This is a genomic window from Streptomyces sp. NPDC058872, from assembly GCF_042743065.1.
Lineage (GTDB): Bacteria > Actinomycetota > Actinomycetes > Streptomycetales > Streptomycetaceae > Streptomyces.
The window spans coordinates 1-57,671 of the sequence record NZ_JBHYMK010000041.1 but is presented as its reverse complement, the minus strand read 5'-3'; the positions used below and the strand labels follow the sequence as shown (position 1 = coordinate 57,671).

The following is a 57,671-nucleotide window of genomic DNA, read 5'->3' as shown; positions in this document are numbered from 1 at the left end:
CGAGGAAGCCGGGAAATCCAGGAGCTCCTCGCCGAGGCCGAAGGCGTTCGCGTCGTCGGCAGGCGCCCGCGGGACCGCCGTGGCTACGTCACGCCCGTGGGGCTCAACCACCTGACGCTCGGCAGGGGCTTCACCGGCGCCGTCCACGTCACCGAGGTCGAGGTCGACACGCGGCTCGGCCGGACGCGCGTCACACGCGTCTGGGGCGGAATCGCCGTGGGCCGCATCCAGGCGCGCTCCCTCGCCGTCAGCCAGTGCCAGGGTGCCATCGTCCAGGGCATCGGCTACGCCCTGTACGAGGAACGCATCACCGATCCGTCGACGGGTGTCGTCCTGACGGACAACCTCGAGGACTACCGCATCCCCGGAATCGGCGACACCCCGGAGATCGAGATCCATTTCCACGAGGAGGGGTTCGATCACGTCATCGGTGGCGGGGTCGGCCTGGGAGAGGTCTCGACCCTGCCCGTCGCGGCGTCCATCGGCAACGCCGTTCACGCTGCCACCGGCTGGCGCCCCCCTCACCTGCCCATCCGCCCCGACCGCCTCCTGGAAGGGTTGCGCGCGTGAACCAGCCCCTCACCCTCAACGAGGCATCCGCCGCCGTCCTCGACGGCGGAGGAGAACTGCAGGCAGGCGGCACGGACACGACGGCCCGGCGGCACGCCGGAATCACCGCCCGCCCGACCGTGCAGATTCCGCTGCTGTCCGACCTCCACGGCATCACCCGCCGCGCCGACGGCACCACGCGGATCGGCGCGCTGACCACGGTCGCCGAGCTCAGCTCTCATCCCGAACTGATGGCGGACTACCCCGCGTTGCCCGAGACGGCAGGCGCCCTCGCCACGCCCCAGATCCGCAACGTCGGCACGCTCGGCGGCAACCTCCTTCAGCACAACCGCTGTTGGTACTACCGCAATCCCCACTTCCGTTGCCACCGCGACGGAGGGGACGCATGTCCTGCGCACGGCGGAGTGACCCTGCACGGCACCGTGGTTCCACAAGGGCCTTGCATCGCCCCCCACCCGTCGTCGATCGCCATCGCCCTGCTCGGCTACGACGCCGACGTCGAGGTCCATGAACTCGGGACCGTGGGCGTCGCCGATCTGTACGGCGACGGATCGGACCCCACCCGCGACCACCTGCTCGCACCGCACCAGATCCTCACGGCCGTCACCCTGCCGGCTCCGCTCGCCGGTGAGCATGCGGCCTACAACCGGGCCATCAGCCGCGCCAAGGCGGAATGGCCGCTCGTCGAAGCCGTGGCCCGCGCGGCGATGTCCGACGGCCTCGTGAGGGCGGTGGCGGTCGCGGCCGGCGGCATCGCCCACACCCCCCTGCGACTGCCGGAAGTCGAAGGGGTGCTGCTCGGACGAGAGCCCACGCCCGAGCTGCTGCTCGCCGCGGCGACCGCGGCCACCGAGCGCTGTGCACAGGGGGAAGGGACCCGATTCAAGGTGGACCTGCTCCGTGACATCGTTCTCGACGTGCTGGAGGGGACGATCCCGACCGAGGCCTGACACGGACGGCACGTTCGGGGCGTACGGGTCCGCCGGTCGGCGCACCGCTTGACACTGCACTTATCGTTTATCGATAATATCGATAAACGATAAGTGCAGTGAGCAGGGGGAATCATGGGCGCCAAGTTCCGGTGGAGCCAGACCGACGGTCGACTGCTGGAAGCGGGGCTGGGCCTGGCCCTCGCACTGGTCGGCATCTTCGGGATACTCCTCCCGGCCCTCGGGGTGGCCGGCCTCATGGATCCGGTGGACACCCGCGAGGTCGCATCCAAGACGGCGACCCAGGTGCCGGGAACAACGGTCGACGCGGCGACGGGCTCCGGCATGGCCCCCACCGGGACCCATCGGGTGGACCTCGCCTTCCTCTCCCCCGATCTGGGCCAGCGCCTGCTGCTCGCCCTGCCGGAGGTCATCGGCAGCCTGCTCCTGCTCCTCATCCTGACGCTCCTCTTCACGATGGCCCGGACCCTGCGCGACGGTGACGTCTTCGTGCCGGCGAACGCCCGGCGCCTGAGCATCATCGGGCTCACGGTGCTGGCGCAGTCCCTCCTCACTCCGATGCTTCCGGCGCTCACCACAGAACTGCTGGTGAGCGGTACCCCGATGGCCGAAGAGGTCCCGTTCTCCGCCACCTTCACCGGCGGGCACGTACTGTTGGCCCTCCTCGTCCTGGCCCTGGGAGAAGTCTTCCGTCGCGGCACGAAGCTGCGCGCCGACACCGAGGGGCTGGTCTGATGCCACCAGAAGAGGAACACCGGGTCCAGGTCCACCTCGACCGACTGCTGGCCGAGCGCGGCATGACCCTGTCCGAACTGGCCACCAGGGTCGGGGTGACGGTGGTGAACCTCTCCGTCCTCAAGAACGACCGCGCGAAGGCGATCCGCTTCTCCACGCTCACCGCGATCTGCCGCGAACTGAACTGCCAACCCGGCGAGCTGCTCAGCATCCGCGAAGACCGATGACGCCGCCCGCCCGGCCGGCCGGATCGTCGGGCCGGCGCCGTCGACCGTGCGTCAGGTGCCGGTGCCCTGCCGGGGAACGCCGTCGGGAGACGCGGTCGGCGCAAGGAGGCGCCGCCGGAAGAGGTCGAGGACCTCGTCGAGTGCCCGGCGGGTGGGTTGGCCGGGTTCGTCGATGAGGTGCTCGGTCAGGACGGAGTGGGGTGGCAGCAGACCGTCGGGGTTCGCCGCGCCGTCGTCGAGCTCCACCCCCACGAAGGCGTCGCCCAACTGCTCCCGCAGGTGGGCGAAGCGCGCTCCGGGAGCGAGACGGTCGCCGCGGAAGCGCAGACCGAGGACCGTCAGGCCCTCGGCACAACGCTTCCGGACGGTCCGCAGGTCCTCGGGCGACACGTCGATCGAGCGGCGGTTGCGGTCCGTCACGGCGAGCGGGAGGGACGGCTGGCAGAGCACGGGCGCGAGGAGCCGGTCGTCCGTCGCCATGGCCAGGGCGAAACCTCCGGTCAGACACATCCCCAGGGCGCCGACGCCCGGACCGCCGCACCGGGTGTGCTCATGGGCGGCCAGGGCGCGGAGCCAGTCCACGATCGGGGAGGTGCGGCCCACGGCCAGCAGGGTGAACTCCCTGCTGACACAGACCCGGACGGCGGCCCGCAGACCGGTGCCCGCGGCCCCCGTCCACCCGTGCGCCTTCGGATCGGGATCACGACCGGCGACGCCGAAGAGGTCGGGCAGGACGACGGAGCAGCCGATGTCACGGACCTGTCGCGCGAACCGGGCGACCTTCGGGGTGATGCCCGGAATCTCGGCCAAGATGATCACGGCCGGGCCGGTGCCGGAGCGCAACACCCGGTGAGTACGGCCGCCGTGCGCGAACCGTTCGCGGGTGAAGTCCGACAGGGGATCGTCGGGCACGTGTCCTCCAGTTCCCGGAAGGGGATCACCGCCCGTGCGGGCACGCCGGCACGCCACACGTTACCCGCGGGTAGCGTCTCTTGCACCCCCTTCGCGCGCCCCGGTTCATCCCACCGCCGCCGCCCGGCCCCCTCGCGCGGCGGCCGGGGCGCGGCGCGGTCACGGGCGCCGCGCGCCTCGGTCGGGCCGGCGCGGACTTCACACCGCCGGGAGGACGATCTCCCTCTTCAGGATCTTGCCGCTCGGTCCCAGCGGCAGCTCGTCCACGAGCAGCACGTGGCGCGGGTACTTGTAGGCCGCCACCCGCTCCTTGACGTACTCCCGCAGTTCGTCGCCCGAGGCCTGCGCGGCGGGGCGGAGCACGACCACGGCCGCGACCTGCTCGCCCAGTTCGGGGTGCGGGACGCCGACGACGGCGGCCAGGGCGACGGCCGGGTGCTCGTGCAGCACCTCCTCGATCTCGCGCGGGTAGACGTTGTAGCCGCCACGGATGATCATGTCCTTCTTGCGGTCGACGACGTACAGGTAGCCGTCCTCGTCGGCGCGGGCGAGGTCGCCGGTGCGGAGCCAGCCGTCGGGGATGGTGGCCGCCGTCTCCTCGGGGCGGTTCCAGTAGCCCTTCATCACGTTGGGTCCCCGGACGGCCAGCTCGCCGATCTCGCCGGGGGTCACGTCCCGGCCCTCCTCGTCCAGGAGGCGCACCGCCACGTCCCGGATGGGGGTGCCGATGGAGCCGGCCTTGCGCGGCTTGTCGGGGTGGTTGAAGGTGACCACCGGGCTGGTCTCGGACATGCCGAAGCCTTCCAGGACGGGGCAGCCGAAGCGCCGCTCGAAGCCGTGCAGGATCTCCACCGGCAGCGAGGCCCCGCCGGAGATGCACATCCGCAGCGTCGACAGGTCCGCGTCCGACGGGTGCTGGAGCAGCGCCGCGTACATCGTCGGCACGCCTTCGAAGACGGTCGCCCGCTCGCGGGCGATGGCGTCGAGGACGGCCCCCGGCTCGAACCGCGGGATCATCACGAGCGAGGCGCCGCTGCGGACGGCCGCGCTCATGGTGCAGATCTGTCCGAAGATGTGGAACAGCGGCAGACAGCCCACCACCACGTCGTCCGGCGTCATCCGCTGGATCTCGACGCTGTTGACCTCGGTGTTGTGCCGCAGGCCGGCGTGGGTGAGGACGGCGCCCTTGGGCCGGCCGGTGGTGCCGGAGGTGTACAGCAGGACGGCCGTGTCCTCGCCGCCCGTGTCGGCGACCCCGGGCAGCGGCTCGCACGCGGCCAACATCGCGGCGAACCCGGCGGGTTCGACGGTGGTGTGCGGCACTCCCGCGGCGGCGGCCCCCTGCGCGCCCTCCCCAGGCGCCTGGTGCCACTCGAAGAGCCGTGCCGCGCCGGAGTCGGCGAGGTGGTACTCGGTCTCCCGGGTCTTCAAGAGCGGGTTCATCGGAACCACGACCGCTCCGGCGCGCAGGATTCCGTAGTACAGGAAGACGAACTCGGGAACGTTCGGCAGCATCAGGGCCACCCGGTCACCCGGTCGCACGCCCTGGGACCGGAGCAGGGCTGCCGCTCGGGCGGAGCCTTCGTCCAGCTCCGCGTAGGTGATGACCCGCTCCCCCAGTCGCAGCGCGGGGCGCTCCGGCTGCCTCTGCGCCGTCTCCACGAGGAATCCCGCCAGATTGACCATGACCGCCTCCGCCACACGAAATCGCCGACTGTTTACACCGCCGACATCTTGCAGTCGTGCGGGGACCCGACCTATGGCCGAGAGGACAGCGTTCACACCCCCGTTTTGTTCCTGGTGACAAAACGGTCGGGATACGGTGCGGCCATGAGCATTTCGGGTGTGACAACGGCGCTCCGTGCAAGGCTTCCCGAGTTGGCCGAGAAAATGGCCTTGCGCATCCGCTCCGAGGTCGATGCGTACGAGGACGAGTCGCTCATCTCCCTGGACTCGCTGCGGCGCTCCTGCCTCGCCAACGCGGACCGCCTGCTGACGCACCTCCACGGCGAAGGCGCCCCGGAGGCGGAGGCGGCCCGGGAGACCGGGCGGGCCCGCGCGGAGCAGGGCGTCCCACTGGCGGACACGCTGCGCGCCTACCGCATCGGCTCGGAGCTGTTGTGGACGGAGATCCTCGCGGAGGCGCGTACGCACCCCGAAGTCTCGAACGACCTGCTGGTCTCGGAGTCCGCGAAGTTCTGGGCGCTGTTCGGCCTGTACGCCGAGGCGGTGGCAGTGGCCTACCGGGAGACGGCGGCCGAATTGACCTCGCAGGGACAGGCCAGGCGCTCGGCCTTGGTGGAGGCGTTGTTCACCGGCATCATCACCGACCGCACCATGTGGGAAGCCGCCCGTGAACTGGGGCTGCCCGAACACGGTCCGTACGCCGTTGCCGTCGCGGAGGCCGGCGCTCCGGGCGAGGAGCCGCTCGCGGGCGCGGAGGCGGCCTTGCGCCGGGCGGAGCTCCCTTCCGCTTGGAGACTGCTGCCCGACCAGCAGCTCGCCCTGATCGCACTGCCCCATGCGGCTGCGGAGAGCACGTGCTTGCGCATCCTGCGGCGCGGTCGCGCCCGGGTGGGATTCAGCCCGTGCTTCGGGTCGCTGCAGAACGCACCCCAGGCGCTGCGTTTTGCCCGTCTGGCCCTGGCCGGGCTGCCGGGTGCCGGGCCGGGGGTGGCGCGGTTCGACGACGACCCCTTGGCCATGGTCGTCGCCGCGGCGCCGGCCGAGGCCGCCCACTTGGTGGAGGTGACCCTCCAGCCGGTGCTTGACCTACCGGCTGCGGAACGGTCCCGGCTCCTGAGGACCTTGGAGCACTGGTTCGCTTCCGGAGGCTCGGCCGCAACCGCAGCCCAGGGCCTGTTCGTCCATCCCAACACCGTCCGCTATCGACTCCGGCGCATCGAGGAACTGACGGGCCGGTTCCTCTCCGATCCGCGGACGGCGGCGGACATCGGTGCGGCGCTCCTGGCGGTCCGCAGTCCCGGGAAGGGAACCGGCGGTCGGGCGGTGGGCGGAGCGGGCGACGGCCGCTGAGGCCGCACCCGAGCGCTTGCCCCACGGGCAGCCGCACGGTGTCGTCGTCCCCCACGGTCCGGACGGTCGGAGCAGAAGACGCCCGACCGGCGCCACGGGGCACCGGGGGCCTTGGCACGCGTGGCCGGGTTGCGGAGGACGGGCGGGACACAAACGATGACATCGGGCGTTGACGCCCGAGGCGGGGGCAGCCGTGGCCGTCGAGGCCACGGAACAGGACACTTGCGCGCTCCCGACACGGAGAGATACATGACCGAGCCCCCTTCCCCGATCACGCCTCGTCTCGAACCGGCCGCGCAGGAGCTGTGCGACGCGACCGACCCGCATCCCCGGATCTACGAGGTCCCGCCCGAGAAGGGACGCGAGATCCTCCTCGGCCTGCAGCTGGACCCGAGCGTGCCCAGGCCCGAGGTCGACGAGGAGTGGGTCGACGTCGACACCGGCGCGTGGGGCACCGTCCGCACCCGCATCATCCGCCCGAAGGGCGTCACCGGCCCCCTGCCCGTCGTCTTCTACATCCACGGCGCCGGCTGGGTCTTCGGCGACGACCGGACCCACGACCGGATCTTCCGCGAACTCACCGTCGGAGCGGGCGCCGCAGGCGTCTTCCCCGTCTACGACCGCGCACCCGAGGCGAAGTACCCCACCCAAGTGGAGCAGAACTACGCCGTCGGCCAATGGGTCATGAAGCACGGCGCCGAACACGGCCTCGACGCCTCCCGCGTCGCCGTCACCGGCGAATCCGTCGGCGGCTGCATGTCCACCGTCTTCGCCCTGATGAACAAGGAACGCGGCGGCATCGACCTCAAGGCACAGGTCCTGCTCTACCCGGTGACCGACGCCGACTTCGACACCCCCTCCTACCTCCAGTTCGCCGAGGGCTACTTCCTCACCCGCGACGGCATGAAGTGGTTCTGGGACGCCTACACCACCGACCCCGCCCAACGCGCCGAGCACCACGCCTCCCCGCTGCGGGCGAGCCTGGACCAACTCAAGGGACTCCCCACCACCCTCGTGATCACCGACGAGGCCGACGTCCTGCGCGACGAGGGCGAGCAGTACGCGAACAAGCTCCGCGAGGCCGGCGTGGACGTCACCTCCGTCCGCGTCCAGGGCATGGTGCACGACTTCCTCCTCCTCGACAGCCTCCGCGACACCCGCGCCGCCAACGTCGCACGCCACCTCGCCATCGAGGCCCTCAGGACCGCGCTCCACGACGACTGACACACCCGTCGCGCCCCGCTGCGCACGAATCCCACGGGTCCGGGCCCGCCGGCGCCACCACGGCGCGGGCGGGCCCGGCTCTTCTCCCGGTGGAACGGTCCGCAGGCGCACCCCTGCGGCGCCGTGCACGCCCCCCATGTTTACATCGCTTACTTCGATGTCCTAATGTGAGGACTGTACACATCGTGAGGACTCGAAGGAGAAGGGAAAACGGGATGACCAGCGAACTGTTCTCGCCCCTGCTGCTGCGCTCCGGGCAGGAACTGAAGAACCGGACCGCGAAGGCGGCGATGGAGGAGAACATGGCCGCCGACGGCCAACTCCCCGGCGAGCGGTTGATCGCCTTGTACCGGCACTGGGCCGCCGGCGGCACCGGCCTGCTGATCACCGGCAACGTGATGGTCCACGCCGAGGCCCTGACCGGACCCGCCGGCGTCGTGCTCGACGAGCACGCGCCCCTGGAGCCTTTCATCGAGTGGGCGGAGGCCGGCAAGTCAGGTGGCGGAGCGATCTGGATGCAGATCAACCACCCCGGACGCCAGGTGGCCTCCGACATGCCCGGTGTCGTGTGGGGCCCGACCGACATCGGTGTCAGCCTGGGCAAGCACAGCAGCCGCTTCGGCCGCCCCACCGCCATGACGCCGCAGCAGATTCACGAGACCGTGGAACGGTACGCGGTAACCGCCCGCCGTGCCGAGGAAGCCGGTTTCGACGGCGTCGAGATCCATGCCGCCCACGGCTACCTCCTGTCACAGTTCCTCTCCCCGCTGGTCAACAAGCGCACTGACGAGTGGGGCGGTTCGCTGGAAAACCGGGCCCGGATGCTACTGGACGTCGTCCGCGCCGTCCGCGCCGCCGTTTCCTCCTCCTTCGCGGTCGCCGTCAAGCTCAACTCCGCCGACTTCCAGCGCGGCGGCTTCGACGCCGACGACGCACGCCAGGTCATCGAGATGCTCGAACCCCTCGGCGTCGACCTGGTCGAACTCTCCGGCGGCAGCTACGAAAGCCCCGCCATGACCGGCCGCCCCGCCGACGACCGCACCCAAGCCCGCGAGGCCTACTTCCTCGACCTCGCCAAGGACCTCGTCAAGACCAGCCCGCTCCCCCTCATGCTCACCGGCGGCATCACCCGCCGCGCCACCGCGGAGAAGGTCCTCGACAGCGGCGTGGCGGTCCTCGGCATGGGCACCGCCCTCGCCGTCACCCCGGACCTGCCCGCACGCTGGCGCCGGGGCCGCGAGGCCGACGCCGTCATGCGGCCGGTGACCTGGTCCGACAAGGCCCTCGCCTCCGCCGCGAGCATGGCCCAGGTCCGCCACCAGATGCGGCGTCTCGCCCACGGGCGCACCCCCAGGCCCGGCACCCACCCGGCCCTCGCCCTGATCTCCGAGTACCGCAGGCAGCGCCGGGCCCTGCGCTCCTACCGCGCCTGGCTGACCACGACACGGGCCGCACGGGCCCGAGGGTGACGCCGACGGCGCCCCGATCGGCTTCCACGCCCCTTTGAGACGCCGCCTCGCCCCGGGCCCCACCGTCGACGGACCGGTCGACACCCGCACGGAACCGAGGGGGGCCTTCCCTCCGGGCGATCCGGTCACGGCCGCACGACCGGCCGTCCCGGCCCTCCTCCCGTCCCGATCGTTTAGGGTGTACGCGCCGTTCACATCGGAGTTGCGGTGTGCACATCGCACACACACGGAGAGCGAGCGTGAGCCATGCCACGGACCGGTGGGTACCACCACGGTGATCTGCGGGCCGCCTGCCTGCGGGCAGCGCGGGAGCTGCTGGAGGAGGACGGCAGCGCGGGCCTGTCGCTGCGCGCGGTCGCGCGCCGGGCCGGGGTGTCGGCGACCGCCCCCTACCGCCACTACGCGGACCGCGAAGCGCTCGTCTCCGCGGTCGCCGCCGAGGGCTACCGCGAGCTCGCCGCACACCTGACGGCAGCCCACCCCGCCCCGTCGGCCCCGGACGACCTGGCCGCCGTCGCCGTCGCCTACGTCAGGTTCGCCCTCGATCACCCCGCGCTGTTCCGCGCGATGTTCGCAGAGCCCTGCGACCCGACCAGCGAAGAACGCGTCGCCGCGACGGAAGCCATCTCCCAGTACGTCCAGGGCACCGTCCGTGACGCCTTCCCCGGCGTCGAAGACACCGGGGCGCTGTCGATCACCGTCTGGGCACTCGTCCACGGCCTGGCGTTCCTGCACCTCGACGGCAAGCTCGACGCCTCCACCCCCGAGGCCGTCGCCCAACAGGTCCGCGCCTCCGTGTTCGCCCTGTTCGCCGCCGCCCCCGCGCTCAAGGAGGCGATCACGGCGGACCGTACCGCGTAGCCCTGCGAACCGGCGGACGTCTTCCTTGCCTGTTCTGCCGCCCTCCCCATCACCCTGACGGCCACCGAGCGGCAACGGCTGAAGAAGGCGGCCCACGGCCACAGGACTCCGCATCAGGCCGGGGTCCGGTCACGGACCGTGCTCATGGCGAGCCGGGCAGCACCAGTCCTGGATCTTCATCCGGGACCCGTACTTCCGTGCCAAGGCCGAGCGCGCCCTCGACCCATGCGCCCGAACCTACGATCTGCTGGCCCGGCTCGACCGACACACAACCGCCGACCGGCGCCAAGAAACCCCCATCGCCCTGGCAGCCTGATCTACCCTCAAAGGACTTCCGAAAGCGATCGGTTAGTCAGCTGCGGCCTCGTCCGCGATGGGGAGCACGAGCACCGACGGCTGGTGGAGCGAGATCCGAACTGGTGTGAGGTGGTGAGCCGTTGCCGTGGGTTCGCCGGTTCCGGTGTTGCGGGCGAAGCGCGGGTGGGCTCCACGGGCCGCGGACGTCGACCGGCTCGGTGAGCGGCGGCGTGGTGAAGGTCAGCACGTCGTTCCGCGCCTCGACCGGATGTTTGTCCGCCTGTACGGGCTTCACTGGTCCCCACCCGGCTCAGCTGCGGAACGACACGAACCGGTCCGTCCCAAGGCCCCGAGAAGGAGCCCGGGGCCGGGGGCCGGGCCGGGGCTGCCACAGCATGGACCTGCATGCCCCTTCAGACACGTCCCCGTACGGCAGGACAGTGGCCTGACGGCGGGTGGACCGCGCGTTCCCGACGCAACCGGTCGTCCGTCAGACCTGGTCGACGAGGGTGTGGACCGCAGCAGTCGCCGTCCGCTCGACGAGCGCGATGCCCGCTTCCCGGGTGGGCTGACCGTCGGTGAGGACGACCACGAGCATGGAGCGTCCCGCGTATTCGACGATGCCGATGCTGTTCACGACCCACAGCCCCGTCGTCTCGCGAGGCAGCCAGCCGTTCTTGAGGACGGGTACGGAGGTGGGTGAACCCGCGGCGCCCACGCCCCAGTCCTGGCCGGCGGTGACGTCGCTCATGAGGGAGCGCAGGTACGCCCGGGAGGTGGTGGACAACGGCGAGTCATCCTCGAAGACGGCCTTCAGGAGGGCCAGCTGGTCATGAACCGTGGTTTGTGTGAGCCCCCACGGGCCGCGCTGTCCGGCATGGGCCGCAGTGAGTCCGAGTCGTGCGTTGGCCGCGTCCAGACCCTGGCGCCTTCCTATGCACACCCAGAGTTCCTGCGCCGCGTCGTTGTCGCTGAAGCGGATCATACGGGAGGCGAGTTGCTCCTGAGCCTCGGTGAGCGACGTTCCGCGATCCTGCTTCTGCAGCAACAACGCGGCCAGGATGTCGACTTTGATGATGCTGGCCGAGGCGAAGGCCTCCGTGGACGCGCCGTGTGTGAAGGTGCGCCCCGAACTCGGATCCACAACGGCGAGCGCGTACCGGCCTTCGAACGGCTTGAGCCCGTCGAGCGCTGCCCGCGCAGCATGCTCTGGGCCCTGCGCGTGTGCGGGGGGCGACCGGAGGGGCACCGTGGGAATGGCCTTCGACGGAGAAACGGATGGGGGCACATGGCGCGGCCGGGCGTGCGGAAACGCGTCATCGGCGATGCCCGGGGCGGGGAGGACGGTGTGGGCCATCACCGTGATGCCCAGGAGCAGGAGCAGGGTTAGGGACGTCTTCCTGTTCAACGGCGCACCTTTGTTCATGAGCATGCGGAAGGAAGCTCGGGACATGCGTGGAGGATTCGCCACCGGATGAACCGAGGGAAACGTGACGTGGTGCGCGGTGGTGCGCCGGAGCGCCCCGCTTGCCGGGCTATCCGCCGCAGGATTTGTCGATCTTCCCGTTCTCGTCGATCTCGACGGGAAAGGGGGATCCGTCACTGAGGGTGATGGTCCATCCGTGAGTGAGGGTTCCGGAGGCGGGGTTGGCAGCAACCCAGGAGGTGGGGGTGCGCGAGGAGCAGGTGCCGGCGGTCCCTTTCTGCCCGGCCCGCAGGCTCTGGCTCAAGAACCGTTCCGCGAGCCCGGCTCGTGCCGTGGAGTCGCCCGCCTTGGTGGCCGCCACCAATCCGCCGTAGAAGCCCGACACGGCGGGATCCGAACCCTTGCCCCCCGGCTGGGCAGCAGCGCAGGTCAGATCCGTCACCTTCCCCGAGGACGCGTCGAACTCCGGCATGGCAGTCCGCGTCACCTGCTCGGTCCCCCGGTACAGAAGGACCCTGCCCTGCACCAGAGCCCCGTCGACCTCGGCGCCGCACGTCACGCCACGGGAGTCGGTTCCCCAAATCCGCCGGTACGCCTTCTCGTCCGCGAACAGACCCGCCACCTCGGCGAGGTTCACCCCGTCGCGGGTCGCCGGGTCCTGATAGCGCACGGCGGCCAGGAACAGAGCGCCTGCCGTCTCCGCGGGGCCGGACGGCGGCTTGGAGGGCACCAGCTGGGGAGGGGCACTGGCGCTGGTCCCCGCGGTCGGCGAGGTCAGGGGCTGGACCGATGCCGCGCCGCGCTCGCGTCCCTCCTGTACGGCGAAGCCGGCGGCCAGGCCCATCGCCACCACCATCCCGGTCGCCGTCCCCGCCTGCAGGCGTCTGCGGCGGCGTCGCACCCTCCTCACGAGTTCCGCCGCGTCGTACGTACCGGGGCGATGCCGCACCGCGCGGTCGCGCATGGCCGTGGCCAGTTCTTCCTCAAGGTGGAATTCCTTCATGCCGCCCCTCCAGAGTGTGCGCCGAGCGTCTGCCGGCCGGCGGCCGAACGCAGCTTCGCCAGCCCTCTCGCCGCCTGCGACCTCACCGAGCTGGGTGAGATGTCCATCAGGGTGCCGATCTCCGCGTCGTCGAGATCCTCGAAGTAACGCAGGACCAGTACGGTCCGCATTTTGACCGGCAACGCATGCAGCGTCCGCATCAACTCGTCGCGGACATCGAGTTCCTTGTACGGGTCGGTGCTTCCGCCCCCGATGCCGTCGTCCAGGGGCACCTCCAGAGGTCCGCGCAGCTTTCGCCAGCGGTCATGGGCGAGGTTCACCAGGATCCGGCGCGCATACGCTTCCGGCGAATCGGCGGCCTGCACCCGGCGCCAGTGGCGGCACAGGCGTTCCAGCGTGGACTGCACCAGGTCGTCGGCCAGATGGCGCTCGCCGGTGAGCAGCAGTGCGGTCCGGAACAACATCGGCGAACGGGCCTCGACGAAAGCCGTGAAGGCGGGGACGTCAGCGTCTCGCATCAGCAGCCCCCACTCCATGTACGCCACACACCATTCCCGCCCCCCGTTTCGAAGCCCCGTGGCTTCCACATACGACCTGACGGGGGCGGTCCTCCCGTCGCTGCACGCGATCCGGAGCCGTGACCCAAACGTGATCTTGAAGGGGGTGCCCCGACTCTTCCACCGCCAGGATTCCGAGTGCCCGTTGATCAGGCCGGTGATCACCGCCCGGAGGAGAACCGGGCGACACCGGCGGTGCGCTTTGCCGCGCCGCCGACCGCCTGGCCGGCCGCCGACAGCTCGAACTGACCACACAGGGCCGGGTCACCGACCTCAGGGCAGAGAACTGGACGGAGCGGTACGCCTACGACGAGGCCGGCAACCAGACACACGCCTCCTGGCCCGGCGCAGGCGCGGCCGCAGGCGCCCGGGAGGACAAGCGGCACCCGCATCGTCAGCGCCGGTGCGATCCGCTACGAGCACGACGCGCAAGGCCGTGTGGTGCTGCGCCAGAAGCGCCGTCCCTCCCGCAAGCCGGAAACCTGGCGCTACGACCGGGACGCCGAGGACCGACTGATCGCCGTCACCACCCCGGACGGCACGTGCTGGCGACACCTGTGCGACGCGCTGAGCCGTCGCATCGCCGAGCGGCGCCTCACGGACAACGGGGTCGCGGTCGCCGAGGAGACGCTGTTCACCCGGGACGGCGACACCCTCTGCGAGCGGACGAGCCACGCAGCGGGCGCACAGGGCGCACCGGAGAGTGTCGCGCTCGCCTGGGACCACGCCGGCACCAAGCCGGTCACCCAGGTCGAGCGCCGGTTCCTGGACGACACGGAGGTCGATCGCTGCTTCTTCGCGATCGTCACCGACCTGGTCGGTACGCCCCGCGGACTCGTCGACGCGTCCGGCGACATCGCCTGGCACACCCGCGCCACCCTGTGGGGCACCACCGCCTGGAACCGCGACGCGACGGCGTACACCCCGCTGCGCTTCCCGGGCCAGTGCTTCGACCCCGAGTCCCAGCGACACTACAACCGCCACCGCCACTACGACCCCGCTTCGGGCCGCTACGTCTCCCCAGACCCCTTGGGTCTGGTGCCCGCGTCGAACTCGGTGTCCTACCTGGAGAATCCGATCAGGTGGATCGACCCGCTGGGGCTGGCGGGATGCCCGCACCGGGGCGCGGACAAGCCCCGACACAGCGTCGTCCTGGGGCCGAACCGGCCGCCCGATTCACCGACTCCCACCGGGCAGGCCGCGCACCTCGACTGAGTCAAGGTGCCCTCCAGACCGGTCAAGTGCGCTGGTCCCCCCATGGTCCCGGAAAACGAGTCAGGGGCCGTTTCAGATTGCTCTGAAACGGCCCCTGAACTGCGACTCTTTCGAGTCGGGACGACAGGATTTGAACCTGCGACCCCTTGACCCCCAGTCAAGTGCGCTACCAAGCTGCGCCACGTCCCGGTGCACGTCTTCGCGGTTTCGCTTCCGCGTCGCCGTGCAGGGAAAACATTACCTCACTCCGGAGGGTGGGTTGACGCACGGGCTGTCACCTCGTCGGGGGCGAGGGGTGCGGCCCCGCAGGTGGCGGCCAGGGCGGCGGCTTCCGCGAGCATCTCGGCGGAGCCGGTGGCGCGCGCCAGGTCGAGACGGGCGCGGGCCTCCTCGTAGCGGGACGGGGACGCGGCGAGGTGCTCGACGGCCCGGGTGAGCAGACGCCGGGACTCGGACGCGTCGGCGAAGCGGGCCAGACAGCGGAGGGCCTCTCCGAGGGCGGTGTGCGTGCCGAGGCGTTCCGCATGGGAGTACGCCTCCCCGGCGATCCGGGCCGCACGGTCCGGATCGCCGGGCGCGAGGGCACGGGCCAGGTCCAGCGGCCACGGGGCCCAGACGAGGTGGTGACGGCCACGGACCGTCAGGGCCTCGGCGGCGGCCTCCAAGGTGGACACGGCCTCCTCGGTGCGGCCTTCGGCGAGCAGCAGCCGGCCGAGGACGCTGGGGCCGTCGGGAAGGACGATGGCGCCCGGCCAGGGCGGACCGAAGGAGTACCGGTCGGCGACGTCGCGCGCCTCGGAGGTGCGGCCCCGGGCGACGAGGGTGTCGACGAGGAGGCAGGCGGTGTCCCAGTGGACCGGGAGGCCGTCGCCGACCCGGTCGGCGAGGCGGAGCCCCTCCTCCAGGTGGCGTTGGGCGCGGGGCAAGTTGCCCCGGCGGCGGTGGACCAGCCCCAGGAGGGTGTGGGCGAAGGCGAGGTGGGCCCCGCTCCAGGCGGAGATCTCGAAGGCGCGGACCGCTTCGGTGAAGAGGGCCTCGGCCCGGCCCGGACGGTCGGCGAAGGCGTACGCGATGCCGGTGAGGGCCGGGATCTCGAAGCCCCAGGTGGGGTCGGTCCAACTGAGGCCCCGGGCGGGCGCACCGTCGACGAGCGCGAGGTCGCAGAGCCGCACCACCTCGGCGGCGGGTTCTCCGCGGAGCATCGCGTCGAAGCCGCGGACGGTGATGAGGGCCCGCTCGGAGTTGTCGGCCCCGGTGAAGTCGGCGGTCAGCGCGGCGAGCCGGCGAGAGCGGTCGGGGCCGTCCACTTCGGCCGCCTGGAAGCCCTCGTACATGAAGTGCGCGGCCTGGAGCCTCCGTCGACCGGTGCCGGGCGGGGTCCGCCCGGCCTCGACGGCGACGGTGCGGGCGGCGTCCTGGAGTTGGTTGTTGTGGGCGAGGGCCTGGGCGAGGCGGTAAGTGGCGTCGATGCGGAGTTCGTCGTCGAGTCCGGGCAGGTCGAGCGCGGAACGGAGGTGACGGACGGTGGCGGCGGGCGCGGTGAGCAGGGAGGCGCAGCCGAGTTCGTACAGGACCCTGGCGTACGTGTCGGGGCCCGGCGGCTCCACGAGGGCCCGCTCCAGACAGCGTCGGGCCGCATCGGGGGCTCCGACGGCGAGGTGCTCCACGGCGGCGGCCCGCAGACGGCTGACGACGTCCTGGTCGTCGTCCGGGTGCACTTCGAGGAGGTGGCGGGAGACCGCGGCCGGTCCGTGGCCCGCCTGGGTGAGCGCCCAGGCCGCGCGACCGTGGAAGGCGGTGCGCACGCCCGGGGGCACCGAGCCGTACACCGCGGAGGCGATGAGCGGGTGGGCGAACTCCAGGGGCGGTACGGGAACCGGGGCGAGTCTGCCGCGGCCCGCGGTCGGGGCCTCCATGATGCGGGCGGCGCGGAGCCGTTCGGTGTGCTCGGCGACCTCCTGCGCGCCCATGCCGGTGAGGGTCGCCAGGAGGTCGGGCGTGCTGTCCGTGCCGAGGACGGCCGTGGCCCAGGCGAGACGGGTCGGGCCGCTGCCGAGTTCCTCCAGGCGGGCGACGAGTCCGCCGCCGCGGGCGCCGGCGCCGAGGTCCCGGAGGGCGGCGGCGGAGCCCGCGACGGGTTCGAGCATCCGGTCGCGGGCCTTGGCCAGCAACTCGACGGTTTCGTACGGGTTGCCGGAGGTCACCGTCCACAGTTCCCGACAGAACGGTTCGTCCGCGTGTCCGCCGAGCACCTCCCTGGCGAGGGCGGCGGTGGCACCCGAGGTGAGGGCTTCCAGGCCCAGCGTGAGCACGGCGCGGTCGGCGAGCGCCGTGAGCATCGCGGGGACACCAGGACCCTGCGGTTCGCGGATGAGCGGGCGGTGGGCGAGGACGACGAGGGCGGGCAGTCGGTGCTCGCCCCGGGGCCGGGTGAAGGCGTCGAGCCAGGCCAGGGATTCGGCATCGGCCCAATGGGCGTCGTCCACCAGCAGCACCAGGGGCCGGTCCCGCAGCCGGTTCGCCAGGCGGTCGAGGAGCTTGGCGAGGCCGAGCCGTACGCCCTGGGGATCGGCCGGCGCGTCCGAGGACGGCGGGGCGATCCCCAGGGCCGGCGCAAGGAGGTCGAAGTGGTCGCCGAAGAGGCGCCGCACCTCCTCGGCGTCGAAGCCGTCCAGCGCCGGTTGGAGCAGCTGCCGGGTGAGGTGGAAGGGGACCGAGGTGAGGGTCTCGCCGCCGCGGGCGCTGAGGACGGTGCACCGGTCGCGGGCGGTGCGGTCTATCTCGGCGAGGAGCGCGGTCTTCCCTATGCCCGGCTCGCCGCTGTAGACGAGGATTCCGCCGCGCGGCGGGCCGCCGGACACGGCTCCGGAGACGAGTTCGTCGACGGCGTGGGCCGCCGCTGCGATCTCCGGGCCGCGTTCGAGCAGGTCTCCGGGGACCGCATCGGGGACGCCTGACACGAACGGCGTTGCGGACGGCGACTGTTCGGGATCCGTCGGCACCGGTGACTCACTCCCCACACGTACTGGTCGACATGGCGCGTCCGGCACCACCCGCGCGGACCGGAACGACGCCGGACCGTCGAGCCTAGCGCTCGTGATCGTCCGACGGGGGACAATGGTCGGGTGAACCGGACAACGGGTGACGATGGCGGCGAGCGTGTCGGTGAGCAGGGGGGCGCGCGCGGCAGGGATCGCGACCCGGTGGGGCGCGCCCGGAGTGCCCGGCCGCGCGACGGGCTCGGCCGGCCGCTGCCGTACGGAGCGGAGGGGGTGCCCCGACAGGCCGAGGGGATCGTCCGCGAGCCGGGCGAGACCCTGCGGGAGGCACAGCGCTTGCTCGACGCGGGGATGCCCTTCCACGCGCACGAGGTCTTCGAGGACGCCTGGAAGTCCGGGCCGGAGGTCGAGCGGGACCTGTGGCAGGGGCTCGCCCAGCTCGCCGTCGGGCTGACGCACGCGGCCCGCGGCAACGCGGCCGGTGGGGCGCGGCTGTTGCGCCGGGGTGCCGAACGGCTGGTGCGCGGCGGGCCCTTCGCCGAGGCGTACGGGGTGGACGTCGACGGGCTCGTTTCGTGGGCCGGGGAGTTGGCCGATCGGGTGGAGCGCGGGGGCCGGCGGCCGAAGGGCGCCCCGGTCGGGGACCGCGATCCGCGCCCGGGAGCAGCAGGGCCGGCGGGCGGCACGGCGGCGAGCGGCCCGGCGCAGGGCAGGGGCAAGGGCGTGGAGGCCGCGGAGGAGGCTCCTCGGCTACGCCTCGGTTCCCGCTAGCGCGCTCAGCAGCACGGCCGTGTGGCCCTTGGACGGGTCCTTCGCGGCCGTCAGCAGGGTGACGGTCCCGCGCGCCGCGAGCTCCTTGAGCCGGTCCAGCGCAGCAGCCGCCTCGGGGACGGCGAGTTCGGCCTCGTAACGGTGCCTGAACTCCTCGTGGGTGCCCCCGGGCCCGTGGTACCAGCGGCGGAGTTCGGCGGACGGCGTGAGCGCCTTGGGCCACTCGTCGACGTGTGCGTCCGCCTTCTTGAGGCCGCGGGGCCAGAGCCGGTCGACCAGGACGCGCACGCCGTCATCCGGTGACGGGTCCTCGTAGACGCGGCGGACGCGGACGTCGGGGGTGTGCGTGGCCATGGCTCCAGAGTGCAGGACCGTGCGGACCCTCACCCCTCGACGCGCAGGGCCGGCAGGAGGACGGCGTCGACGAAGGTGCGCAGGGTGGAGGCGTCGGCGAACCGTTCCTCGAAGAGCCGCTCGATGCGGAGCATGCCCATGAAGGAGGGGGCGACGAACCCGATCGCCGGGTTCTCGGGGGCGACTTCGCCCCGCTCGACCGCGCGCGCCACGACGGCGTCGATGGCCGCGACCTCCGGGGCGATGACGGTCTCGCGGAGTGCGGCCCGCAGGTCGGGGTGCTGGACGTAGGCCTGGGCCACGGCCTCCATGAGCTCGGTGTCCCGTTCGCTGTGGGAGGCGGCGATCCGAGCGGCTTCGCGCAGGTCGCCGGCGAGGGTGCCGGTGTCGATGCCGGTGAAGACCGTGCAGCGGCGCCGGGCGAGGGCGGCGGTCACGAGTCGGGGCTTGGTGCCCCACTGCCGGTAGAGGGTGGCCTTGCCGCATTTGGTGCGGGCGGCGACGCCTTCCATGGTCACCGAGTCGTAGCCGCCTTCGCGGAGGAGGCAGAGCACGGCGTCGTAGAGCTCGGTCTCGCGCTCCGGCGTGATCTTGCTGCGACGGGCTGCGGCGGTCGCGGCCTGTGTGGACATCGATCCCTCCCGGACACCTCTGTCTCTGCACATACGAGAGTAGGGGGTGCACAATCGAGACGCAAACGTATCGAGACGCTTGCGTCTCGATCAAATCGGATCTAGGCTCGCTCCGTTTGTTGGCGATTTGACGGATTAGAGGGCCGCACCATGGCTGTCGGGACACGCGCGATACGCGGACGGCGCGCTGCAGGACGGGGCACCCCCCTCCCCGCCGACCGCGACGGGGGCGACGGGGGCGACGGGGAGGCGGACCCGGAACCCGAGGGGGCAAGACCCCCGCTCCTGCGCGAGCTGCTGCTCGTCGGCACGCTCTTCCTCGTCTACAAACTCGGGCGACTCTTCGCCAACGGCCACGAGAGCCGCGCCTTCCGGAACGCCGACCGGGTCTGGGGCGCCGAGCGGGCGATCCACCTCCCCGGCGAAGGAACGATCCAGCAGCTACTGCTGCACGGCGAGCCGTTGATCCGAGCAGCCAACACCTACTACGCGGCCGTGCACTTCCCGGCCACGATCACCTTCCTCGGCTGGCTGTACTGGCGCCGCCCCGCGCACTACCTCTGGTCCCGCCGGATCCTGGCCCTCGTCACCGCCGCCGCCCTCGCCCTGCACCTGCTGGTGCCACTCGCCCCGCCCCGGATGCTCACCGCCTCCGGCCTGATGGACACCGCCCGCGTCTACGGCCCCTCCGTGTACGGGGCGACGCCGGAGGCGGACTCGATGGCGAACCAGTTCGCGGCCATGCCCTCACTGCACTTCGGCTGGGCCCTCATGATGGCGATCGGCCTGATCACCGCCACCCGCTCCCGCTGGCGGGCGCTCTGGCTCCTGCACCCGCTGCTCACCCTCGTGGTCATCGTCGGCACCGCCAACCACTACTGGCTCGACGCGATCGCCGCCGCCGCCCTCCTCGGCCTCGCCCTGCTCGCCGTCCGCGCTCCGGACCGTCGAACTCCCGGCCGCCGAACCGCACTGCCCCCCGCACCCCGCACCCCCGCCACGACGCCCGTCCCGGTCGGAGCCCTGCGATGAGCCCCGCCACCGGCATCGTGCTCGCGGTGCTCCTCTCCTTGGTGTCCGCCGCGGGATACGCGCTCGCCGCCGTCGCCCAGTCCCGCCTCGCCGCCGCTCCGGCCTCTCCGAGCGGGCGGGGAGCACTGCGCACGCTGCTCGCCCGCGGCCAGTGGTGGTCGGCCGTCGGCCTCAATGCGGCCGGGGCCCTCGCCCATGTGGCCGCCCTGCACTACGGACCTCTGACACTGGTGCAACCGCTCGGCGCACTGACCCTCGTGGTGGCCCTCCCGCTCGGCGCGTACTGCGCACGGCGACGGGTGACCCGCACCGAATGGCGCGGCGCACTGTGGACGCTCGGCGGGCTCGTCGCCCTGGTCGCCGTGACCGGGCCCGCAGCCCCCGGGGAGGCGCTCAGCCTGCGCGAGTCCCTGGTCGTCACAGCCGTGACCGTGCTCCTGATCGCCGCCCTGGCCTCGGGACGGCTGCGCGGGCGGGGGTCCGGCGGGCCGGGCAGCAGCGGACTCGGGCACGCCACCGCTTCCGGGATCGCGTCGGGAGTCGCCTCGGCGCTCACCCAGACGCTGACGGCGGCCCTCGCCCTGGAACTGCCGGGCAGCCGGCCGACCTGGTGGCAGACCGCACTGCTCGCGCTGCTGATCTCCGCCTTCGCGAGCGGTGGCCTCCTACTGTCGCAGGCCGCCTACCGGGGCGGGCTCGCGGCGCCGCTCGCCGTGGTGAACCTCTCCAACCCGGCAGCTGCCGCCGTGATCGGCGTGGCCCTGCTCGGCGAGACGTTCCGAGCGGGCGCCTGGGGCTGGGTGGTCGCGGCCTCCGCCTCGCTGATCGCGGCGCGGGGCGTGATCCTGCTGACGAAGGGGGAAGCGCCACAGCCGCCCCCGACACCGGCGCGCACGTCCCCGACACCGGCGGGCACGTCCCCGGCAGCCGTTCAAGGGGCCTGGCGGACGCCGCCGGTGCCGGCTCCCCGCGTTGCCGATCTCACGGCCAGGGAAGCCGAGGCCGCACCCGCGCCGATCCCGGGTTGACGGCATCCCGGAACCTCGTATTCGTCATCTTGACGAAAAACCGAGAACCCCACTATCGTCAATTCGACGACAAGGGGGTTCTCATGGCTGACATCACCCGGCGGGCCGGCTGGCGGCACCTGCGCTCCGCACCCACCGCCCACATCCGCCACCACCGCCGCGGCCGGCTCGTCCACGACGGCACGGGGCTGAGCTTCTGGTTCCGTCCGCTCGCCGCGGCCCTCTCGGAGGTCCCGGTGAACGACCGCGAGCTGGCCATGGCCTTCCACGCCCGCACCGCGGACTTCCAGGACGTGAGCGTGCAGTCCACCGTCACGTACCGGATCGGCGATCCGGGCGCGGCGGCCACCCGCCTCGACTTCTCCGTCGACCCGGACACCGGTGCGTGGCGCGGCACCCCGCTGGAGCAGATCGCCACCCTGCTCACCGAGACCGCCCAGCAGCACGCGCTCGACGTCCTCGCCCGCACCGCGCTCGCCGCCGCGCTCGTCGACGGCGTCGCCGCGGTGCGGGAGCGCATCGCCGCCGGACTCGCCGCAGAACCCCGGCTCCCGGACACCGGCATCGAAGTGGTCGCGGTCCGGGTGGTCGCGATCCGGCCCGAACCCGAGGTGGAGCGGGCCCTGCGCACCCCCGCCCGCGAACAGATCCAGCAGGAGGCCGATCGGGCCACGTACGAGCGCCGCGCGGTCGCCGTCGAGCGCGAACGGGCCATCGCCGAGAACGAACTCGCCAGCAAGATCGAGCTGGCGCGACAGGAGGAGCGGCTCGTCGAACAGCGCGGCACCAACGCGCGCCGGGAGGCCGAGGAGAACGCCGCAGCCGACGCCGTGCGGGCCGAGGCCGAGGCCGTGCGGAAGGTCAGGCTGGCCCGGGCGGAGGCGGAGGCCGCACGGGAGGTCGGCGAGGCACGCGCCGGGGCCCAGTCCGCATGGCTGCGGGCGCACGCGGAGGCCGCGCCCGCCACCCTGCACGCGCTCGCCGCGACCCGGGCGGCGGAGAACCTGCCCCGGATCGAGCACCTCACGCTCTCCCCCGACGTGCTGACGGGGCTGCTCGCCAAGCTCGGCGAGGGCGGGGACCGACCGTGAGCCTCGCCCCGCGCGCGGTGCTCGTGCACCGCACCACGGAGTACGAGGAACTGCTCGCCCGACACGGGACGCACGGGCAGGCCGCGTTCTTCCTCTCCGCGCGCGGTCGCTCGATCGACGCCGTGCGCGCGAGGCACGAGCGGACCCGGCAGGCGCTCGCGGAAGTCGCCGGGGCGGTTCCGCTGGCCTGGCGTCACACCCGGGTCGAACGGGCCGACCTGGACCGGTTCCTGTTCGGCCCCGAGGACGTCGTCGTGGTGGTCGGACAGGACGGCCTGGTCGCCAACACGGCCAAGTACCTGACCGGGCAGCCCGTCGTCGGCATCGATGCGGACCCCGGCCGCAACCCGGGCGTCCTCGTGCGGCACCGTCCGGACCGGGCGCGACTGCTGCTGCCGCACGCCGCGGACGCCCGGGCGGAGATCGACGAGCTGACGATGGTCGAGGCCGTCACCGACGACGCGCAACGACTGCTCGCGCTGAACGAGATCTACGTCGGCACGCCCGGCCACCAGACCGCCCGCTACACGCTCGGCCTCGACGGCACGGACGCACCGGCCGAGGCCCAGGCCTCCTCGGGCGTGCTGGTCGGCACCGGCACGGGGGCCACGGGATGGCTCCGCTCGCTGTGGGAGCAGCGTTCCGACAGGCTGGTCCTGCCCGCTCCGTCGGACGCCCGGCTGGCCTGGTTCGTCCGGGAGGCATGGCCGTCGCCGACGACCGGCACCACCCGGGTCGAGGGCCTCCTGGAGACGGGGCGGGGGCTGCGCCTCACGGTCGAGTCGGACCGTCTGGTCGCGTTCGGCGACGGCATCGAGTCGGACGCACTGGAACTGACGTGGGGTCAGACCATCCGGCTGTCCGCGGCGGCGAGCCGCCTGCACCTGGTCCACTGAACGGACCGAAGGGCCCGCTCCGTCGACGCCCGCACCCCGTGCGCGTCCGGCCGCGCCGAAGGGGCCCCGACGGGGACGACCGCTCGACATGCGGCCGGAACCGATCGGCGCGGGGGCCGCCCGCTTCGCCAGGACGCTATGCTCGGGGCGATTTGACCGGTTTCGATCACCCGCCCCCTCCGCGTCACCGAAGGACGTCCCCGTGCCCTCCTCTTCCGGTCCGCTGTCCGTCTCGCCCGCCACGCCCCGGGAATGGGCACTCGTGCGCTCCTGGGCCGCGGCGGAGGGGTGGAATCCCGGGCGTGCGGACATTCCCGCGTTCTTCGCCCAGGACCCCCGGGGCTTCTTCCTGGGCCGGATCGACGGGGAACCGGTCTCCGCCGTCTCCGTCGTCACCTACGACGACTCCTACGCGTTCCTCGGCTTCTACCTCGTCCGCCCCGAACTCCGCGGCCTCGGGCACGGGCTGACGACCTGGCGGACCGCCCTCTCCCACGCGGGCGGTCGGACCGTCGGACTCGACGGGGTGCCGGAGCAGCAGGACAACTACCGGCGCTCCGGCTTCGCCACGGCGCACCGCACCGCGCGGTACGTGGGCGAGGCAGCACCGCCCGAGCGGCCGGCGTCCGGTCTGGTGGCGGCCGGTTCGGTGGATCCGGCCGCCCTCGCCGCGTACGACGCCGACTGTCACCACGCCGATCGGCCGCGGTTCCTCTCCGCCTGGCTGACCACTCCGGGACACCGTGCACTGGTGCGGGTGGTCGACGGGCGCATGACCGGGTACGGGGTGGTGCGTCCCGCGGAGGCCGAGGCGAGGATCGGCCCCCTCTTCGCGGACACCCCGGCGGACGCGGGCGCCCTTCTGGACGGGCTCGCCGCCGCGGCAAGGGACTTCGGCGCGGACCGGATCGCGGTCGACGTGCCGGAGGCGAATCCGGCAGCGGCCCTGCTGGCGCGGCAGCGCGGCCTGGAGCCGACCTTCGAGACGGCCAGGATGTACACGGGCCCGGTCCGCCCGATCGCACGGCAGCGCGTCTTCGGCGTCACCACGCTCGAACTCGGCTGACGGGGTCGGGAGACCCCGGTACGCCGGCCCCGCGCCCCGGCCGTTCGGGTCCGTCCGCAGCACCGGCGGCACGCCCTGACGGCACGACCCGCGCACCCGCCGCCTCCCCGGAGCGGCGACGGACCGCTCCTCCCGGGTCCCGCCCGGAGGAGCTCGGGCAGTCCAGCACGCCTCGCCCGCTGCGGCGCTCCGGGCGAACTCCGCACGGCCGTAGCGTCCATTCACCCGAATTTCGCGATGACTAGCACGTTTTGCCCCTTAATCACCCCTCGCCCCTCGGGTGGGGGCGCGCCGGTCTCAAGTCCTCCCGGGTCGTCACGACGCTCCGGGAAGGGGCCGCGGGCAACCGTGGGCCACCCGCGCGTCACCTGCCCAAGTCCTGGTCGGGGCAAGGCCGGAGGGTCGTCGAGCACGTGTCTCCGCAGCGCGTTCCCCGCTCCCCTCCCCCGAACCCCCACCGCCCGATGAGGGGTGACAAGGGTTTTCCCCGTATCGGGTTCACCCCCCCGTTCCCTACTGTCCTCCGCACCGGCAGATATCATCCCCCGACCGCACTCTGACAGGTGCATGTGGAGGGTGGCGTCCGCCAGTGGCGGCCTTGACCCGGGCCGTCGCGCCGGTGGCGGCGCACGGGCCCCCCAAGCCCAGGGACCGACGGACCGCGACCCCACTTCGCTCCGTACGTCCCGCGCCGTCGCCACTGCTCCGCAGTTACGTCGTACTCGAAAGGGCCACACCTTGAACGGTTCCAGGCGGAGAGTCATATCCGTGGTCGCGAGCGCCGCGATCCTCGGTGCCGCTGCCACGACCTCCGGGGCGTTCGCCGCCGCCCCGGACGCTGCCACCCCGAAGCCGGCTCCGGCTTCGCAGACGATGCGGACGCTCCCGAGCGCCCCCGTCGAGAAGGTGATCGTCACCTACAAGAACCAGGCCGCCGAGGCCGGTTCGAACGCCGCGGCCAAGAGCGACACCGCCGAGAAGGCCGCGAAGACGGGCAAGAAGCTCTCCTTCGAGCGCCGCCTCGCCGGCGGCAGCGCCCTGGTCGACCTCGGCGACAAGGCGACCAAGCAGGACGTGACGAAGGTCATGGACGCGTTCCGTGCCGACCCGTCCGTCGCCTCGGTGGAGCCCGACATCCGCGCCTACGCGATGGCGGTCACCCCGAACGACACCGACTACGCCAAGCAGTGGGACCTGTTCGAGGCCACGGGTGGCATGAACGTTCCTTCGGCTTGGGACAAGACGACCGGCTCCGGCGTCACCGTCGCCGTGATCGACACCGGCTACGCCGCCCACTCGGACCTGGCGTCCAACATCGTCGCCGGTTACGACTTCATCTCCACGTCCGCCGACGCCCGCGACGGCAACGGCCGCGACGCGGACCCGAAGGACGAGGGCGACTGGAACGCCACCGACGGCGAGTGCGGCACCGGCTCCAAGGCCTCCAACTCGTCCTGGCACGGCACGCACGTGGCCGGCACCATCGCCGCGACCACGAACAACACCAAGGGCATCGCGGGCATCGCGTACAACGCGAAGATCCAGCCCGTGCGCGTGCTCGGCAAGTGCGGCGGCTCGTCCTCCGACATCGCCGACGCCATCACCTGGGCCTCCGGCGGCAGCGTTCCGGGCGTCCCGGCCAACGCGACCCCGGCGAAGGTCATCAACCTCAGCCTGGGCGGCGCCAGCTCCAGCTGCCCGAGCATCTACCAGAACGCGATCAACGGCGCCGTCTCGCGCGGCACCACGGTCGTCGTCGCCGCGGGCAACAGCAACGCGAACACCTCCGGCTTCACCCCCGCGAACTGCTCCAACGTCATCACCGTGGCGTCGACCAGCCGCGAGGGCAACCGGTCCTTCTACTCCAACTACGGCTCCCTCGTGGACGTGTCGGCCCCCGGTGGCGAGACCCGCCGCTCGACCGACACCCCGGGAACCGTCACCACCCCCGAGAACGGCATCTACTCCACGCTGAACTCGGGTGCGACGACCCAGTCGACCGAGAACTACAAGCCCTACCAGGGCACCTCGATGGCCGCGCCGCACATCGCCGGCCTCGCCGCGCTGCTGAAGTCGGCCAAGAGCAGCCTCACCCCGGCCGAGATCGAGTCCGCGATCAAGGCCAACGCCCGTCCGCTGCCCGGCACCTGCTCCGGCGGCTGCGGCGCCGGCATCGCCGATGCGGCGAAGACCGTCGAGGCCGTCACCTCCGCCCCGCCGGCGGGCAGCGTCTTCACGAACTCGACGAACGTGTCGATCTCGGACAACAGCACCTCGTACTCCTCGATCGCCGTCACCGGCCTCGCGGGCAACGCCCCCTCCGACCTCAAGGTCGGCGTGGACATCAAGCACACCTGGCGCGGGGACCTGGTCATCGACCTGATCGCCCCCGACGGCACGGTGCGCAACCTGAAGACGTCCTCCTCCCGGGACAGCGCCGACAACGTGATCGCCACGTACACGGTCAACGCGTCCAGCGAGGTCGCCAACGGCACCTGGCAGCTTCGGGTCCGCGATGTGGCCTCGGGTGACACCGGCTACATCGACTCGTGGAGCCTCACCTTCTAAGGCACCACAGCTTCCCCTCTGAACCACCCCCCACATCAGCATCATTGCTGGTCAGCGACGCGTCAGTGGTCTACACCACTGGCGCGTCCTGTCGTTGTGGGAGCGCATCCGTCCAGAGCCCACTGTCCGTATGTCGGACACCGGGCCTGGACTCCACCGGCGGGCTCCGTATCCTCTGCGCACGGGGTCCATGGGCCGGGCCCCCAGGGGCCGGAGGTGATGGACAGTGACGACAGCTCCGCAGAGCCCTGCCCCGGTGGGCCGGGAAGAGCTCCTCACCCGGCTCGAACGCGCCCTGCACACCCGGGGCCGGGCACTGCTCACCGGGCCGGCCGGCGTCGGCAAGACCGAGGTCGCCCTCGCGGAAGCCGCCCGCGCCGAGGCGCGCGGCGAGACCGTGCTCTGGCTCGCCACCCTGCCCTCCGACCGCGAGATCCCCGGGGCCGCCGCCGCAGCGCTGGTGGCCTCGGTCGCGGCCACGGTGACCTGGCCCGGCCTCGGCGCCGGCCGCCCCCCGTCCGAGCCGTTCACGGCCGGGGGACCCGCCTCCGACCCGGCCGGCGCCGGCACGCCACCGGCCGAAGCCCTCGACTCCGGCGTGCTCGACTCGGGCGTGCTCTCCTCCGGAGTCTTCGACCAGTTGCCCGGACCCCAGCGGACCGCCGTCGCTATGCTCTGCCGTGAGGCTCCGCTCGATGCCGGGGGCTGGGACCCGATCGCACTGCGCCTCGGCATCGCACGGATCCTGCGCGCCCTGACCTGCCGCGGCCCCGTCCTGCTCATCGTGGACGGCGTGCAGCACATCGACGCGGACAGCGCGGACCTGCTGCGGTTCGCCCTCCACCTGGCGCCGCCCGCGCTGCGGGTCGTGGCCGTGGAGACCCCCGAGCCCTACGCCGAGGTCCACGAGCCGTACCGCGAGGTCCACCGCGCCGAGGACCCGCACGCCGCACACCTCTGGGTCCCGTCAGAGGCGGACGTGCTCCGCGTCCCGCCCCTGCAGGCGGACGAGATCGCAGAACTCCTCATCCACCACCGGCTGCCCTCCCGGATGGCCGGCCGCATCCACCGCGCGAGCGGCGGCAACCCGCGGCTCGCGCTCGCCGTGGGCCGCTCCCTCGCCGACGCGCGCACCCCCGTGCACCACGCCGAAGCACTGACGCTCTCCGGACGCGCCCGCGATCTCGCCCGGCAGCTCCTCGGTGCCGCGCCGCCCGCCGTACGGGAAACCCTGTTGCTCGCCGCGCTCGCCCTGCGCCCCTCCGCGACCCTGGTCCGACGGGCCGGGCGGCCGACCGCGGAGGCCGACCTCGCGGCGGCCGAGCGGGCCGACCTGGTGTCGCTCTCCGAGGACGGCTCGGTCACCTTCACCGCGGGGCTGCTGCCCTCCACCCTGGTGCACGACGCCGGTTGGGCCGAGCGGAGCGCCGGGCACGCGGCGCTCGCGGAGGTCGTGGACGACCCCGTCGAAGCAGTGCGGCACCGGGCCCTCGCCACCGAGCAACCGGACGAAGAGCTGGCCGCCGAGGTCGCTGCCGCCGTCGAACTGGCACGCCGGCGCGGGAACAGTGCGCTCGCCGCCGAACTCGCCCTGCTCGCCGCCGAGTCGACGCCCGGCCGGCACGGGAAGCGGCGGATCACACGCCTCGTCGACGCCGCCGAGGAAGCCGCCCGGGCGGCCCGTGCCGACCTCGCGATGCGGGCCGCCACCGATCTGCTCGCCCGGGACGCAGCACCGTACGACCGGGTCAGGGCGCGGCTCGCCGTGCTCGACACCGCAGGCCAGGGGCTCACCGGACTCGACGAGATGTACGTCCACGCCATGGAGGACTCCGAGGGGAACACCGCGCTGCGGGCAGCCGTCCAGCTACGACTGGCCGTCAAGTACGTGTTGGCGGACGGCGACCCGGAGCGTTCCCGAGCAGCGGCGGTCGAGTCGGCGGCGCTGGCCTCCTCGATGGGCGATCCACGGCTCGCGGCCCAGGCGCTGACGGTGCAGGCGCGGATGGAGCGGGCCCTGGGCTCACCCGAAGCGGAGGCGGTGCTCGCTCAGGCACGGGCCCTGGAACTGGCCGAACGTCCGCTGGGAATTCGCAATGCCGCACAGATCCTGACGATCCGCCATGCGCTCTTCGACGACCGGCTGACGGACGCCCGGGACGAGCTGAACGCGCTCCTGCCGCTGGTCCAGCGACGCGGCTCGGTCGAGGACACGATCGAACTGTTCTCCACCCTGGCCGCGATCGAGTCCCGCCGGGGGGCCTGCGCCGCCGCGCTCGCGCATGCGGGACAGTCCCTCGCGCTCACCCTGGAAGCGGGGCTCTCCCCCGGTCCCGCCTGGTACACACTGGCGCTCGCGGAGACGGCCGGCGGCAGTTTCGCACGGGCCGCGAGCTACGCCCGGCGCAGCGTGCAGGCGTCCGAGGAGGAGGGCGACCGGGTCTTCCTCTCCCGCAGCCGGTACGCGCTCGGCCGCATCCAACTGATCAACGGTGACGTCGCCGCCGCCCTGGAGACCCTGCGGCGGGTCCAGGCCGACGAGCGCGCCCAGTCGACGATGGACCCGTCGATGTTGCGCTGGCACGAGGAACTGGCGGAGGCACTGCTCGCGCACGACGCGGGCGACGAGGCCCTGGCGCTCCTGGCGGAGGTGCGGCCGGTCGCAGAGCGGTTGGGCCGGTCCACGGTCCTGCTGGGCTGCGACCGGGCCCATGCCCTGTGCCTGGCGGCGGAGGGCCGGACCGACGAAGCGGCCGAACTCCTCACTCGGACCGCCGAGAGCTTCGGGCGGGCCGGGCTGCCGCTGGAACGGGGCCGGGCGCTGATCGCCTTGGCCCGGGTCGAACGCAGGCGTCGCCGCCGGTCGGCGGCGCAGGCCGCCCTGCACGAGGCGGCCTCGGTCTTCGAGCGGGCCGGTGCGACCCCGTGGCTGGCCCTCGCGAGCGAGGCCCCGGCGGGCTCCGCGGGTGAGGTCCCCGGTCCCGGCGCGGGCGGCGAGGAACCGGTCTCGGTGCTCTCCTCGCTGACCGAGGCGGAGCTGCGCCTGGCCCGCTTGGTGGGTCAGGGCGCGAGCAATCAGGAGGCCGCGGCAAAGCTGTACTTGAGCGTGAAGACCGTGGAGGCGCGGCTCACCCGCATCTACCAGAAGCTCGACGTCCGCTCCCGCTCGCAACTGGCGACGGCGCTCCGCCCGTGAACGGCGGGGCCACCGGGCCCCGCCCCGTCGGTGACCGCTCCCCGCCCCGTGCGGGAGGCTCCTGCGGAGTGCTGCCGGCACCCCGGGGCCCGTGTGGGGGCGCCGTCGTGCCCCGTGGGACTCCGCAGGCGCATCAGTCGGTGGCGCTGCCGAACCACTCGGCGAGGCTGCCCCGGAGTTCCTCCGGCCGTTCGCCGACCCAGACGACGTGGCCGTCGGGGCGCACCAGCACGGCGGGCGCGTCCCGTTCCTCGCTGACGTCGACGACGTGGTCGACCCGGTCCGCCCAGCCCTCCGTCGAGAGCCGGCCGGTCCGGTCGAGGAGCAGTCCGCGTCCCCGGTGCATCAGCTCGTAGAGGCGTCCGTGCTTCAGCCTCAGGTCCCGCAGCCGTCGACCGAGCAGTTCATGGCCCGTGCCGAGGTCGTAACGGACGTCGACCGCGGTGATCATTCCGGTGACGTACCGGTTGACCTCTTCGAAGTCCATCAGCGTCGAGAAGAGTTCCCGGAGGGCCGTCGCCCCCGGGTCCGTGCCGAGCAGCGCCATCTGCGCGCGGGTGTTCTGCACGACGCGGGCACCGACCGGACGGCGTTCGGCCTCGTAGGTGTCGAGCAGGCCTTCGGGGGCCCAGCCCCGGACCGCGGCGGCCAGCTTCCAGCCGAGGTTGAACGCGTCCTGGATGCCGAGGTTGAGGCCCTGGCCACCGGTGGGCGGATGGACGTGCGCCGCGTCACCGGCGAGGAACGCCCGGTCGACCCGGTAGTGCTCGGCCTGCCGGGTGGCGTCACCGAAGCGGGACAGCCAGCGGGGCGAGTGCACGCCGAAGTCGGTGCCGGCGAAGGCCCGCAGCTGCGTCTTGAAGTCATCGAGGGTCGGGGGCGCCGTACGGTCCTCGGCGACCCCTTCGGCGGGGACGACGATCCGGCACCCTCCCTCCGCGAGGGGCGTGATGCCGAAGCGCAGTTGGGTGGTGCGGACCTCCTCGACCGCGGCGGTGACGGTCGCCGGGTCGGCAGTCACCTCCATGACCCCGAGGAGCGTCTCGACGGTGGCGGGTTCCCCGGGGAAGCCGACGCCGAGCAGTTTCCGCACCGTGCTGCGGCCGCCGTCGCAGCCGACGAGGTAACGCCCGCGCAGCTCGGTGCCGTCCTCGAGGAAGGCGGTCACGCCCTCGGCGTCCTGCTGGAGTCCGACGAATTCGCCACCGCGCCGGATCTCGGTGCCGAGTTCGAGCGCGCGTTCCCCGAGCAGTCGCTCGGTGACCGGCTGGGGGGTGGCGAGGCCGTACGGGTGGGCCGTGTCGAGCCGCTCCGGCCACGGCTTGACCACCCCTCCGAAGGGACCGCCGACCCGGAACGGCTCGCTCACCGCGCGGAACCGTTCCAGAAGGCCGCGTTGGTCCAGCAGCTCGACGCTGCGCACGTGCAGTCCCTGTCCCCGGGACTCCCCGGTCGGCTCGGTCAGCCGCTCGACCACGACCACCCGCACCCCGTGCAGGCGCAGTTCGCTCGCGAGCATCAGGCCGGTCGGTCCGCCGCCGACCACGATCACGTCCGTCATTCCCGTGTTCCGTTCCCCGTGGTTCCTGGTTCGAAGGAGAGATTCTGCGGTGCACCGGGGGCCTTGCCGCAAGGCCCCCGGTGCGCTATAGCTTGGGAGTGGCGGAGAGAGGCCCGCCTTCCCTCCTCTGCCTCCCTCCCCCGTCGTCCTTCCGGCCGAAGCCCTCGGATCACCGGGGTCCGGCCGGAAAGCTCGTGGTCGACCGCCGATCGGGGCCCGGCTCCGGACGGATCGCCGGGGGCGGCCGATCGGGTGACCCGCGGTCCGTCACCACACCCGATCCCCTCCGCGCGGTAGGTACACCGCATGCGTCCTTCCGATCGCCCCCTCCCTCCCGGGCTCCCCTCCGTCGACGCCCGCCGCGGCGCGCTCGCCGACCGCACCGGCTACGACGAGGCCTTCCTCGGCCCCGTCGTCCCCCTTGCGCTCCCGGCCCGCGCCTCCGTCGAAACGGTGGTCCTGCCGTACACCCACTTCACCGTGGTCTTCCGGCCCGACCGGAGGCTCGCGGCCTCGACCGCGGTCTGCATCGACGGCCGGGAGCTCCTGGAGGACGTGCCCCGCGACGGCACCTGGGTCTTCGACCCCCGGATCCCGGAGGAGCAGCAGGCCGGTCACGAGGTCTACCGGAACAACGGTCTGGAGCGGGGCCATCTGGTCCGTCGGCTCGACCCGGTCTGGGGCGACCCTGCCGTCGCGCACCGGGCCGACGCCGACACCTTCCACTTCACCAACGCCGCGCCCCGGTCGGACGTCTTCAACCAGGGGCGACAGCTCTGGCAGGGCCTGGAGAACCACCTCCTCGACCATGCCGCCGCGGCCGAGCGGAAGCTGGCGGTCCTTGCCGGCCCGGTGCTCCAGGACTCCGATCCGCCCTACCGCGGCCTCCAGGTGCCGCTGCGCTTCTGGAAGGTGGCCGCGTTCCTCCAGGACGGAGCCCTCGCCTCCGCCGCTTACGTCCTCGACCAGAGCCCCGATCTGAGTCGCGACGCGGAGCGCGCGTTGGCGGGGGCGATCGCCGGTGCGCCGCCGCCGCTCGGTCCGTTCCGCACGTACCAGGTGCCGGTCGCCGACGTCGCGGAGATCACCGAGCTGGAGCTCGGACCGCTGCCGGACGTGGACGTCATGCCGCCGTCGCGGGCGCCTGAGGAGCGCTGGCGGCGCCTGGGGTCGTACGCCGATGCGGTGCTGCACCCGTGACGGCGGGCGCCCCGAAGCGGCGGCGCCGACCGCACCCGGACGTCACCGGGCGATCGAGCGGCAGGACGCCCGAACGGGCCGCGCCGCCCGGCCCGTTGCCGCCGGGGAGGGCCTCTCCGCGCGGCCGGGTCAGGCGTGTCCCCCGACCCGGGGCCCGCCCCTCCGGGCCCCGGGGAGAGCGACGAAACGGATCCCCGCTCATGCCTCCGGCACGGGCGTGGCGTGGTGGTAGTAGATCCGCCACCCGGAGGCGTCGTCCGACTTCCGCCAGATCGAACTCCGCCGGACCCGCCTGTCGTCCAGTACCGTCTCGAACGTCAAGTGCACGATGCCGGGCGCAAGCAGGGTGCCGGTCATCCCGGTGGTCACGTGCTGCGGACCGTCCTCGACCGCCCCCTGCATGGCCGGCAGCGCCGCGAGCATCGCCTCCCGGTCCCATCTGCGCCCCGAGGCCCCCACTTCCGTGAATTCCGGATCGAAGAAGCGGTCCGCCAGCGCCCTGGACGACCGCACCGCCGGGCTCAGCAACTGCAGCTCCCGCTCGATGGCCTCGGCCACGCCGTCTTCGTCCTGTCGATCCGCTTCCCTGTTCATGGGAACATCTTGCCCAGGTTGACCTGCGGGTTCGCAAGCCGCACGGAGGGGCATCCACCGGTGCGGGAAGGGCCTGGGGGCGAGGCCGTCGAGGGGCCCCTCTACGTCGGCAGCCGCAAGGACCGAACGGCGGGGCGAACCCGCCGGGAGCACCGACGGGCAGGGACGGTCCGGGCACCCGCCCCTGCCCGGACGCCCGCCTGACGACGGGGTGCGCTACCGGGCAGTGTCGGCGAGGAGCACGGCGCACGCGCCGCGGACGGTGGACCCGTCGGGAAGTCGCCATGCGGCCTCGACCAGTCCGGGGCCCGTCCCGGTGTCCGAGCCGGGGCGCAGGACCCGGCACACCCGCAGCGTCACCGGCGCGGGCGCGCCGGCCTCGCGCACCACCACGTCGGTGTGGTCGGGGCCGTCCACGACGCGTACCAGTTCGACTTCGGCGCCGGTGCCGGGCGCCGCGGGCGTGACGGTGACGGCCTCATCGGGCGTGTCGTCCAGGGACTGGTGCTGTGCCGTGGCCCGGCCGGTGAGCAGGGCGTGCAACTGGGTGGCGAGCACCGGGTCGTGGGTGCCGTCGTAGATCCAGCGCGTGCCGAGGACACCGTGCTCGGAGGTGCCGATGAGCGCCCGCTCCGCGCCCTCCAGCGGGGCGCCCCGGTAGGTCATCGGGACCAGATGGGCGACCGCGTCCGGACCGGTGCCTTCGGTGACCGCCATGAACTCGATGCCCACCTCCCCCGCGGGGTCGTCGAGGCGAAAGCCTCCCGCGTTGACCGGGCGCGGCCGGTCGGTTCCGTCGGCGTACCAGGCGCGGGTGGGCAGCCACGCGCTCAGCAGCTCCAGCTTGGTGGGGTGCATCGTGGTGTGGTGGATGACGGCCATGGCGCGTTCCTCCCTCTCGACCGGGGCCCGGAGGGTCCGCCGGCCGGACCCGGTGGACGTCGAGACGGGCTCGGAGATCCGCAACCTAACAGACCGGGTCGACTCGGCCCGTGGGCTCTTGATCGAGCGCCACGACTCCCTGACCGGCGAGCATATGACTGATAATCTGCGAAATGTCCTTTTTTTCATGGCACCCCCGTGTGCCGTCGCAGAGTCGGGAGCAGCAATGTCCGGTGGACCCGAGCCCATCAGCGCCGTCGCCCGCGAGGCACTGGAACGCGAGCTCGCCGATCTACGTACCGAGCGCGAGGCCGTTGCCGCCACCCTCCGGGACGGTGGTGACGGCGAGGTGGGCGACCGGGCCGACCAGGCCGACGAGCTGCAGCGCGCCGACGAGCTCGACCGCCTCGGCACCCGCATCACCGAGATCGAGGAGCGGCTCCGGGAGGGATCCGCCGCAGGGGCTCCGAGCACCCGTTCGGTGGGGGTGGGCAGCAGCGTGACCGTACGGTTCGAGGACGGCACCGAATCCACCGTGCGGATCGGGGAGCTCGCGAGCGCCCTCGACCCGACCCTGGTCACCGCCGACAGTCCGCTCGGCCGCGCCCTGCTCGGCCGCCGCGCCGGAGACGCCGTCAGCTACGACACGCCCGAAGGGCGGACGACCGCGATCGTGCTCGCCCTCGGTTGACGGCACCGTGCGAGAAGCGCATACGGAAGCCAAGCACCCGGAGCCGACATCGGGCGCCGGCTCCGGGACCCCTCGGCAACAGCTCAAGGAAACGGACCGCAAGGGCGGCCCCGGACACACCGTCCTGGTGGCCCTCGCCATTGCCGTGCCCGTCACCAAGCTCGCCTATACGGTCGGCGGCGGCAACGCGATCCGTGACGTGCTGGTCGGCATGGAGCCGGCGAACTGGCCCGGCATCCTGGTCGGCATGGTGATCACGGACCCGCTCCTGGGATCCGTCCTCGCCGTCGTCGTCTCCCGCGTGGTCTTCGCCCTCTTCGCCGCGCGCGGGGCGGTGCCCCTCGGGACCGGTGTGGCACGGGCCGCCCAGCGGGCCGCCCTCACCCTCGTCAACCCGATCGCCATGGGAGTGATCGACGCCTGCTTCTTCGGCCCGTGGTGGGGCCTCGCCACCGGACTCGCCGCCTTCGCCCTGCGGCAGGGCGTGGTCGTGGAGTACCGCACGGGACGGCGTCGGCCGCACCGCCGGCGCGATCAGGACCGCACCGGACACCACGACCCCGGCTACCGGCCGCCCGCCTGGCTGCGCCGGGCCGCCGGCATCGAGCAGTGGGCGGCGCTGGGCCTCACGGTCGTCGTCCTGCCGGTCCTGGCCTTCGTCTCGGCGCTCAACGGGCAGTCCTGGACCTCGGTCGTGGAGTGCCAGGTCACGGACGGCGCACGGACCGAGAGCGACCGGCTGATCGAACTCGGCCGCAAGGGCAATGGCGTCGTCGGCTGGAACCTGGACACCGAGCAGGTCTCCAACGGCCTCGGCTGCACGAGTGACGAGAGCCGCTACGTGCGGGAACCGTGGTGGCGGAGCTGACGACCCTCCTCCTGCGGGCGCTCCCGGGCCGCGGGACCTGCACCGCGGTGCAGGTCCCGCGGTCGGAGGGAGGGTCCTTCAGGGTTCCAGCACCACCACGGCCTCCTCGGTGTACGCGAAGGAGGTCAGAGACTCGTACAGATAGAGCTCGACGTTGGTCGCGTCGTGCGCGGTGTAGCCGATGGCCACGTCCTGGCCGAGGCACAGCTCGAAGTCACCGCCCCGGGTGGAGAGGACGAATCCGCCGTCGAGGGCGGGGGCCCAGATCGGGGAGCCGTCCAGCATCCGGGCGAGGTGCGCCGCGATCGGGTAACCGTGGTCGGACGTCTCGCTGACCGCCCGGTACTGGTCGGCGCCGAGCAACAGGGCGTACGGACCGTCGACACCGGCGAGCCGCAACGAGGTCAGGGCCCTGCTGACCGCGTCGGGGTAGTCGCGCGGCTCGGCGGGCAGCCGCAGCGCCGGGTTGGAACTGCGGGCGCGCAGCCCCTCGATGCCCGCCTCCCCGTACCCGTCGAAGACGATGCGGTCCTCGATGAACGCCAAGGTGCGGGCCGCGTCCTTGACGGGTTGCCAGTCGGAGTCCTTCGCACCGCGTTCGACGGCGTCCACCGCGGCCCTGTCGACGGTGAAGGGCACCTTGAGTTCGACGAGGGGGCGGGCCACGCGCAGTCGTGCGGTGACTCCGGGCGCGGGTGCCGCCAGGGCGGAGAGGTGGCCGGTGCCCACGGCGGAGAGCCCGGGGCCGACCGGGTCGGGGACGTCCACGACCCGGCGCCCCGCGACGTTGCGGCGGAAGGTGCGGCGCGCCTCCTCGTCGATCTCGGCCCAGGCGGCTGCGGTGATCGGAGCGAGTTCGCGGTGCAGGTTGCTGGTGGCCCGGGAGGACGTCATGGGGCTCGGGTTCCTTTCAGGCTGCCGATGCCGAGGGACTGCACGGCACCGGCGGCGGGCTGCGCTGCGGGGAGGTCGTCGAGCAGGTCGGCGGCGGACTGCGCTGCCGGAAGGTCGTCGAGCAGGTCGGCGGCGGGCTGCGCTGCCGGAAGGTCGTCGAGGAGGTCGGCGCTGGGGACGAAGAACAGGCCGCCGGTGACGGCCCGGGAGAAGTCGAGCACGCGGTCCGTGTTTCCCGGCGGGTCGCCGAGGAACATGTTGCGGAGCATCCGCTCGGTCACCCCGGGGGTCCGTGCGTAACCGATGAAGTACGTGCCGAACTCCCCGCTGCCGACCCGCCCGAACGGCATGTTCGCGCGCAGGATCTGCTGGGGGACGCCGTTCTCGTCGGTGACGGTGTTGAGCGCCACGTGCGAGTCCGCGGGTTTGACCTCGTCGGGCAGCTCGACGTTGGACGCCTTGCCGCGTCCGATGACGTGCTCCTGCTGCTCGACGGAGAGGGCGTCCCAGGCCTCCATGTCGTGGACGTACTTCTGCACCACGACGTAGCTGCCGCCCCGGAAGGCGGGGTCCTCGTCACCGATGTGGACCGCTTCGGCCGCGGTCGCTCCCGAGGGGTTCTCGCTGCCGTCGACGAAGCCGAGCAGATCGCGCTCGTCGAAGTAGGCGAAGCCGTGCACCTCGTCGACCACCGTCACCGCACCGTCCAGGGCGGCCATGATGAGCCGGGCCAGTTCGAAGCAGAGGTCCATGCGCCGGGCGCGCACGTGGAAGAGCAGGTCACCCGGGGTGGCAGGGGCTCGATGGCGGGGCCCCTGCAGGGATCGGAAGGGGTGCAGGGCGCGCGGGCGGGGCTCGCCGACGATCCGGTCCCAGGCCGCGGAACCGATGCCGGCGACACAACCGAGTGCGGATTCGGGGGAACGGAACGCCACGGACCTGATCAGACCGGTCAACTCCCGGAGCGCCTCCCGCACCACGGCCTCCCCTCCCGGGTCGACCGTGACGACCAGGAAGACGGCCGCCCTCGACGGCGGACTGAGGACGGGCTGGGGTACGACCATGGCGCTCCCACACGGAAACCGATAAAAGGGACGAAAGGGATGGTGCCAGCGTAGGTGTGCACGATCCGGTGCGCAGCCCGGCACGACCGCCCCGAGGCCCGTCGTCTTTCCGGGGCCACCGGCTGGCGGGCTCGGAGCGGCGGACTTAGCCTGCCCGAGGGGGCCTGCCGTCCCACCGTGCCCGTGCGTTCGCAGGGCGAAAGGGTGAAGATCCTTGAGCAGCGACCAGGACGAGAACACCGCCCGCGACGGGGGAACACCCCCGGAGCACCAGGTGGGACCCGCCCCCGACGGCCCTCCCGGGTTCCGCCCGTACCACCATCCGGCCGCCGGCTGGGGCGCCGCGAAGAGCGTGACGCGCTTCCTCCTGAAGGAACGCGCGCTGGTCGACGGCCCGCGCGCCATCATGCGGATGAACCACGAGAACACCGGCTTCGACTGCCCCGGCTGCGCTTGGCCCGATGACACCAAGGGCCTCCACCTGGACATCTGCGAGAACGGCATCAAGCACGTCACCTGGGAAATGACCCCCAAGCGGGTCGGCCGCGAGTTCTTCGCCGCCCACTCGGTGACCGAGCTCTCCGGGTGGAGCGACTACGACCTGGAGAACGAGGGACGGCTCACCGAGCCGATGGTCTACGACCCCGAGACGGACCACTACGTCCCCATCGCGTGGAAGGACGCCTTCGAGCTCGTCGGCCGCACCCTGCGCGGCCTCGACGATCCCCATCAGGCCACCTACTACACCTCCGGCAGGCTGGGCAACGAAGCCACCTTCCTCTACCAGCTGATGGCCCGTGAACTGGGCACCAACAACCTGCCCGACTGCTCCAACATGTGCCACGAGGCGAGCGGTCGCGCCCTCCAGGCCTCCTTGGGCACCGGCAAGGGCACCGTCGACCTCCAGGACTGGCAGACCGCAGACGCCCTCTTCATCTTCGGCGTCAACGCCGCGTCGAACGCGCCCCGCATGCTCACCGCCCTCGCCGAAGCGCACCACCGCGGCGCCCAGATCGTGCACGTCAACCCGCTCGTGGAAGCGGCGGCCACCCGCACCATCGTCCCGCACGACTTCACGGACATGGCCCTCTTCAAACCGACGAAGACCAGCACCCTCAACCTCCAGCCGCGCATCGGCGGCGACATGGCCCTCGTCCGCGGCATGGCCAAGGCGATCCTGGAACAGTCGTCGACCGACCCGAAGGCCCTGGACGGCGAGTTCATCGAACGGCACACCAGCGGCTTCGAGGAGTACCGGGCGCTGTGCGGGGCCACTCCCTGGGAAGAGCTGGAGCGCCAGTCGGGGCTGAGCCGTGCCGACATCCTCAAGGCCGCGCGCGCGTACGGCGAGGCGGACCGCTCCATCGTCAGCTGGTGCCTCGGCGTCACCCAGCACGAGCACGGCGTCGACACCGTCCGGGAGATCGTCAACCTGCTGCTGCTCCGCGGCAACCTCGGTCGGGAGGGTGCGGGCCCCTCCCCCGTACGCGGACACAGCAACGTCCAGGGGAACCGGACCTGCGGCATCGACCACCGTCCGAGCGAGGAGTTCCTCGACCGGCTCGCCGAAGCCTGTGCGATCGACCCCCCGCGCGCCCACGGCAAGGACACCGTCGCGAGCATCAGGGCCATGCACAGCGGCGAGATCAAGGTCTTCGTCGGGATGGGGGGAAACTTCGCGCTCGCGGCACCCGACACCCCGTACACCCATGCGGCGCTGCGCACCTGCGAGCTCACGGTCCAGGTCAGCACCAAGCTGAACCGCAGCCACCTCGTGCACGGTCGGCAAGCACTCATCCTGCCCTGCCTGGGACGGACCGAGAAGGACCACCAGCGCAAGGGCGTCCAGAGCACCTCGGTCGAGGACTCGATGAGCATGGTGCACCTGTCGGTCGGCATGAAGCGCCCCGCCTCGCCGCACCTGCTCTCCGAGCCCGCCATCATCGCCGGCATGGCGCGTGCGGCGCTGCCCGACAGCGCCACGCCCTGGGAGTGGTACGTCGAGGACTACGACCGCATCCGGGACACCATGGCCCGGGCGCTCGACGGCTTCGAGGACTTCAACCGGCGCGTGCGCCTGCCGCTGGGCTTCCGCATCAAACAACCCGCCCGCGAACTGGTCTTCCGCACCCCGTCGGGACGCGCCGAGTTCTCCAGCGCCCCCCTCCCCGACGTGGTGCCCGCCCCCGGCACGCTGGCGCTCGGCACCATGCGCTCCCACGACCAGTGGAACACCACGATCTACTCCGACGACGACCGCTACCGGGGCATCAAGAACCTCCGCACCCTGGTCTTCATGAACCGCGCGGACATGCGCGAACGCGGAATCGCCGACCTCGGTCCCGTCGACATCACCAGCACCGCGAAGGACGGCAGCCAACGCCGTCTGAACGGCTACCTCGCCGTCCCGTACGACATCCCCCGCGGCTGCGCCGCCGGCTACATGCCGGAGATGAACGTGCTCTGCGCCCTGAGCGACCACAGCACCCAGAGCGACCAGCCGATCATGAAGCACATGAAGGTGACGATCGAGCCCGCCGCCTGACGACGGGCGACGCCGCGGAACGGCGCCGACGGACGCGGGGCCGACGGACGCGGGGCCGACGGGCGCGGGGTGCTCACCCCCGGCGGACGAGCCGGTCCAGCAGGAGGTAGGCGCGCCGCTCGGCGGCGGCGAGTTCGGTGGGGTCGACCTCCGCCGGCCAGAGCTCGCCCGCCGCGGCGTCGTCGGCCTCCCGCAACTCCACCGCGGCCGCCGCGAGCCGCGCCTGGACGAGGGGAAGTGCAGCGGCGTTCCCGTCCTGGATGGCCCCTTCCGCCCGCTCCGACGCCGCCGCGCAGGCGGCGAGGGCGCGTTCGGCGCGTACGGCCGCCCGGTCGTGGACCACCACCAGTGCGCAGCCGAGCGCGAGGGCGACGCCCAGCACGCTGCTGAGGGCCCGGTCCTGCACGAGGGTCCCGGCCGGTGCGGGAGCGGCCAGATCGGTCAGCAGGAGCGCCATCGGAGTGAGGAAGACGACGCCGAGGCCGTAGTTGCGGGCCACCACGTACTCCAGGAAGAACTCGAGGAGCACGATGACGAGGACGAGGGCCACCGGTCGGGGTTCCAGGGCGAGGACCCCCAGGGCGAGCAACAGGCCCACGACCGTGCCCAGGGTGCGTTGGACGGCCCGTTGTGCCGCCGTCCGCACGTTGATCGAGTGGAGGACGGCAGCGGCGGAGAGCGCGGCCCAATAGCCGTGCCCGAGGCCCAGGGCGAGGGCACTGCCGCCTGCGACCCCGGTGCCGAGCACCATCCGCAGGGCGGGCACCAGGAGGACGGCGGTACGGCCGTGGGCCGGCCCCGTCACCAGTTCGGCGGCCCGCAACTCGGTGGCGCGCAGGGTGGTCGGGTCGACCGGCCTCTGGGCGGGCCCGGGAGTGCGGGCCGGATCCACGGCGGAGTCGGGCCGGGCGAGGGTGCCGGTCTGGGCGATCAGGACGGGGAGCGCGAGGTCGGGCAGGATCCGCGGGGCCCCGCGTCGGCGGCCGAGGAGGACCCGGGCCTGCCGGCGCAGGGTGCGGGCCAGACCGGCGGGGTCCTCGGGCGGGCGGCGGACGGAGCCGACGAGCAGCGACCAGGCGAGGTCGGTGAGGCGCACGCAGGTGTCGCCCCGGCCGTGCCATTCGGCGCCGGAGGGCGGGAGGACGCCGAGCGTCCGGTAGGCCCGGAGCACGGCGGCGGTCGCCCGGTGCCGTGCGGGCACGGCCGCCTTCCCCGGACCGTCGGCACCCTCCGGAGCGCTGGCACCCGTGGCGCCCCGGACGTCCCGCGGGCCGTCCCCGTCCGCCGTCCCGCCTGAACCGCTCGGCCCCTCCGCGTCCCACAGGTCGGCGAGTTCGCGGAGGGCCGCGGCGACCGCGAGCCGTTGGGGGCGGTCCGGATACACCAACCAGCCCGCGACGGCGAGTGCCCAGGCGATCGCCGCGCCGCCCGCGGCCAGGGCGGTCCGGGGGAGCACGTCCGCGGGGGTGGCGGCGCCGTTGGCGGCCACCGCGAAGGAGACGAGGAGCAGGACGGCGCCGAGACCGCCGAGCCGGGCCGCGTCGCAGGCGAACTTGGCGGAACCGGCCACCAGGGCCGTGGCCACGACCGTCAGGACGGCGCCCGCTCCCCCGTCCCGGGGACGGGCCCAGGCCGCGAGCGCGACGCCACCGCCGACGCAGGCGGTCATCGCGAGCGCGACGACGGCCAGCACGCGGATGCGGCGGGCGTACGGAAGATTGCGGCCGAAGGAGGTGGTGAAGGATCCCAGCATCGCGTAGACGGCCTGGTCGGCCCGGCCGGTGAGGGCCATCGGCAGTGCGGACAGGGCCATGGCCAGCGCGGCGCGCAGTGCGAAGGACAGCGCGCCGTCCACGCGGTGCAGGGCGAGGGCCCCGCGTGGGGAGAGGGCGCGTCGCCAGCGGGCGGCCGGATGCCACGGACCGGTCAGCACGCGGCGCCCCGCCGGTGGACGTCGGGGAAGTGCGGGGCGACGCGGAACGCGGGGCGAGGGAGTGGGCCGGCGGGGGCTTGGGACGGGTGGGTCATGAGGGGATCCTGACGGAACGACGACCGGCCCGGCGCGTTCCGTGCCGGTCGTGCTGCTGGCCGTCGCCCGGGAGCCGCAACCGGGCGTGGCCCTCGATCGGGAGGACCGGTCACCCGCCGCCCGCTGTCCTCCGACCGGCCCTCCCCGGCGGCGGTGCACCGGGGTCCGCGCCCGGCGCAGGTGACGGACGGGCCGTCAGGCCGCGGCGGCGGCCTCGCTGCCGGCTGCGGACTCCGGCTTGCGGACCGTGCAGTGGAGGGAGTCGTCCACGACGTCGGCGACGAGCACGTCCCCGGGGTCGGCTTCCCCGCCGAGCAGCAGGGAGGCGACGCGGTTGTCGAGCTCCGTCTGGATCGTGCGGCGCAACGGCCGGGCGCCGAAGGCGGGCTGGTAGCCGTGGGCGACCAGGAGCTTCTTCGCCGCCTCGGTCACCTCCAGGGTCATGCCCTGGGCGTGGACGCGGTGCTTGCTCCGGTCGAGGAGGTGGTCGACGATCTCGGTCAGGTCGTCCTCGGTGAGGCTGTGGAAGACGATGATGTCGTCGATGCGGTTGAGGAACTCGGGCAGGAAACGTCCCCGCAGGTCCTCCATCAGCTCGTCCTTGAGCTCTGCGGCGTCGCCCTCGTGGGCGAGGATGCGGTGGGCACCGATGTTGGACGTCATGATGACGACGCAGTGGCGGAAGTCGACCGTGCGGCCCTGCCCGTCCGTGAGCCGCCCGTCGTCGAGGATCTGGAGCAGCGTGTTGAAGACGTCGGGGTGCCCCTTCTCGACCTCGTCGAAGAGGACGACGCTGTACGGGTTGCGGCGGACCTTCTCGGTGAGCTGTCCGGCCTCCTCGTAACCGACGTATCCGGGGGGCGCGCCGACGAGTCGGGCGACGGTGTGCTTCTCCTGGAACTCGCTCATGTCGAACCGGATCATCCGGTCCTCCTCGCCGAAGAGCAGCTCGGCCAGGGTCTTGGCGAGTTCGGTCTTGCCGACGCCCGTGGGCCCCAGGAAGAGGAAAGAGCCGACGGGCCGGTTCGGGTCGCCCATGCCCGCCCGGTTGCGACGCACGGCCTCGGAGACCGCGGTGACCGCCTCGTCCTGGCCGACGATGCGGGCGTGCATCTCCTCCTCCAGCTTGAGCAGCTTCTCCTTCTCGCTGGCGGTGAGCTGGGAGACGGGAATGCCGGTGCGGCGGGAGACGATGTCGGCGATGTCCGAGGCGGTCACCGAGACGACGCCCTCGCGGCGCTCCTCGATGCCGGCGAGTTCGCCCTCCACCTCGGCGATCCGCTGCTTGAGTTCCTGGGCCTTCTCGAAGTCCTCGCCCGCGACCGCTTGCTCCTTCTCGCGGCGCAGCTTCGCGAGCTTGTCCTCGCGGCTGACGACCTCGGTGGAGCGACCGCCGCTGCGCAGCCGGACCCGTGCCCCGGCCTGGTCCATCAGGTCGATGGCCTTGTCGGGGAGGAACCGGTCGCTGATGTACCGGTCGGAGAGTTCCGCGGCGGCCGTGAGCGCTCCGTCGGCGAAGCGGACCCGGTGGTGGGCCTCGTAGGCGTCCCGGAGCCCTTCGAGGATCTGCACGGTCTCCTCGACGGTCGGCTCCGGGATGAGGACGGGTTGGAAGCGGCGTTCGAGGGCGGCGTCCTTCTCGATGTGCTTGCGGTACTCGTCGATGGTGGTGGCGCCCACCACGTGCAGTTCACCGCGGGCGAGCGCGGGCTTGAGCATGTTGCCCGCGTCCATCGCGCCCTCGCCGGTGGCGCCGGCGCCGACGACCGTGTGCAGTTCGTCGACGAAGAGGATGATCTCCCCGCTGGCTTCCTGGACGTCCTCGATGACCTTCTTGAGGCGTTCCTCGAACTGCCCCCGGTACTGTGCACCGGCCACCATGCCGGACAGGTCCAGGGAGACGACCCGCTTGCCCTTCAGGCTGTCGGGGACCTCGTCCGCGACGATGCGTTGGGCGAGGCCCTCCACGATGGCGGTCTTGCCGACGCCCGGCTCGCCGATGAGCACCGGATTGTTCTTGGAGCGCCGGGAGAGGATCTCGATGGTCTGCTCGATCTCCTCGGCCCGACCGACCACGGGATCGAGCCTGCCCGCCTTCGCTTCCTCCGTGAGGTCCCGGCCGTACTCGTCGAGGCTGGTGGTCGGCTGTTTCGCAGCGGCGGTGACACCGCCCGCCTCCGGGCGGGCCGTCTGGTCGGCGAGGCCACGGAGCCTCTTCACGTCCGCTTCCTCCGCGCGCAGGAAACGGGAGGCTCCGGAATCGGGGTCGGCGAGGAGGGCGCCGAGGATGTGCTCGGGGCCGATGTAGGAGACGCCCGCCGCCTGCGAGTAGGCGTGGGCGGTGGCCAGGGTCCGCTTGGCCGCCGGGGTGAGCCCGGGCTCCGCGGACGGCTCCGTGGCCTCCCGGGGCAGCACCTCGGCGAGCTGTCCGGCCAGTTCGTCGGGGTCCACCCCGCCCTGGGAGAGCAGTCGGCGGGAAGGCTCGACCTGGGTGGCGGCCCACAGGAGGTGCTCGGTGTCGAGGTCGGAACTGCCGTCCTCGTCGGCCTTGCGTGCGGCGGTGTTCAGCAGTTCGTGGGAGGACTCGGTCAGCAGCCGTCCGATGGGAACGCGCTGCACGGCCGGGGGCGACGACGTCGGTGACATCCCGAAGAACCGGTTGAAGAGGTCGCTGAACGGATCCGACGAACCGAAGGACGAACCGAACGCCATCGACATGGCTGCTCCTGAAAGCGCAACGGAGGGGACTTTCCCACTCAAACCCGACGCCCGCGGCTCCGCAATCGGAGCGGAGTCGTGGTGCGCCGGCACGTGACCCCCCGTACGGCGGACCGAAACGCCCGGTTCGGTTCCCGACCGCAGACGATGGCTCCATGACCTCCGCAACCCCTCCGAACGGCCCGGCTCCCGAGCCCCGGGACCGTACGGACGCCCCACAGGTTCGCGCCGCCCCACTCCTGCGGCGTCCCGCACTGTGGCTCGCCCCCGGCCTCCTCAGCTCCCTGGTCGCGCTGTTCCTGTCGCTCCTCTACATGGGCGGCATCCTCAATCCGAGCGACCAGCTGAGCCGGCTGCCCATCGCCCTCGTCAACGAGGACCGGGGCCGCCCGCTACCGGGGCAGCAGGAGAACCTGGGGAAGCAGATCACCGACTCGATCGCCGCGGGCGGCCCCGCCGGGACCCCCGTCGACTGGCAGCGCCTCGACCGTGCCGGCGCCCAGGACGCCCTCGCCTCCGGCAAGGTCTTCGGCGCCCTGGTGGTGCCCGCGGACTTCACCGCGTCCGTCGCGGCGCTCACCACCGAGGGGGCGACGGTCCGCCCCACGCTCACCGTGCTGACCAACCCCGGCCTGGGCAGCCTCGGTTCCTCCCTGGCGTCCCAGATCAACCAGAACGCGGCGCACCGGGCCTCCTTGGACATCGGCCGGCGGCTCTCGCCCACCGCCGCCCTGCCGACCACGCGCCTGCTGCTGACCGATCCGGTGACGGTCACCACCCGCGTCGGCCATCCCATCGGCCGGCACAGCGGCCTCGGCCTGACCGCCTTCTACTACACGCTGCTGCTCGTCCTGAGCGGCTTCATCGGCGGGAACATCGTGCACAGCGGTGTCGACACCGCCCTCGGATACGCGGACAGCGAGATCGGCCCCTGGCACACGCGCCACCGGACCGTCCCCATCAGCCGCACCCAGACGCTCGTCCTGAAGATGGTGATGACCGCCGGCATCGCGGCCCTGACCACCACGCTCGTCATGGTCGCCACGATCGCGGTCCTCGGCATGGACGCCGCCCACCTACCGATGCTGTGGCTCTTCTCCTTCTGCGCGACGGTCGCCGTCGGACTGGGCGTCCAGGCCATCAACGCGGCCTTCGGCGGAATCGGGCAGCTCGTCTCGATGTTCGTCTTCATCGCGCTGGCGCTCCCCTCCTCCGGGGCGACCGTGCCGCTCCAGGCCACCCCGGGCTTCTACCGCTTCCTCGGCGTCTTCGAGCCGATGCGCCAGCTCAGCGAGGGCGTCAGGGCCATCCTGTACTTCGACGCCCGGGCCGATGCCGGCCTCGCCCGCGGCTGGTTCATGATCGCGCTCGGCGTGGTGCTGGCCCTGGCGTTCGGCTTCGCCATGACGCACTACTACGACCGCAGGGGGCTGCGCCGCCTCACCCCACAGCCCGAGTGACCGCAGCTCCCCCGCCCGGGCCGTGCGGCGGCGCGGCCCACACCGCCCCGCCGCGTCCGTCATGTCCTGGTGGTCACTCGTCCCAGGGCGGTTCAAACTCGTTCGGGTCGTACGGCGGCTCTTCCTCGTGCGCCGGCGGGCCGTCCGGTGCCGGCGGGCCGGAGGCCGGAACGGCGGGGCCGGCGTCCTCGGCACCCGGATCGCCGGTCGCCCGGGACAGTGCGTCGAGGACGCCTTCGGCGTACTTGGCCAACTTGGCCTCGCCGACGCCGCCGACGGTGCCCAGCTCCTCCACGGTGCCGGGCAGCCGGGTCGCGATCTCGCGCAGGGTCGCGTCGTGGAAGACGACGTAGGCCGGCACGCCCTGCTCGCGCGCCGTCTCGGCCCGCCAGGCACGGAGGGCCTCGAAGACCGGAACGGCCTGCGCGGGCAGGTCGACGGGGACGCGGGCCCCCTTGCCGGAGCGGGCCCCGGACTCCTTGCGGGAGGAGGGGGCGGCCTTCTCCTTCCGCATCGGTACCTGACGGCGGCCTCCCAGGACCTCACCGCTCTCCTCCGTGAGCACGAGGGTGCCGTAGTCGCCTTCCACCGCGAGCAGCCGTTGCGCGAGGAGTTGGCGGACGACCCCGCGCCACTCGGCCGTGCCGAGGTCGGCCCCGACGCCGAACACCGAGAGGGCGTCGTGGTCGAACTGGATGACCTTGGCGGTCCTCTTGCCCTGGAGGATGTCGATGATCTGGCCGGCGCCGAACTTCTGGCGCCGTTCCTTCGCCAGCCGCCACACCGTGGACAGCAGTTTCTGCGCTGCCACCGTGCCGTCCCAGGACTCGCCCGGCGTCAGGCAGGCGTCGCAGTTGCCGCACGGCCCGGCCGATTGTCCGAAGTACTCCAGGAGCCGCACGCGACGGCAGTCCACCGTCTCGCAGAGGGCGAGCATGGCATCGAGGTGTCGGGCGAGGGAACGGCGGTGCGCCTCGTCGCCCTCGGAGCCGTCGATGAGCTTGCGCTGCTGGACCACGTCCTGGAGGCCGTAGGCCAGCCATGCCGTGGCGGGCTCCCCGTCGCGGCCGGCGCGACCGGTCTCCTGGTAGTAGCCCTCGACCGATTTCGGCAGGTCGAGATGGGCGACGAAACGAACGTCCGGCTTGTCGATGCCCATGCCGAAGGCGATGGTCGCCACGACGACGACCCCGTCCTCGCGCAGGAAGCGGGCCTGGTGCTCCGCGCGGGTGCGGGCGTCCATGCCCGCGTGGTACGGCAGGGCGTCGACGCCCTGCTCACGGAGGAAGGCCGCCGTCTTCTCCACCGAGGCGCGCGAGAGGCAGTAGACGACTCCCGCGTCTCCCCGGTGCTCGGTGCCGATCAGTTCGAGGAGCTGCTTGAGCGGATTGTTCTTCGACACGATGCGGTACTGGATGTTCGGCCGGTCGAAGTCGGCGACGAAGTGCCGGGCCTCCTCCAAGCCGAGCCGCGCCGCGATCTCGGCGTGGGTCCCCTCCGTGGCGGTGGCCGTCAGCGCGATCCGGGGCACCTTCGGCCACCGCTCGTGCAGCATGGACAGGGCCAGGTAGTCGGGCCGGAAGTCGTGGCCCCACTGGGCGACGCAGTGCGCCTCGTCGATCGCGAAGACGGATACCGCGCCCCGGTCGAGCAGCCGCTGGGTGCCCTCGGTCCGGAGCCGTTCGGGGGCCAGGTAGAGGAGGTCCAGCTCGTCGGCGAGGAAGGCCTGCTCGACGCTCTGCCGCTCGTACGGGTCCTGCGTGGAGTTCAGGAAGCCGGCCCGCACTCCGAGCGCCCTGAGCGCGTCGACCTGGTCCTGCATGAGGGCGATGAGGGGCGAGATCACGACGCCCGTGCCCGCCCTGACGAGCGCCGGGATCTGGTAGCAGAGCGACTTTCCGCCGCCGGTCGGCATCAGGACGAGCGCATCACCGCCAGCGATGACCTGCTCGATGATCGCCTCCTGCTCCCCGCGGAAGGAGCTGTAGCCGAAGACACGGTGGAGCACCCGGGCGGCGTCGGAGGCCTCGGCGGGGGCGTCGGGCACGGCGGGGACGACAGGGGCGTCGGAATGGACCATTCGTGCAGCCTAGCCGCCCGGGCAGACAGTCCGGTCCCACCCGGGACAAGCTGTGGAAAACCCTTCCGGGCGGGGCGCGGCGTACGCCCCGCCCGAGGTCACCGGCCCACGTCGGCGCCCAAGGGGGTGCCGTCCAGGAAGCCTCCCGACTGGTGCTGCCACAGCTTTGCGTAGGCACCGTCGACCGCGAGCAGTTCCTGGTGGGTGCCCTGTTCCACGACCCGCCCGCGGTCGAGGACGACCAACCGGTCCATCGTGGCCACCGTGCTCAGCCGGTGGGCGACCACCAGGGCCGTCCGCCCGTCCATCAGCCGCCACAGCGCGTCCTGGACGAGGATCTCGCTCTCCGAATCGAGGGCGCTGGTCGCCTCGTCGAGCAGCAGGATCGGCGCGTCCCGCAGGATCGCCCGGGCGAGGGCGACCCGCTGTCGTTGACCGCCCGAAAGCTTTACCCCGCGCTCGCCGACCATCGTGTCGAAACCGTGGGGAAGCCCGTCCGCGAACTCGGTGACGTGTGCCGCTTCCGCGGCACGGCGGATCTCGGCACCGGTGGCGTCGGGGCGGGCGAAGGCGATGTTCTCCCGCAGGGTGCGGTGGAACATCGCGGGGTCCTGCGGCACGTAAGCGATCATCCCCCGCAGTTCGGCCTGCCGGAGCCGGCTGATGTCCTGGCCGCCGATCGTGATCCGTCCGCCGTCGACGTCCGTCATCCGGAGCAGCAAGCGGGTGAGCGTGGACTTGCCTCCGCCGGACCGACCGACGAATCCGACCTTGGCGCCACTGGGCACGGCCAGGTCGAGTTCTTCGAAGAGCGGCTTCGCGCCCGCGTGCGCGAAGGTCACCCGCTCGAAGCGCACCTCGGCGTTCTGCGGCCCGAGGGGCTCCGGGGCCTCGGGGTCGAGGACGGTCGGCGGTTCGAGGAGCAGTTCGGTGAACTGGGCGGCCTCCGTCATGGCGCGCTCCAGGCGTCGGTAGACCTGGTTGAACTCGAACATGATCCGGGTGGCGTTGGTGTAGTAGGTGAAGGCGACGACGACGGCCTCCACGCCGTGCTCCCGCCCGCCGAGGGTGAGGGCGAGCACGAGCCCGAGGACGTTCGTCAGGACGGACATCGGTGCGACGAGCGTGTCGATCCGCAGGTTTCCGTAGTCCCAGGAACGCAGCATGATTCGCTGCAACTCCGAGACCCGGGAACGGTGTTCGGCCGCCTCGCGCTTTTCGGCGCCGAAGGACCGCACCGTGTCCATGTTCGTCAGGCTGTCCGCGACGTGGCCCGAGACCCGGGCAGCCGCCTGCTCGCGCTCGGCGACGAGCAGTTGCCGGCGGCGGATCAGCGGTGCCACGCACACGCCGGTGAGGGCGATGAGCGCCAGGAGTCCGACCACGAGCAGCGGGTCGTACTGCCAGAGGACCACCGAAGCGAACAGGAGCGGCACGAACCTCCCCATGATCGAGAAGGTCAGCGTGTCGACGAACTCCTCGAAGCGGGAGGCGAACCCCAGGACCCGCTTGGTCAGCGATCCGGCGAAGTTGTCGTGGAAGAACGCGGCGTCCTTCGTGAACAGCGCGTCCATGCCGATGACGTAGAGGTGCTCGATCCCACGGGCGTCGAGCCGGTTGAGGCAGTGCAGCCCGACGCGCCAGAGGGCTTCCCCGAGCAGTAGGACCCCGGCGAAGGCGAGGGCGTGGGGAAGCAGGGCGCCGGGGCCTTCACCGGCGCCGTCGTCGGCGATCCTGCCGACGAGTTTGGCGACGACGAGGGGGGCGATGTAGTTGATCGCGATGTTGCCGAGTGCCGGTAGGAGCAGGGCGGGGGCGGCCAGCCATCGGAGGCGGAGCATTTCCCGTCCGTAGAAGCGGGCGGCAAGGAGCACCGAGCCCTTGTGCGGTAAGCCTTGGCGTGAATCAGGTGTTTCGGATTTTTGTTTTGATCCCATACCCAACCTCCCTTTTGTCGGACCGAAGGTGAGGAAGGGAGTCTGCCGCGCGCCCGGCACACCCGTCCAAGGATTTTCCGTACGGAGCGTGCACAGTTGGTCACTTTACGTACCTTCGGGCGGGGCGGCCCCGCCCGAGGGGGCCTCCGACACCATCGGGCCAGGGGCGCCGAATCCTCGGGAACGGCGGGCGGGAGTGGCCGGCCCCCCGGGCACGGTCAGCCACCCGGAAAAGCAGAAGACCCCTGACGAACAGGGGTCTTCAGGGGTGTCCGAGGGGGGACTTGAACCCCCACGCCCGATAAAGGGCACTAGCACCTCAAGCTAGCGCGTCTGCCATTCCGCCACCCGGACCGGTAGCTCACCGCGATCCACGTTTCCGCTTCCCGCTGCGACGGAGAACAATCTACCAGGCATTCGGGGCGCTCTTCACCCGCGTTTCCCGTGGTCAGCGGGGTGATGTTCGCGCACGGCGGGAGGTCGCGGCGGCGAACAGGGGGCAGCGCACGCGGCCGGACGGCACGACAGGGCTTCCGCAGCCCTGGTGGAGCCCTCGGGGCGGCGCGGCGTACGGCGCACCCGCGGACGGGAGCGGACGGGGGCAGGGAGGCGGGGGTGGGGGGCGGCACCCCCAGGGCGACAACGGGGCGACCGGGCGCCGGGGTGCCGGACGCCCCTCGGAGAGCGGTCGACGACGCCCTCGCGGGGAGCGCGACCACCCCGGCCCCGGAGGGAACAGCGGCCCCCTCCGGCCGACAACGCCCCCTTGCCAGCAAGGGACTTCATTCTAAGAATGCTCATGACAATCGAAGGATTCTCGGTTGCACGGTCACCAGAGGGGAACCCCCACATGAAGAAGCCTCTCGTCGGAGCACTGCTCGCCCTGCTGCTGGCAGGCGCCGCCACCGCTCCGGCCGCGGCCTCGACGTCCCCGGAGGCGACGGCCCCGGTCCGGACGACCCAGACCACCGCCGTCGACTTCGCAGGAACGGTCGCGCTCAGCAACTGCTCGGGCTCCGTCGTCCGCACGCCCACCTCCCTGCCGAGCGACCCCGCGCTCGTCCTGTCCAACGGACACTGCCTGGAGTCGGGCTTCCCCGCGGCCGGCGAGGTCATCGAGGACCAGCGGTCCAGCCGCTCCTTCTCCCTCCTCAACTCCTCGGGCAGCAAGGTCGGGACGCTGCGGGCCGACAGGATCGCGTACGCGACGATGACCGACACGGACATCTCCCTCTACCGGCTGACCAAGACGTACGCACAGATCCAGAGCCGGTACGGGATCAGCGCCCTGACCCTCGACGACGCCCATCCGACGGCGGGCACGGCAATCAAGGTGGTCTCCGGGTACTGGAAGCGGATCTACAGCTGCGACATCGACGGCTTCGTCTACCGCATGCAGGAAGGCCAGTGGACCTGGAAGGACTCGGTCCGCTACACCTCCTCCTGCAACACCATCGGCGGCACCTCGGGTTCGCCGGTGATCGACGCGACCACCGGCAAGGTGGTCGCGGTCAACAACACGGGCAACGAGAGCGGTGGGAGCTGCACCCTCAACAACCCCTGCGAGATAGACGAGAACGGCAATGTGACCGTGCGTCAGGGCATCAACTACGCCCAGGAGACGTACACGATCGTTCCCTGCATCGGCGCCGGGAACGTGATCGACCTGAACCGTGCGGGCTGCCTGCTGCCGAAGCCGTGAGGCCCTCCGCCCCCACCGACCGACCGGTGGGGGCGGCAACGGGAGGGGACGGCGCGCTCCGGACCGACGCCCGCCCCGCCCCACCCGGGAAAGTTCCCCACCCGAGAAATGCGGCATTCGGGTGACATCTCGCCCTCCAAAGGATCTTCCATGCCTAAGATCCATTTCCGTGACAGAAAGTCAACACATGGGAAATGAGCGGGAGTCGACGGATGTGGTCATCCTCGGGGCGGGTCCGGCCGGTCTGGTGCTGAGCAACCTCCTGCTGCGCAGCGGAATCGACTGCGTCGTCCTCGAGCGCGCCGGCGAGGAGCACGTACGGAACCGTGCCCGTGCCGGCTTCCTCGCCGCCCACACGGTGCGGGTACTGCGGCGGCACGGGCTCGACGGGGGCCTGCGGAAGCGGGGCCGGGAGCACGGCACCTGCGAGTTCCGCACCGAGGACGGGCGCTTCCGACTGGACTACCGACGACTCGGCAGGGGCGAACCGCACACCGTCTATCCGCAGCACGAGCTGGTGGCGGACCTGCTGGTCTCGTACGTCGGGGCGGGTGGCCGCATCCGGTTCGGCACCGAGGCGGTGGAGATCGGTGGCTTCGACGGCGATCGACCGTGGGTGGCGACGAGGGCCGCGGACGGAGGCACCGGACGGTGGCGTGCGCGGTACGTCGCCGCCTGCGACGGCCGGCACGGCGCCGGGCGGCGCTCGTTGCCGAGCGGGGTCGGACGACGGCACCGACACGACCACGGGGTCTCTTGGCTCGGACTGCTGGCCGAGGCCCCGCCCAGCCTCGACGCCGTCGGGTACGCGACCCATCCCCGCGGTTTCGCCGGGCACATGGTCCGGTCCGCCGACGTCACCCGCTACTACCTCCAGTGCGCACGCGGCGCCTCCGTCGACGCGTGGGGGGAGGAGCAGATCTGGGACGAACTGGACCTGCGGATGCGGAGTGTCGATTACGGACCGCTTCGACGCGGCCGACTCCTCCAACACACCCTCGTCGACCTGGAGTCGGACGTGCTCGACCCCCTGCGGTACGGCTCCCTCTTCCTGGTCGGCGATGCCGCCGGCCTCATCAGCCCCACCGCGGCCAAAGGCGCGAACCTGGCGGTCCTGGGCGCCGAACTGCTCGCCACCGCACTCGTCGACGAGCTGCACCGCGGTGATCCCGGACCGCTCGCCCGCTACTCCGAGCGGTGCCTGGCGCACATCTGGCGCGCACAGGACTTTTCCCACTGGATGATCGGCCTGCTCCACGGCTCGGCCCCCTTCCAGGAGGGGATGCGCCGCTCCCGCATGAGGGCGCTGCAGACGTCCCGCACCCAGCAGGACTGGTTCGCCGAACACTACGTCGGCGTGTGACCCGTTCTCCTGCTTTCCCCGCGCTCCCCCTGCTTTCCCCGCGCTCCCCCCGCGCTCCCCCTGCTTTCCCGCTCGCTTCGCCGAGCCCCCACCCGCTGCGCCGAGCCCCGCTCGCTTCCGCGGATTCCTGCTCCCGGCCCGCCGGCCGGAGCACGTTCCCTCCCCCCTTCCCCGAGGATGCCCGCCCGATGCGTACCCCTGTCACGGTGTCCCTCCTCGCCCCCGACGACGTCCGGCGCCTGCGGGCGACCGCCGACTTCGTCCGGGAGCAGGAGACCCCCGCCCTTTTGTCCCGCGTGCTGCCCGGCCTGCACGGCCCCGAACTGCGGGCGGTGGCGGACCGGTGCCGGTTCGGACACGCCGCGCTGCTCCTCTTCCCCGGCGACCGTGCGGCCCTGCGCGCCGGACTCGCCGCGTGCGGACTCTCCGACGACTCCGGTTCCCGGCCGAGCGTCGTGGTCCGCGACCGGTTGGCCGCGCGCCACGGCCTTGACGCCGGCGATCTTGACGTAAGGATTCTCCGTCCTGCCGTGCACGGACCCCGGGGGGAACGCCGGGCGGTCGAGGTGTTCTCGCTCGTCACGCCCCCCGGAGCAGCACTGGCCGCACTCGCCGCGCACGAGCGCGCGCACGACCACGAGGCGCACCTGGCCTTCGACGTGGACCGGCCCGACCCCCTGGTGCTGCGCGGACTGCGGGCGAGCTTCGGACGCCACGGTGCGGTGGCCGACGGCGGCGGGTACAACCCGCACGAGGACGGGACCGTGTTCTACTTCACGGCGCCTCCCGGAACGGAGACCGGCTACCGACGGCTGGAGCTGTACGCGGGCGGGGACCACCGGGACCTCCTGGACGAGCACCTGGCGGCCCGCCCGGCGACCGCGGCCACGGGCTCAGCGGAAACGCTCCTGCGGCTGTTGACCGGAGCCTGGACGACACAGGCCCTCGCCACCTGCGCCCAGTTGCGGCTTCCCGAGGCGATGAGCCCGCACACGCCCCTCGACGCAGGGCGGTTGGCACGCGACGTGGGGGCGCAGGCCGGAGAACTGACCACGTTGCTGCGGTACCTCGCCATGCTGGGCGTGGTGTCGGAGGAGCCGGAAGGCTTCCGCCTCACCGGGGCCGGTCTGCTCCTGCGCGAGGAGACCACCGGCTCGATGCGCCCCCTGGCGTTGATGTACGGGGGCCCGTTCTACCAGTCCTTCGCACATCTGACCCATGCGGTGCGGACCGGGGAGCCCGGTTTCGACCACCTCTACGGCGAGAACCACTTCGACCACTTCGCCCGTGACCCCGAACTCGCCGCGGCCTTCGACGGTTCCATGGCCGCCAGTTCCCCCATGTTCGATCCGCTGCCGGCGCATCCCGTGCTCACGGCGGCAGCGGCTTCCCCGGCCGCCCGTACGGTGGTCGACGTGGCGGGCGGCACCGGCGAACTGCTCGGACGGGTGCTGGCCGCCCATCCGTCGCTGCGCGGCGTCCTCCTGGAGCGGCCCCACGTCGTGGCCGCCGCCCGGGAACGCCTCGCCGCCACCGGCGTCGGCGAGCGGTGCTCCTACCGGGTCGGCGACTTCGCGGACGTGCCGTCGACCGGAGACGTGTACCTGTTGTCCCGGGTCCTGCACGACTGGGACGACGCGCGGTGTCGGGAGATCCTGCGGCACCTGGCGGGTGCGATGCCGGACCGTGCCGACCTGCTCGTGGTCGAACGGCTGCTGCCGACGGACGCCACCCCTTCCCTGGCGACCGCGTGGGACCTCCACATGGTGTGCAACACCGGTGGTCGCGAGCGCCGCGCCGACGCGTACGCCAGGCTGTTCGAGGCGTCCGGGCTCGTGCTCGTCGGGCACCGTCCGCTTCCCTTCGACGCCCATGTCCTGCACGTGCGGAAGCCCTGACCGTCGGACCCCCCGACGGCCTTCCGACGGGCGGGGTACGGGCGGGGTACGGGCGGGTCGCGGCGCCCGTGCCCCTTCGCCGGGCCCGTCGGGCTCCCGGACGCGCCAGGACCGCGCAGGGGACAGTCGGGTCGGAGGTCCCTCAGGCCCGCTTGCCGTCGCCACCGATCCGATCGCCCTCGGGCCGGCCGAGGGAGGCCTCCTCGATCCGGCCGCCGCGACCGAGCAGTCCGGTCTGCTCGAACGCGTGCTCCCTCATGAGGCGGGGCAGTTCCCGTCGGGACAACAGGTCGACCGCCAGCGGGAAGAACGGCCGCCCGGCCTGGGCGAGCCGGAGCCACGGGGGCGCGTAGACGGTCGCGGAGCGACGGTCCACCCCGCGCGCGATCCAGGCCGAGACCCGGTCCACCGGGTAGACCCGACGGGCGGGGGCCGGCATGTGTCCGCGTAGTTCCCGAAGGACGGTGTGACGGTCCACGTCGCGGATCATGTCGGTGTCGGTCCAGTGCAGATAGGCGACGCCCACGCCGATGCCCACGTGGGCCACTTCGGCGCGGAGGGAGCGGGCGAACGCCTCGGCCCCGGCCTTGGAGGCGCAGTAGGCGCTCATCATGGGGGCGGCGCCGAAGGCTGCGGTGGAGGCGACCTGGAGGAAGTAGCCGTGCGTGGCCCGCAGTCCGGGGAGGAAGGAACGCGCGGTGGAGGCGCTGCCGACCAGGTTGACGTCGATGACGCGGCGCCAGGTCCCGGGGTCCGAGGTCTCGAAGGGGCCGCCTTCGGCGACGCCCGCGTTGGCGATGACCACCGAGGGAGCACCGAGGTGCCGGCTCACGTCCTCGGCGGCCCGGTCCATGGCGGCGTCGTCGGTGACGTCGACCTCGACGACGTGACCGGTGGTGGGGAGGGTCTCCGCCACCGCCTCCAGGGTGGCTGCCTCCCGGCCGAGCAGCGCCACCCGCATCCCCCGGTCGGCGAGTCGGTGGGCCAGGCCGGCGCCCAGACCGCGTGCCGCCCCGGTCACGACCGCGGTCCGTCCCTGCAGTTCCCACGAGCGGGTCATGGCAACCTCCGTTGTGGTGGGGGGCGTCGCCGCGGAGCGGCCCGCCGTCCCTCTCCCCGTGATCAGTCCTGGTCGGCTTCGGCGGTGCCGGTGAGCGCCCGGTACGGGGCGTGCCCGGCTCCGGGCAGGACGGCCGGGGCCGCCTCCGGCGTGGTGCCGACAGCGGCCCGGCGTCGGGCACGGGCCTCCCGGGCGGCTTCACGCGGGTGTCGCCGTTGCCAGTAGGGGTTGTCGTGGGACAGCTTGCTCGACACCCGTCCGTACATGCCGAAGGTGACGATGAGGAGCCCCATGACGAAGCTGAACATCACGTTGGTCATGCCGAAGTCGAGGAAGTTCGCCGGCCGGTCCAGCACGAACAGGTGGTAGAAGCCGCTCAGGAGGAACAGGCCCCCGACGGTCATGTTCAGGGTGGAGGCGAAGTTCCCTCCCTTGGCCGCGCCCGCGAGCAGGGTGAGGCCCACGACGAGCGAGATCACGCTCAGCGTGGTGTTGGTCGTCATGCCCGCGATCCGCTCCCCCGAGGTGTCGAAGGGGCTGAGGGCGTCCGCGAAGCCCAAACAGCCGAAGACCAGCAGGATGCAGCCGCACAGGGCGGCTCCCAACCGGTAGACCGTGGCGAGGTGGTGATCGACGGGCAGTTCGTCCTTGAGCTTCACCGTCGCCCTCCTGTCCGTCCGTGTGCCGGGGACCGCTCGCCGTCGGCGGGCCTCCCCCTCGTCGTCCTCGTCTGGATCATGGGGACCTCCTCGACCGGAACACCTGTTCGCCCTGGACCGCTTCGCGGCTTTATAGGCTTTTCTGGCGGGGTCGGGATCCGGATGCGGGAGGGAGCGATCGGAGGTTCCTTTCGCCCGGTCGGCCCCGTCCCGGGCGACGTCCTCCGAGGCGGGGGGTACGGTCCGGCCGGAGCCCGCCCCGTTACCTTTTCCGTGGCCCTGAAATGGGGCTCCTGGCCTCCGGGCCCGGCATGACTGTTGCCCCCTGTCGAAGGCATGACCTGGGGGGTG

The 57,671-nt window shown here is 72.3% G+C and carries 44 protein-coding genes and 2 tRNA genes (1 of these 46 running past the window's edge); 25 read left to right on the top strand and 21 right to left on the bottom strand.

Annotated elements, in window-relative coordinates; all coding sequences use genetic code 11:
* The 4 genes from ACFW22_RS24295 to ACFW22_RS24280 all read left to right on the top strand — a co-directional run.
* A protein-coding gene (locus ACFW22_RS24295) for a molybdopterin-dependent oxidoreductase (RefSeq protein ID WP_386408260.1) crosses the window boundary here: on the top strand, positions 1–570 show its final stretch. Its footprint begins 2,010 nt before the window's first position; the window shows 570 of its 2,580 coding nt (coding positions 2,011–2,580); its start codon lies beyond the left edge, outside the window; it ends in the stop codon at positions 568–570.
* Entirely contained in the window at positions 567–1,520 is a 954-nt protein-coding gene (locus ACFW22_RS24290) for an FAD binding domain-containing protein (RefSeq protein ID WP_386408258.1), read from the top strand. Before ACFW22_RS24295 ends, ACFW22_RS24290 begins: the two co-directional genes overlap by 4 nt.
* Before the next feature lie 114 nt (positions 1,521–1,634).
* On the top strand, positions 1,635–2,255 hold the full coding sequence (locus tag ACFW22_RS24285; protein ID WP_386408256.1) for a DUF2975 domain-containing protein: 621 nt from the start codon (positions 1,635–1,637) through the stop codon (positions 2,253–2,255).
* Positions 2,255–2,482, top strand: coding sequence for a helix-turn-helix domain-containing protein (locus ACFW22_RS24280; protein ID WP_386408254.1), 228 nt, complete (start codon positions 2,255–2,257; stop codon positions 2,480–2,482). The genes ACFW22_RS24285 and ACFW22_RS24280 overlap by 1 nt, the downstream gene beginning before the upstream one ends.
* 51 nt (positions 2,483–2,533) lie before the next feature.
* Here ACFW22_RS24280 and ACFW22_RS24275 read toward each other — a convergent pair whose 3' ends face one another.
* Both ACFW22_RS24275 and ACFW22_RS24270 read right to left on the bottom strand, forming a co-directional pair.
* Positions 2,534–3,394 (bottom strand): dienelactone hydrolase family protein, encoded by an 861-nt coding sequence (locus ACFW22_RS24275; protein WP_386408252.1) that lies wholly within the window; start codon positions 3,392–3,394, stop codon positions 2,534–2,536.
* Positions 3,395–3,592: 198 nt separating this feature from the next.
* The gene (locus ACFW22_RS24270) at positions 3,593–5,080 is read right to left on the bottom strand and encodes a long-chain fatty acid--CoA ligase (RefSeq protein WP_386408250.1); all 1,488 of its coding nucleotides are present in this window, start codon (positions 5,078–5,080) and stop codon (positions 3,593–3,595) included.
* A gap of 144 nt (positions 5,081–5,224) precedes the next feature.
* On the opposite strand from ACFW22_RS24270, the gene ACFW22_RS24265 reads away from it, so the two are divergent.
* The 4 genes from ACFW22_RS24265 (at position 5,225) to ACFW22_RS24250 (ending at position 9,984) form a co-directional block, all read left to right on the top strand.
* Positions 5,225–6,430, top strand: coding sequence for a PucR family transcriptional regulator (locus ACFW22_RS24265; RefSeq protein WP_386408248.1), 1,206 nt, complete (start codon positions 5,225–5,227; stop codon positions 6,428–6,430).
* A 249-nt stretch (positions 6,431–6,679) separates the two neighbouring features.
* Complete coding sequence (locus ACFW22_RS24260) at positions 6,680–7,654, top strand: alpha/beta hydrolase (RefSeq protein WP_386408246.1); 975 nt, start codon at positions 6,680–6,682, stop codon at positions 7,652–7,654.
* Positions 7,655–7,869: 215 nt separating this feature from the next.
* Positions 7,870–9,123, top strand: coding sequence for an NADH:flavin oxidoreductase/NADH oxidase family protein (locus tag ACFW22_RS24255; RefSeq protein WP_386408244.1), 1,254 nt, complete (start codon positions 7,870–7,872; stop codon positions 9,121–9,123).
* 246 nt (positions 9,124–9,369) lie between these two features.
* The gene (locus tag ACFW22_RS24250; protein WP_386408242.1) at positions 9,370–9,984 is read left to right on the top strand and encodes a TetR/AcrR family transcriptional regulator; all 615 of its coding nucleotides are present in this window, start codon (positions 9,370–9,372) and stop codon (positions 9,982–9,984) included.
* A 787-nt stretch (positions 9,985–10,771) separates the two neighbouring features.
* Here ACFW22_RS24250 and ACFW22_RS24245 read toward each other — a convergent pair.
* The 3 genes from ACFW22_RS24245 to ACFW22_RS24235 form a co-directional block, all read right to left on the bottom strand.
* Entirely contained in the window at positions 10,772–11,689 is a 918-nt protein-coding gene (locus ACFW22_RS24245) for a serine hydrolase (protein ID WP_386408240.1), read from the bottom strand.
* Between the two features lie 127 nt (positions 11,690–11,816).
* Positions 11,817–12,710 carry a hypothetical protein gene (locus ACFW22_RS24240; RefSeq protein WP_386408238.1) on the bottom strand — a complete coding sequence of 298 codons (894 nt, stop codon included), beginning with the start codon at positions 12,708–12,710 and terminating at the stop codon, positions 11,817–11,819.
* Positions 12,707–13,246: a SigE family RNA polymerase sigma factor gene (locus ACFW22_RS24235; protein WP_386408280.1), complete on the bottom strand. Its 540-nt coding sequence runs from the start codon at positions 13,244–13,246 to the stop codon at positions 12,707–12,709. Before ACFW22_RS24235 ends, ACFW22_RS24240 begins: the two co-directional genes overlap by 4 nt.
* 462 nt (positions 13,247–13,708) lie before the next feature.
* On the opposite strand from ACFW22_RS24235, the gene ACFW22_RS24230 reads away from it, so the two are divergent.
* On the top strand, positions 13,709–14,482 hold the full coding sequence (locus ACFW22_RS24230; protein WP_386408236.1) for an RHS repeat-associated core domain-containing protein: 774 nt from the start codon (positions 13,709–13,711) through the stop codon (positions 14,480–14,482).
* A gap of 115 nt (positions 14,483–14,597) precedes the next feature.
* On the opposite strand, the gene ACFW22_RS24225 is transcribed toward ACFW22_RS24230, so the two are convergent.
* Both ACFW22_RS24225 and ACFW22_RS24220 read right to left on the bottom strand, forming a co-directional pair.
* Positions 14,598–14,671 (bottom strand) — tRNA-Pro (locus ACFW22_RS24225).
* Positions 14,672–14,724: 53 nt separating this feature from the next.
* Entirely contained in the window at positions 14,725–17,442 is a 2,718-nt protein-coding gene (locus ACFW22_RS24220) for an ATP-binding protein (RefSeq protein ID WP_386408278.1), read from the bottom strand.
* Between the two features lie 243 nt (positions 17,443–17,685).
* Here ACFW22_RS24220 and ACFW22_RS24215 point away from each other — a divergent pair, with 243 nt between their 5' ends.
* Positions 17,686–18,252 (top strand): DUF309 domain-containing protein, encoded by a 567-nt coding sequence (locus ACFW22_RS24215; RefSeq protein ID WP_386408234.1) that lies wholly within the window; start codon positions 17,686–17,688, stop codon positions 18,250–18,252.
* Here the strand turns inward: ACFW22_RS24215 and ACFW22_RS24210 are convergent.
* Both ACFW22_RS24210 and ACFW22_RS24205 read right to left on the bottom strand, forming a co-directional pair.
* Positions 18,232–18,606: a DUF488 domain-containing protein gene (locus tag ACFW22_RS24210; protein ID WP_386408232.1), complete on the bottom strand. Its 375-nt coding sequence runs from the start codon at positions 18,604–18,606 to the stop codon at positions 18,232–18,234. The two genes, ACFW22_RS24215 and ACFW22_RS24210, sit on opposite strands and share 21 nt — an antisense overlap.
* A 29-nt stretch (positions 18,607–18,635) precedes the next feature.
* Positions 18,636–19,238, bottom strand: coding sequence for a TetR/AcrR family transcriptional regulator C-terminal ligand-binding domain-containing protein (locus ACFW22_RS24205; RefSeq protein WP_384873822.1), 603 nt, complete (start codon positions 19,236–19,238; stop codon positions 18,636–18,638).
* Between the two features lie 150 nt (positions 19,239–19,388).
* On the opposite strand from ACFW22_RS24205, the gene ACFW22_RS24200 reads away from it, so the two are divergent.
* The 7 genes from ACFW22_RS24200 (at position 19,389) to ACFW22_RS24170 (ending at position 30,115) form a co-directional block, all read left to right on the top strand.
* Entirely contained in the window at positions 19,389–20,270 is an 882-nt protein-coding gene (locus ACFW22_RS24200; RefSeq protein WP_386408229.1) for a phosphatase PAP2 family protein, read from the top strand.
* Positions 20,267–21,298 carry a DMT family transporter gene (locus ACFW22_RS24195; protein ID WP_386408227.1) on the top strand — a complete coding sequence of 344 codons (1,032 nt, stop codon included), beginning with the start codon at positions 20,267–20,269 and terminating at the stop codon, positions 21,296–21,298. The genes ACFW22_RS24200 and ACFW22_RS24195 overlap by 4 nt, the downstream gene beginning before the upstream one ends.
* A gap of 83 nt (positions 21,299–21,381) precedes the next feature.
* Positions 21,382–22,389 (top strand): SPFH domain-containing protein, encoded by a 1,008-nt coding sequence (locus tag ACFW22_RS24190; RefSeq protein WP_386408225.1) that lies wholly within the window; start codon positions 21,382–21,384, stop codon positions 22,387–22,389.
* Positions 22,386–23,285 (top strand): hypothetical protein, encoded by a 900-nt coding sequence (locus tag ACFW22_RS24185; RefSeq protein WP_386408223.1) that lies wholly within the window; start codon positions 22,386–22,388, stop codon positions 23,283–23,285. Before ACFW22_RS24190 ends, ACFW22_RS24185 begins: the two co-directional genes overlap by 4 nt.
* A gap of 202 nt (positions 23,286–23,487) precedes the next feature.
* A complete protein-coding gene (locus ACFW22_RS24180) occupies positions 23,488–24,351 on the top strand; it encodes a GNAT family N-acetyltransferase (protein WP_386408221.1) in 864 nt (287 codons plus the stop codon).
* A gap of 873 nt (positions 24,352–25,224) precedes the next feature.
* On the top strand, positions 25,225–26,919 hold the full coding sequence (locus tag ACFW22_RS24175; RefSeq protein ID WP_386408276.1) for a S8 family serine peptidase: 1,695 nt from the start codon (positions 25,225–25,227) through the stop codon (positions 26,917–26,919).
* A 226-nt stretch (positions 26,920–27,145) separates the two neighbouring features.
* Positions 27,146–30,115 carry an AAA family ATPase gene (locus ACFW22_RS24170; protein ID WP_386408219.1) on the top strand — a complete coding sequence of 990 codons (2,970 nt, stop codon included), beginning with the start codon at positions 27,146–27,148 and terminating at the stop codon, positions 30,113–30,115.
* 133 nt (positions 30,116–30,248) lie between these two features.
* Here ACFW22_RS24170 and rox read toward each other — a convergent pair whose 3' ends face one another.
* On the bottom strand, positions 30,249–31,676 hold the full coding sequence (gene rox / locus ACFW22_RS24165; protein WP_386408217.1) for a rifampin monooxygenase: 1,428 nt from the start codon (positions 31,674–31,676) through the stop codon (positions 30,249–30,251).
* Positions 31,677–31,982: 306 nt separating this feature from the next.
* Here rox and ACFW22_RS24160 point away from each other — a divergent pair, with 306 nt between their 5' ends.
* Entirely contained in the window at positions 31,983–32,876 is an 894-nt protein-coding gene (locus ACFW22_RS24160; protein ID WP_386408215.1) for a DNA/RNA non-specific endonuclease, read from the top strand.
* A 198-nt stretch (positions 32,877–33,074) separates the two neighbouring features.
* Here the strand turns inward: ACFW22_RS24160 and ACFW22_RS24155 are convergent, their stop codons facing one another.
* Together ACFW22_RS24155 and ACFW22_RS24150 are read right to left on the bottom strand one after the other, a co-directional pair.
* Positions 33,075–33,470 carry a DUF4440 domain-containing protein gene (locus ACFW22_RS24155; RefSeq protein WP_386408213.1) on the bottom strand — a complete coding sequence of 132 codons (396 nt, stop codon included), beginning with the start codon at positions 33,468–33,470 and terminating at the stop codon, positions 33,075–33,077.
* Positions 33,471–33,686: 216 nt separating this feature from the next.
* Positions 33,687–34,352: a 1,4-alpha-glucan branching protein gene (locus ACFW22_RS24150; RefSeq protein WP_386408211.1), complete on the bottom strand. Its 666-nt coding sequence runs from the start codon at positions 34,350–34,352 to the stop codon at positions 33,687–33,689.
* 226 nt (positions 34,353–34,578) lie between these two features.
* On the opposite strand from ACFW22_RS24150, the gene ACFW22_RS24145 reads away from it, so the two are divergent.
* Positions 34,579–35,043 carry a GreA/GreB family elongation factor gene (locus ACFW22_RS24145; RefSeq protein WP_386408209.1) on the top strand — a complete coding sequence of 155 codons (465 nt, stop codon included), beginning with the start codon at positions 34,579–34,581 and terminating at the stop codon, positions 35,041–35,043.
* Positions 35,044–35,050: 7 nt separating this feature from the next.
* Positions 35,051–35,911 (top strand): hypothetical protein, encoded by an 861-nt coding sequence (locus ACFW22_RS24140; RefSeq protein ID WP_386408207.1) that lies wholly within the window; start codon positions 35,051–35,053, stop codon positions 35,909–35,911.
* Positions 35,912–35,989: 78 nt separating this feature from the next.
* Here the strand turns inward: ACFW22_RS24140 and ACFW22_RS24135 are convergent, their stop codons facing one another.
* Positions 35,990–36,805 carry a family 1 encapsulin nanocompartment shell protein gene (locus ACFW22_RS24135; RefSeq protein WP_386408205.1) on the bottom strand — a complete coding sequence of 272 codons (816 nt, stop codon included), beginning with the start codon at positions 36,803–36,805 and terminating at the stop codon, positions 35,990–35,992.
* Positions 36,802–37,869: a Dyp-type peroxidase gene (locus tag ACFW22_RS24130; RefSeq protein ID WP_386408203.1), complete on the bottom strand. Its 1,068-nt coding sequence runs from the start codon at positions 37,867–37,869 to the stop codon at positions 36,802–36,804. The genes ACFW22_RS24135 and ACFW22_RS24130 overlap by 4 nt, the downstream gene beginning before the upstream one ends.
* A 214-nt stretch (positions 37,870–38,083) precedes the next feature.
* Here ACFW22_RS24130 and ACFW22_RS24125 point away from each other — a divergent pair, with 214 nt between their 5' ends.
* Positions 38,084–40,414, top strand: a complete 2,331-nt coding sequence (locus ACFW22_RS24125; protein ID WP_386408201.1) for an FdhF/YdeP family oxidoreductase — start codon at positions 38,084–38,086, stop codon at positions 40,412–40,414.
* 73 nt (positions 40,415–40,487) lie between these two features.
* On the opposite strand, the gene ACFW22_RS24120 is transcribed toward ACFW22_RS24125, so the two are convergent.
* The gene (locus tag ACFW22_RS24120; RefSeq protein WP_386408199.1) at positions 40,488–42,347 is read right to left on the bottom strand and encodes an FUSC family protein; all 1,860 of its coding nucleotides are present in this window, start codon (positions 42,345–42,347) and stop codon (positions 40,488–40,490) included.
* Positions 42,348–42,638: 291 nt separating this feature from the next.
* The gene (locus tag ACFW22_RS24115) at positions 42,639–45,161 is read right to left on the bottom strand and encodes an ATP-dependent Clp protease ATP-binding subunit (protein ID WP_386408197.1); all 2,523 of its coding nucleotides are present in this window, start codon (positions 45,159–45,161) and stop codon (positions 42,639–42,641) included.
* Between the two features lie 155 nt (positions 45,162–45,316).
* On the opposite strand from ACFW22_RS24115, the gene ACFW22_RS24110 reads away from it, so the two are divergent.
* Positions 45,317–46,621: a YhgE/Pip domain-containing protein gene (locus ACFW22_RS24110; protein ID WP_386408195.1), complete on the top strand. Its 1,305-nt coding sequence runs from the start codon at positions 45,317–45,319 to the stop codon at positions 46,619–46,621.
* A 73-nt stretch (positions 46,622–46,694) separates the two neighbouring features.
* Here ACFW22_RS24110 and recQ read toward each other — a convergent pair whose 3' ends face one another.
* From recQ to ACFW22_RS24095, 3 genes are all read right to left on the bottom strand, one after another.
* Positions 46,695–48,701, bottom strand: a complete 2,007-nt coding sequence (gene recQ / locus ACFW22_RS24105; protein ID WP_386408193.1) for a DNA helicase RecQ — start codon at positions 48,699–48,701, stop codon at positions 46,695–46,697.
* A gap of 98 nt (positions 48,702–48,799) precedes the next feature.
* On the bottom strand, positions 48,800–50,638 hold the full coding sequence (locus ACFW22_RS24100; protein WP_386408191.1) for an ABC transporter ATP-binding protein: 1,839 nt from the start codon (positions 50,636–50,638) through the stop codon (positions 48,800–48,802).
* 269 nt (positions 50,639–50,907) lie between these two features.
* Positions 50,908–50,992: transfer RNA gene (locus ACFW22_RS24095), tRNA-Leu, on the bottom strand.
* A gap of 496 nt (positions 50,993–51,488) precedes the next feature.
* Here ACFW22_RS24095 and ACFW22_RS24090 point away from each other — a divergent pair.
* From ACFW22_RS24090 to ACFW22_RS24080, 3 genes are all read left to right on the top strand, one after another.
* On the top strand, positions 51,489–52,340 hold the full coding sequence (locus ACFW22_RS24090) for a serine protease (RefSeq protein WP_386408189.1): 852 nt from the start codon (positions 51,489–51,491) through the stop codon (positions 52,338–52,340).
* 187 nt (positions 52,341–52,527) lie between these two features.
* On the top strand, positions 52,528–53,703 hold the full coding sequence (locus ACFW22_RS24085; protein WP_386408187.1) for a 4-hydroxybenzoate 3-monooxygenase: 1,176 nt from the start codon (positions 52,528–52,530) through the stop codon (positions 53,701–53,703).
* Positions 53,704–53,891: 188 nt separating this feature from the next.
* Positions 53,892–55,601 (top strand): methyltransferase, encoded by a 1,710-nt coding sequence (locus tag ACFW22_RS24080; protein ID WP_386408185.1) that lies wholly within the window; start codon positions 53,892–53,894, stop codon positions 55,599–55,601.
* 142 nt (positions 55,602–55,743) lie between these two features.
* On the opposite strand, the gene ACFW22_RS24075 is transcribed toward ACFW22_RS24080, so the two are convergent.
* On the bottom strand, positions 55,744–56,661 hold the full coding sequence (locus ACFW22_RS24075) for an SDR family oxidoreductase (RefSeq protein WP_386408183.1): 918 nt from the start codon (positions 56,659–56,661) through the stop codon (positions 55,744–55,746).
* Between the two features lie 62 nt (positions 56,662–56,723).
* A complete protein-coding gene (locus tag ACFW22_RS24070; RefSeq protein WP_386408181.1) occupies positions 56,724–57,320 on the bottom strand; it encodes a DUF4383 domain-containing protein in 597 nt (198 codons plus the stop codon).
* Between the last annotated feature and the right edge of the window lie 351 nt (positions 57,321–57,671).

Excerpts from the sequence above, each read along its gene's own strand:
- ACFW22_RS24155 (WP_386408213.1), bottom strand. The coding sequence starts at position 33,470 with ATGAACAGGGAAGCGGATCGACAGGACGAAGACGGCGTGGCCGAGGCC.
- ACFW22_RS24110 (WP_386408195.1), top strand. The coding sequence starts at position 45,317 with ATGACCTCCGCAACCCCTCCGAACGGCCCGGCTCCCGAGCCCCGGGAC.
- ACFW22_RS24270 (WP_386408250.1), bottom strand. The coding sequence starts at position 5,080 with ATGGTCAATCTGGCGGGATTCCTCGTGGAGACGGCGCAGAGGCAGCCG.
- recQ (WP_386408193.1), bottom strand. The coding sequence starts at position 48,701 with ATGGTCCATTCCGACGCCCCTGTCGTCCCCGCCGTGCCCGACGCCCCC.
- ACFW22_RS24150 (WP_386408211.1), bottom strand. The coding sequence starts at position 34,352 with ATGGCCGTCATCCACCACACCACGATGCACCCCACCAAGCTGGAGCTG.
- ACFW22_RS24210 (WP_386408232.1), bottom strand. The coding sequence starts at position 18,606 with ATGGCCACGCACACCCCCGACGTCCGCGTCCGCCGCGTCTACGAGGAC.
- ACFW22_RS24145 (WP_386408209.1), top strand. The coding sequence starts at position 34,579 with ATGTCCGGTGGACCCGAGCCCATCAGCGCCGTCGCCCGCGAGGCACTG.
- ACFW22_RS24260 (WP_386408246.1), top strand. The coding sequence starts at position 6,680 with ATGACCGAGCCCCCTTCCCCGATCACGCCTCGTCTCGAACCGGCCGCG.
- ACFW22_RS24280 (WP_386408254.1), top strand. The coding sequence starts at position 2,255 with ATGCCACCAGAAGAGGAACACCGGGTCCAGGTCCACCTCGACCGACTG.
- ACFW22_RS24195 (WP_386408227.1), top strand. The coding sequence starts at position 20,267 with ATGAGCCCCGCCACCGGCATCGTGCTCGCGGTGCTCCTCTCCTTGGTG.
- ACFW22_RS24175 (WP_386408276.1), top strand. The coding sequence starts at position 25,225 with ATGCGGACGCTCCCGAGCGCCCCCGTCGAGAAGGTGATCGTCACCTAC.
- ACFW22_RS24080 (WP_386408185.1), top strand. The coding sequence starts at position 53,892 with ATGCGTACCCCTGTCACGGTGTCCCTCCTCGCCCCCGACGACGTCCGG.
- ACFW22_RS24135 (WP_386408205.1), bottom strand. The coding sequence starts at position 36,805 with ATGACGTCCTCCCGGGCCACCAGCAACCTGCACCGCGAACTCGCTCCG.
- ACFW22_RS24190 (WP_386408225.1), top strand. The coding sequence starts at position 21,382 with ATGGCTGACATCACCCGGCGGGCCGGCTGGCGGCACCTGCGCTCCGCA.
- ACFW22_RS24285 (WP_386408256.1), top strand. The coding sequence starts at position 1,635 with ATGGGCGCCAAGTTCCGGTGGAGCCAGACCGACGGTCGACTGCTGGAA.
- ACFW22_RS24115 (WP_386408197.1), bottom strand. The coding sequence starts at position 45,161 with ATGTCGATGGCGTTCGGTTCGTCCTTCGGTTCGTCGGATCCGTTCAGC.
- rox (WP_386408217.1), bottom strand. The coding sequence starts at position 31,676 with ATGACGGACGTGATCGTGGTCGGCGGCGGACCGACCGGCCTGATGCTC.
- ACFW22_RS24235 (WP_386408280.1), bottom strand. The coding sequence starts at position 13,246 with ATGGAGTGGGGGCTGCTGATGCGAGACGCTGACGTCCCCGCCTTCACG.
- ACFW22_RS24205 (WP_384873822.1), bottom strand. The coding sequence starts at position 19,238 with ATGTCCACACAGGCCGCGACCGCCGCAGCCCGTCGCAGCAAGATCACG.
- ACFW22_RS24075 (WP_386408183.1), bottom strand. The coding sequence starts at position 56,661 with ATGACCCGCTCGTGGGAACTGCAGGGACGGACCGCGGTCGTGACCGGG.
- ACFW22_RS24240 (WP_386408238.1), bottom strand. The coding sequence starts at position 12,710 with ATGAAGGAATTCCACCTTGAGGAAGAACTGGCCACGGCCATGCGCGAC.
- ACFW22_RS24090 (WP_386408189.1), top strand. The coding sequence starts at position 51,489 with ATGAAGAAGCCTCTCGTCGGAGCACTGCTCGCCCTGCTGCTGGCAGGC.
- ACFW22_RS24200 (WP_386408229.1), top strand. The coding sequence starts at position 19,389 with ATGGCTGTCGGGACACGCGCGATACGCGGACGGCGCGCTGCAGGACGG.
- ACFW22_RS24160 (WP_386408215.1), top strand. The coding sequence starts at position 31,983 with ATGCGTCCTTCCGATCGCCCCCTCCCTCCCGGGCTCCCCTCCGTCGAC.
- ACFW22_RS24130 (WP_386408203.1), bottom strand. The coding sequence starts at position 37,869 with ATGGTCGTACCCCAGCCCGTCCTCAGTCCGCCGTCGAGGGCGGCCGTC.
- ACFW22_RS24255 (WP_386408244.1), top strand. The coding sequence starts at position 7,870 with ATGACCAGCGAACTGTTCTCGCCCCTGCTGCTGCGCTCCGGGCAGGAA.
- ACFW22_RS24100 (WP_386408191.1), bottom strand. The coding sequence starts at position 50,638 with ATGGGATCAAAACAAAAATCCGAAACACCTGATTCACGCCAAGGCTTA.
- ACFW22_RS24265 (WP_386408248.1), top strand. The coding sequence starts at position 5,225 with ATGAGCATTTCGGGTGTGACAACGGCGCTCCGTGCAAGGCTTCCCGAG.
- ACFW22_RS24085 (WP_386408187.1), top strand. The coding sequence starts at position 52,528 with ATGGGAAATGAGCGGGAGTCGACGGATGTGGTCATCCTCGGGGCGGGT.
- ACFW22_RS24250 (WP_386408242.1), top strand. The coding sequence starts at position 9,370 with ATGCCACGGACCGGTGGGTACCACCACGGTGATCTGCGGGCCGCCTGC.